This is a genomic window from Paenibacillus selenitireducens, assembly GCF_002021565.1.
GTDB classification, from domain to species: Bacteria; Bacillota; Bacilli; order Paenibacillales; family Paenibacillaceae; genus Paenibacillus_K; species Paenibacillus_K selenitireducens.
In genome coordinates, this window is the sequence record NZ_MSZX01000002.1 from 576,256 (window position 1) to 633,926 (window position 57,671).

Sequence of the window (57,671 nt, forward strand, 5' to 3'; positions counted from 1 at the left end):
ATTAACGATGGAGCGGATGATGCGTTGGTTCGATCATGCGCATGAAATGAAGTACGTATCCCTTCGTTATTTCAATGCAGCAGGTGCGCATGAGAGCGGTTTGATCGGTGAAGATCATACGCCGGAATCACACTTGATTCCGCTCGTGTTACAGACGGCATTGAAGCAGCGTGAATTCATCGCCGTGTTCGGTGAAGATTATCCAACACCAGACGGCACCTGTGTTCGTGACTATATTCATGTTACAGATCTTGCCGACGCCCATATCCGCGCGGTGCAATATTTACGCGACGGCAAAGACAGCAATATTTTCAATCTAGGCAGCGGCAATGGCTTCTCGGTTCGTGAAGTCATTGAGACAGCGAAGCAAGTGACTGGACTTGACATCCCTGTTCAAATGCAAGAACGCCGTACGGGCGATCCGGCCGTACTCATTGCTTCTTCAGCCAAAGCAAGAGAAGTATTAGGGTGGAAGCCTGAGCGTGAGAAATTGGACCAAATCATAGCGTCTGCATGGAACTGGCATAGTCAGCATCCGAACGGCTACGAGGAGTAGAACCATGATGACGCAGACGGAATTGCAAGTACAACCAGAGAATGCGTTACTCGCTATTGAACGTCTAGTTCAATTTGCTCGTCATAAGAACATGATTGCTGCTGAAGATGAGAACTATACGCGCAACGGATTACTTGATTTATTTCGCTTGGATGCTCCTTATGTGGGAGACCGTCTTGAAGAAGCCCCTGCGGAAGAACCGCATGCAATTCTTGCGGAGCTCATCCTATATGGATATTCCATCGGTTTAATCCCGGAATTCAATACGACATACGCTGATTTATTGGACGCCAAGATTATGGGACTGTTGATGCCGAGACCATCGGAGGTTGTTCGCCAATTCCGGGAGACGGCCAAAGGACAGGGCATTGCAGCGGCAACCGACGAATTCTACCGTTTATGTATCGATTCGAATTATATTCAAATGGAACGGATCCGGAAGAATAGTTATTGGAAGCACCCGTCGGACTATGGCGATATTGAAATGACGATCAATGTATCCAAGCCGGAGAAAAATCCGAAGGAAATCGCGATGGCGCTGCAAGCGGCGCCGTCCCATTATCCGAAATGCCTGCTGTGCGCGGAGAATGTAGGGTACGCAGGACGATTAAATCATCCGGCTCGTCAGAACTTGCGCGTGATTCCGGTGGAGCTCACGCAAGAACAGTGGCTCTTTCAGTATTCTCCTTATGTGTATTACAACGAACATTGCATTGTCTTCCACAGCGAGCACGTACCGATGAAGCTAACGCATCAGACATTTGCGCGATTGGTAGACTTCGTGGAGCAATTCCCGCATTATTTTGTGGGAACGAATGCGGATCTCCCGATTGTCGGGGGCTCGATTCTAACCCATGATCATTTCCAAGGCGGGCACCATACCTTTCCGATTGAGAAATCGCGGCTTGAGACCGGATTTGCACATGCTGCTTATCCCGAAGTCCGCATCCATCGCGTGAAATGGCCGATGTCGGTTTTGCGGTTAACGAGTAAGAATCGCGATGAGCTGTTACGTGCTGCGAATTCCGTCTATGACGCGTGGAAAGAATATTCGGATCGAGATGCGCAAATCGATGCGTACAGTGAGAAGGATGGACAGAGGGTGCCGCATAATACGGTGACGCCGATTGTTCGATTCAATGCGAAGCAAGCGTATGAAATGGATCTGGTGCTACGCAACAACCGTACCGATGAAGAGCATCCGGAAGGGATTTTCCATCCTCACCGTCATTTACATCATATTAAGAAAGAGAACATTGGTCTGATCGAAGTGATGGGTGTGGCGATCTTACCGGGTCGACTCAAAACTCAATTTGATCTGATTGCCCAGATTTTGAGCGAACCATCGTCATGGAATAAGGAAACTGCTGCAGAACAATATCCTTCTATTGCGGAACACCACGCTTGGGTGGATCAACTCCTGGAGCAATATGGTCAGGCGGCTACAAAGGCAGAGGCGATGCAGCTGTTAGAGCGCGAAGTTGGGGATAAGTTTGTTGAAATTCTATCAAATGCAGGGGTATATAAACGGACGGCAGAGGGATTGGAAGCCTTTAACCGATTCGTTCAAAGTATGGGGTGGAAGGAGATTGATGAAGCATGAGTATGGCTCGCTGGCAACAAATAGACTCGGAACATTGGGGAACATGTTTGGAAATCGTTCATCAGGATATACAACTGCTGGTTACCTTAGATTATGGTCCACGCATTATTCACTGCGGCTTGGTCGGCGGCAAGAATGTATTTTTTGAAGATATGGACGGTAAATATAAGCAAGATAATGGGTTTCGCATTTATGGGGGACATCGCTTCTGGTTAAGCCCGGAGATATATCCTGACACCTATGAGCCTGCACTGGGATCTGTAGCTTGGCAAGCCACGGAGGAGGGACTCTGCTTCACATCCGTTGTGGACGAAGTAACTCATACGCAGAAGGAAATCGTCATTTCCTTCGATGAGGAGCGGATTCATGTCATTCATCGGGTAACGAATGTCGGGGATCAAGCGATTGAACAAGCCCCATGGGCCTTGTCCGTGATGGCAGGAGGCGGCACGGCGCTTGTGCCTCAGCCTGAGATGTATGCTGATTTATTACCGAATCGTCAACTGATTCTATGGCCTTATACGGATATGGCAGATTCCCGTGTTCATTGGGGCAATGAGATCATTACCGTCGCACAACGCGCAGGTACGGAGCCATTCAAATTTGGGATGAATCAAACGAAGAAATGGGCGGCTTATTATAACGATGGCGTTCTCTTCCAGAAATCCTTCGATTATCGAGAGGATGCCGTGTATCCGGATTATGGTTGTTCTTTTGAGTTATATACCAATGAAGATTTCCTGGAATTGGAATCGCTGGGACCGTTAGTTATGATTGAACCAGGCGAGACGATCGCGCATGAGGAATCGTGGATCATTCGTCGCTCGGACAGCATCGTAGATAGTATGAAGCAATTACCTTTCTGAGCCTAGCTCGGAAAGGTTTTTCTTTATTTGATCCCGAAACTATCATATAATAGGAAAATTGTCATTATCGTTTGTAGGGGGATCATTGTGGAGTCGTCCAATCATAAGCAAGATTCAAATGAAGAGGAACAACATCATCGAGAGCAGCAATTACATCAATTACATGACATGATGGAGGTTATTCTGCACCGGAATTCGCCAGACCGCAATTATCTGCGGGAAGTGGAGCACTTGGGCGCGGGTTCCATGTATGTATTAAATACGTTATATCAGAAAGGCGTGTGCCGCGCTTCCGATATTGCGCACAGTCTAGAGGTGACATCTGGGGCTGTAACGGGTCTGACCGATAAACTACTCTATATGGGTTTGATTCATCGGGAGCGGTCTGAAGAGGATCGTCGTGTTGTATTGCTATCGCTTAGCGAGCAAGGCAGAGCGACCTATTTGCGTTTGCGTAATAATCTCGGAGAACGTATGAAGACGGCATTTTCGAAGATTGAAACGTCTGAATTGGAGTATATTAATCAGGTCTTATCCAAAATTATGTGCGAATAAAATATATTTCACGGAAACTCTTTCCATCCCTGCGGAAATATGAGAAGATACAGTTATTACCTATTAATCCTATCGATGCAGGGAGGAATTGTTCACATGTCTCAAGAGCATTCATTTTCATTGGAAACCTTAGCGGTACATGCCGGTCAAGAAATTGATCCGACGACATTATCTCGTGCGGTACCACTTTATCAGACGAGTTCTTACGCTTTTCGTGATACGGATCATGCAGCTAACTTATTTGCGTTGAAAGAGTTCGGCAATATTTATACCCGGTTAATGAACCCAACAACCGACGTATTCGAGAAAAGAGTAGCTGCGCTTGAAGGCGGCCCTGCAGCATTAGCAACCGCATCTGGCCAAGCAGCGATTACATTCTCCATTCTAAATATTGCGGGTGCTGGCGATGAAATCGTATCGGCGTCCACGCTGTATGGCGGAACGTATAATCTTTTTTCTAACACGTTCGCTAAGTTAGGAATCAAAGTGCATTTTGTCGATGCGAGCAACCCGGAGAGCTTCCGCGCTGCGATTACGGATAAGACCAAAGCATTGTATGCTGAGACCATCGGTAACCCGAAAGGGGATATCCTTGACATCGAAGCTGTGGCAGCCATTGCCCATGAGAACGGCATCCCATTAATCGTGGATAACACATTCCCAAGCCCCTATTTGCTTCGTCCGATTGAGCATGGAGCAGATATCGTCGTGCACTCCGCGACTAAATTTATTGGCGGGCATGGTACGTCGATCGGCGGCGTGATCGTGGACAGCGGAAAATTCGACTGGAAAGCAAACGGGAAATTCCCAGGCTTAACGGAACCGGATCCAAGCTATCATGGTGTCGTGTACACCGATGCAGTTGGGCCGATTGCATATATTATCAAAGCACGTGTTCAATTACTTCGTGACATGGGAGCAACGTTGTCGCCATTTAATGCATTCTTGCTCCTCCAAGGATTAGAGACATTGCATTTACGGATGGAGCGTCATAGCTCGAACGCATTGCAAGTCGCGCAGTTCCTAGAGCAGCAGGATGCTGTCGAGTGGGTGAACTACCCGGGACTGCCAAGCCATCCTTCGTATGAGCTGGCTAAGAAATATTTGCCGAACGGCCAAGGTGCTATCATGACTTTCGGTATTAAAGGCGGCGTGGATGCGGGACGCAAGTTAATCAATAGCGTGAAGTTGTTCTCGCATTTAGCGAATGTAGGCGATTCGAAATCATTGATTATTCATCCGGCAAGTACAACGCATCAACAGCTAAGTGAAGACGAGCAAATTTCCGCAGGCGTTCAACCGGGAATGATTCGGATTTCCATCGGTACGGAATCGATTAAAGATATTCTGCATGATTTGGAGCAAGCAATCGCTGCAAGTCAGGCGTAATGGTTAGGGGGAGCCTTCAGGCTCCCTTTTTCGTAAAGATGAAGTTAAATCGCTGCGAGTGGTATACTAAAGGTATCTCAATGCTGAGGAGGAACAGAATGAATAACTTTAATTTTCACAACCCAACGAGATTGATCTTCGGTAAAGGTCAAATCGATCAACTAAAGCAAGAAATTCCGAAATACGGCTCTCGCGTCCTATTGCTCTACGGAGGCGGAAGCGTGAAGCGCAGCGGACTGTTTGACCATGTGATCCAGAACCTAGAATCGATCGATGCTTTTGTCATCGAGATGGGCGGAGTGGAGCCGAATCCGCGGTTGTCTACGGTACATAAAGGGGTAGAAATTTGCAAGAAAGAGCAAATCGATCTCATTCTTGCTGTCGGCGGGGGCAGTGTTCTTGACTGTGCCAAAGCGATCGCAGCAGGCGCGAAATATGATGGTGATGCATGGGATTTCTTCACGCGCAAAGCTGTAGCGCAAGACGCCCTTCCTTTGGGGACGGTACTGACGATTGCAGCAACAGGTTCCGAGATGAATGGCAATTCGGTTGTAACGAATTGGGACACGAAGGAGAAGCTTGGATGGGGCAGTGCATTGGTTTATCCGAAATTCTCCATTCTTGATCCGGTTTACACGATGACCTTGCCGAAGAATCAGACGATCTACGGCATGGTGGACATGATGGCCCATGTGTTCGAACATTACTTCCATCACGAAGCGAATACGCCATTGCAGGACGGATTCTGTGAAGCGCTGCTCCGCACAGTCATTGAGACGGCTCCCAAGCTGCTTGAGGATCTCGAGAGTTATGAGCACCGCTCAACCATCCTTTATTGTGGCACGATGGCGTTGAATGGGGTCTTGAACATGGGATACAACGGGGACTGGGCATCACATAACATTGAGCATGCCGTATCCGCTGTATACGATATCCCGCATGGCGGCGGATTGGCGATCCTATTCCCGAACTGGATGAAACATGTGTTGGATGGCAATGAAGGCCGCTTTAAGCAGATGGCGGTGAATGTATTTGGGGTTCAACCGGAAGGCAAGACAGACCGTGAAGTAGCGATCGAAGGCATTGATGCACTTCGGGCGTTCTGGAACTCCATTGAGGCGCCTAGTCGGTTAGCAGATTATGATATTGACGATTCCCAATTAGACACGATGGCGGATAAAGCTGTCATGTTCGGTGAATTCGGGAACTTCAAGCGCCTGAATCATAAAGATGTGCTTGCGATTTACCGCGCTTCGTTGTAAGCGATAATCTGGCAAGGAACGAACCTATTGGGGTTCGCATTGATGGCTGTTCGAGCACAGCTATATCAGGCATGATGAGGGGGGGCGAATGCCCCTCTTTTTCTTTTCTTTGGAGGTACATCTTGCAGGAAATGAATAGGTTTTCATTATTTCGAAACAAATTTCCTTTTTTTGCGTATTACATGATATGTCAAATCTTCAAGATGGAGGAGGGGTGAAATGGTTGCATTTTACTGGGGCTGTCTGGCAGGGGGCGCGTTATTTGCATTAGTTAGTGTCGTGTTGGGGGACATTCTTAGCAGTGCTTTTGATGGTCTGCTTGACTTCTTATCCGTTGATTTCTTACAGCCTATGGTCATTGCGACAGCGATAACCACGTTAGGCGGTGCGGGAATCCTGCTGACGAAGTACTCCCCGTTGACAACGGTGGTGGCTTTGCTCGCGGCAATCTTGATTGCGCTCGGATTTGCGGTGGCTGTATTCTTTGGATATGTGAAGCCGATGCAGAACAGTGAGAATTCGACGGGGTTCTCGATGAACGACCTGCAAGGTAAAATTGCGGAAGTCACGGTAACCATCCCATCGAATGGATTTGGTGAAGTGTTGGTGCGTATCGGTGCTGGTCATACGAATCAGATTGCAGCAAGCTTTGATGCGCAAGGTATAGCGGACGGCAGCCAAGTGGTGGTCGTGGATGTCCGCGAAGGTATTGTTTATGTATCCCCATTAACCATCTAAGATAGGAGTGATTGTATGTCAGAATTTCCAGATTATCTCGTAATTCCTGGTATCGTGATTGCAGTGATTATTGTTCTTGGCTTAGCCTTCTGGGCGCGTTACAAAACGGTAGGACCGGATAAAGCCATGCTCGTGACAGGTACCTTCCTCGGGGGCGGCTCGAATATCTCTGTGGATGAGTCCGATCGTAAAATTAAAATTGTGCGCGGCGGCGGCGCGTTCATCTGGCCGATCTTTCAGCAGTCGCAGTACATATCCTTACTCTCGCATAAATTGGATGTTTCCACACCGGAAGTTTACACAGAACAAGGAGTTCCTGTCATTGCTGACGGCGTTGCCATTATCAAGGTGGGCAGTTCGGTGGAAGACGTGGCTACAGCAGCAGAACAATTCATTGGCAAGCCTATTGAAGCGTTAAAAGGTGAGGCGCAAGAAGTGTTAGAAGGTCATCTGCGTGCCATTCTGGGCTCCATGACGGTCGAAGAGGTCTATCGGAACCGCGATAAATTTGCGCAAGAGGTTCAAGGCGTTGCGGCGCGTGATTTGAAGAAAATGGGGCTGCAGATCGTTTCCTTTACAATCAAGGATGTTCGTGATAAGCAAGGTTATCTGGATGCGCTCGGTAAGCCTCGTATCGCTGCAGTGAAGCGGGATGCTGAAATCGCGGAAGCTGAAGCCGTGAGAGATGCGCGGATTCAGAAAGCAAAAGCCGAAGAGGAAGGGCAGAAGGCGGAGTTGATTCGGGATACGAATATCGCAGAGGCAGGCAAAGCGAAGGAATTGAAGATTGCCTCTTTTAAAAAGGAACAGGATACAGCGAAAGCGGAAGCCGACCAAGCGTACCAAATTCAAGAGGCAAAAGCGAAGCAATTGATGGTTGAAGAGCAAATGAAAGTAGAGCTCGTACGTAAAGACCGGGAAATTGACTTGCAGGAGAAAGAAATTCTCGTTCGTCAGAAGCAGTATGATGCTGAAGTGAAGAAAAAAGCAGATGCGGATAAATATGCGGTCGAACAAGCGGCTGAAGCGGACAAATCACGGAAGATGCGTGAAGCGGAAGCGATGCAATATTCGATCGAAGCGCAAGCGAAAGCGAATGCAGAGCAGAAGCGGCTTGAAGGTCTCGCGATTGCGGATGCGGAGCGTGCGAAAGGTACGGCGGATGCAGATGTTATCCGGCTGCGCGGTTTAGCGGAAGCGGAAGCGAAGGAGAAGCTGGCTGAAGCCTTCCAGAAATTCGGTGAGGCGGCCGTACTCGATATTATTGTGAAGATGCTTCCGGAATTGGCTGGTAAGATTGCGGAACCAATCTCGTCCATCGACAAGTTAACCGTCGTGGATACGGGAAATGGGGACGGAGCCGCACGTGTAAGTAATTATGTGACACAGCTTATGGCTACCGCGCCAGAAATGTTGAAGAGCGTATCAGGAATCGATGTGGAGCAGCTTATCAAAGGGATGACCCAAAAAGTAGGCAAGTTGCCTGTAACTGCAACTGCTCCTGCTCCGACAGATGTTACAGAAGTTCAGGTAGCGGCTGGATTAACGAAGGAATAATTTAAAATTTTTATAAGATGAAATGAATAGATGGTAAGGGTTGAGCAGGAGTAATTGACTGTTCAGCCTTTTTTTATACTCTTTTTCTCAATAATCGATCATATGTATTGACCATGGCGGATCAATCCTAGCGCCAATTGCTATCACGAATCGGATAAGGAGGTTAGCGGTATGGATGCCTATGATGCTGCTGTTTAAGCATGATCATCTCGGTACGATACGTCCAACATTTTTGGAGACTGGTTGCCATGGCAGCGGAGATGATTGCGGTAAGAAGACGTGGGAACAAAGCAAAGGAGGGGGATGTGCTTGCGTATCGCGGGGATTTATTTAGCGGCAGGTCAGAGTCGAAGGATGGGGCAGCCGAAGCTCTCTCTGGAGCTTGCACCTGGTAAATGCCTTGGAGGGATGGGATTATCCTCCCTGCTTCAGAGTGGGGCATGTTCGTCGATTACGGCCGTTGTTCGTGAAGAAGACTCATTAAGTTGGCTGGGATCTGCGCTTGAGCACGCTGATGTTCGTATTGCTCCATGTCCGGAAGCAGAAGTGGGAATGTCGTTCTCCATTCGTACAGGATTGAAGGATGCCTTGTTATCTTCGCCGGATGCAGTGATGATTACGCTCGCGGATCAGCCATATGTATCTGTTGGATTATTGAGGGGACTTGCGGTCGTCTACGCCGGGAAAAGTTCGCAGGTAGACTATGTTGCATGTTCATATGGCAGCAATATGGCGCCTCCTGCTATTTTTGGACGTTCGATGTTCGAGGCTCTAGCGGATTTGGAAGGGGATGCAGGGGCGCGCAGGCTGCTTACGGATCCTACCTATCAGGGGGTATGCGTGGAAGTCCATGATGAACTCCAGGCCTTGGATGTGGATACGCCGCAAGATTGGCAGCACGTAGCTGAAGTGTATCAGCGGTTATACTGAACCAAGATTGGATTTAACGAAATAACGAAGAGGAGTCTACCGCGCGAAAATAGCGTAGCAGGCTCCTCTTTTTAATCGTGTCATAATCATTCCATCATTAGCTACACTTTCTTCTTCCGATACAGGATATACAAGAAGAAGGGTCCGCCGATCGCCGCGGTGAAGATCCCCGCTGGAATATCCAAGGGGTCGAAAATCGTTCTAGCCGCAAAATCAGCGAGAACGAGCAACAGAGCTCCGAATAATGCAGATACGGGTAAGAGTCTGCCGTATATCGGACCTACCAGTCTACGGGCAAGATGCGGCGCCATTAATCCAATAAAGCCAATGCCTCCGGCTACGCCAACAGCAGCCCCTGAGAGGATGACACTGATCGCAATGAGAATCAAGCGGTCCTTCTGAATGCGGCTGCCCAAACCGATGGCCGTAGCATCTCCAAGCTGCTGCACATTAATGTTCTTCGCATAGAACAGAGCGAGTGGAATGAAGATGACTACCCAAGGAAGAAAGGCAAGCACATGAGTCCACGAGGTACCATAGATACTCCCCGTTATCCAACCAAGGGCTTGGGAAGCGAGATAGATCGGACCTGTAAGCAGCAGAAAGGAAGTTAACGCGCTCATCGCACTCGCAATCGCGATACCAATCAGGATGAGACGAAGCGGCGTTACCCCGTTTTTCCAAGCGAGCACATAGTTCAAACCCGCAGCAATAAATGCCCCGAACATGGCGACGAAGGGCAGCCATTGAATACTGAACTGACCCGCAGTTAAGGTGATGAAGCCAACGGCTGCGACGGAAGCGCCGCCTGTAACACCGATCAAATCGGGTGAAGCGAGTGGATTGCGAACCACCCCTTGCAGGATCGCACCGGCGATCGCGAGCGAAGCCCCAACAAGGATCGCGATAACGATACGCGGCAGACGCAGGTTCTGAACGACAACCTCATAGGCGGGATCTGGGTTTATATGTAACACGGCACGCATGACTTGCATCGGCGGAATTTTCATACTCCCAAGAGACAAACTCAATAATGTTGAACATAAGAGGACGAGAGAAAGTACGACAATCGTAACGAAGGTGCGTTTGCTCTGATAGTTATTCATATTTTCTCCTTCTCGCAATGAAGATAAAGAATGGAACACCGATTAGCGCCGTTGCGACACCGACAGGTACTTCTTTGGGCATAAGGACAAAACGAGATACAATATCCGCTAGAATTAATAGAATACCGCCATAAACAGCACAGTACGGTAGGATCCACTTATAGTTGTTCCCCACAACATATCGGACTGTATGCGGAATAATAATGCAGACAAAAGAGATCGGACCGGCAATCGCAACAGCGCTGCCTGCTAGAATGACGATAAGGATGGCGATAACCGCTTTGATCCATCCAATACGCTGCCCTAACCCGGTTGCAACTTCATCCCCCATGGCTAGGATATTGACAGAACCCCCGATGAACATCGAAACGATCCATCCAATCGCAGCATAAGGAAGAATCATGAGGAAATGATCTATGCTTCGTCCTTGTACGGATCCAACTAACCAATACAGTAACTGTTCTAACGATTTGCCGTCGACGAGCATAATCCCTGAAGTCACCGATGAGGCAAAAGCGGCTACAGCGGCACCCGAGATCGTTATTTTTAATGGATTCATCCCATCTCCGCCTGCGGAACCCATGATATAGACAATCGCAGAGGTGACGGCAGCGCCGAGAAAGGCAATCCAGATTAATTGTACGAATGAGACTTGTGCGCCGAATAACGAGATGGCTATCGCAATAAATAAGACTGCCCCTGCATTAATACCAAATAGCGATGGAGAGGCCAACGGGTTCTTCGTCAAAGCTTGCATAAGTGCGCCAGAAATCGCTAGACTTCCACCCACAATGGCTCCGATGAGAGCACGCGGCACCCGTGTATCACGAATAATGAGCTGTTCATTAGTGCCTTGAAAATGTTGATAGGCATCCGTGAGCATGGCAAGCGAAAATTGATTCAGACCGAACAATACGCTTGCTAGCATGCTAAGTGCTAGGAGTAGAATACCGACGATGAGTACGATGGTTTTCTTAAGCGGTGTATTTAATAAACTCAGCATTTTCAGGAACCCTTCCTATATATGAGGTCGTTTAAGCTCTTTTAATAATATGAGAACAATTCTCAACTGTCAATGAAATCCCATGCTTATGGGGAAGCGGAAGCGTCATATATAGATGTCATTTCTCAAGGTGTAAGATGCTTTTTGTGATATTTTGAGATGATAACTTCGCTTTTTTTCGTTGTTATTCGACAACCGAATCCAGAGCCAAAGCGTTGTTCGCAAAAACGGACGAGGAAGTTATCTCGATCTTGGATAAAGCAGAGCAAGATGCGCAAACTGCAGGCTATGATAAGCTTCTGAAATTCAAAACCGATTAATGGCAAGAAAACAAGAAACAAATGGCAGGGAACTAGTTATTTTCGTAACTTGAGCAGGATAGAGAAGGGGGTACTAAACCATTCGTTTAGGCCTCTTCTCTTTTTTCATAAGGTAGAGCTGTAAGAATTAGGATATGAGCGGTTTACAGACAGGAACAGGGAGGCAAGGTATACTTAAAATGTACCCTCTTACCAGAAATCAACGAGAGCGGAAGTTTCCACTGGGGAGGTTGATATCATGTTAAAAGCATTGCTAGCGGATGATGAAATGCTAGATTTGGAAGGAATGAAACAGTTCATTCCGTGGTCTGAGCTAGGAATTGAAGTCGTAGATGCCATGAATAACGGTTTTTCGGCATGTGATGTGATGGAACAAGAACAGATCGATATCCTCGTTACGGATGTACATATGCCGAATATGACTGGATTGGAGCTCGCAAAACGGGCAATGGAAGTCAATAAAGATATACGTATTATCTTTGTAAGCGGTTACCAAGATTTCAATTACGTCAAGCAAGCTTTATCGTTGAACGCATGCAGCTATGTGCTGAAGCCGATGGATGATGAAGAACTGGTGGAGTCTCTCCGTAAGGTAACGGTGGAATTGTATGACGAGAAACAACGCCGTGAGGCCGAGCAGGACTATTTGCATATGATTCCGATGGCCAAGAACGAACTGCTGCACAGCAAGGCCAATTCCAAAAATTCCAAGCTCATTCGCGAAATCATCAAGGTGATGAAGGAACGGATGCATGAGAATTTGACGTTAAAGGATATTGCTTACCAGTTCTCCTTCTCGCCCAACTATTTGGGACGGTTGTTCAAAGAGGACGTGGGCAAGACGTTCAGCGAAGTGCTGGTTCAGCTCCGGATGGATGCGGCGCGGGCGATGCTGGATGACCCACGATGAAAATTTACGAGGTCGCGGATAAGGTCGGGTATCGATATTTACCTTATTTCAGTAAGCAATTCAAGGAAACGTTCGGTATGACCCCCGTAGAGTGTCGCAAAAGCAAACAGTAGTGGAGGGAACAGCTAGACATGTCGACACCAGCATTCAAAAAGAAGGGGTATTTACCTGTAGGCTACAAATTATTGTTTAGCTATGTGATCCTCATTATTATTCCTGTGATCATCATTGGATGGGTCTCGCATTCGATTTACGTCGATTCAATTCGCAAACAAACGACCGTTAATATTAAGGGCACCTTACAGCAGATTCGAGATAATATCGAGTATAAAACGAGTGATATTACGCGATTGTCGAACATGTTGTATTTTGATTATTCGCTTGCGATTCAGCTGCGTAGCTTCGAAGAAGGATGGGAAAGCTATGAGAAGACGACCAAATACGTGCTTCCTAAGCTTGAAAATGCATTAAATTCTACCGGGATGAAGATGCTGTTGTCCGTATTTTTCCAGAATGAATCCTTACCAGAGATCTATCGGGGAACCTTCGATATGGAAAATGCGGACCTCGTCGGCCAGAACATGAATATGTATCACTTGAAACGGATTGAACATAAGCCATGGTACAAAGACTTCCCCCGTGAGCACTATGGATCCACGATGGAGTGGAAGCAGGTGGAACAAGATGCCCATTATGGGCGAATCTCGCTCCTTCGTCGCTTGGTTGATACCACGGACCCGATCCAATTGCGGGAGATTGGTTTTATGCGGATTACTATACAGCTTCAAGATTTATTCCAGAGCGTTGATTATCATAAGTTTGGCGCAGGCAGCTTGCTGGTCGTGAAAGACGATAAGGATCGAGTCATCTACCAATCCGGAGCTGTGTCTCCGATGGAGATGGATGCGCAGCATATCGCTGATAATTACTTGACGATTCAAGAAACCATTGAAGGGGAGCCTTGGCAGATAACGGCTTTCGTTCCGACGACGATTATCGAGCAGGATTCGATGCGGGTGCGTACCTTTACCATTTTAGTCTGTTTATTTTGTTTGGTTGTGTTCACGTTCGCTGGCATGTTCGTGTCGCGTTATTTTTCGGTGCGCGTGAACAAGGTGGTCTCGGTATTGAATGCTTTTCGTGAAGGCGATTTTCATAAGCGGATGTCCTATCAGGGTAAAGATGAGTTCTCTCAGATCTCTACGGCGATTAATGAAATGGGAGATAACATTGAGTCGCTGATCAAAGAGGTGTACTTAACCCACATTCAGAAAAAAGAAGCGGAACTCGAGACGCTCCAATCACAGATTAATCCGCATTTCCTGTATAATACGTTGTCCTCGATTAACCGCTTAGCGAAGTTCGGTGAGATTGATAAGCTGCAGCAGATGGTGCTGGGACTAGCCAAGTTTTATCGATTAACATTGAATGAGGGACGAACGATGATTCCGGTATCTACGGAAATCGAACAAGCGAAGGCTTATCTCGAGATTCAACGGATTAAACACGGGGATACGATGGATGTCATGTATGATATTGATCCTCATGTGTGGGGATATGAGACCGTGAAGCTTGTTTTGCAGCCTTTCATCGAAAATGTATTGGAGCATGCACGCTTTGGCGATCAGATCCATATTCGTATCGTTGCCCGCAAGGAAGGGGAAGATATCCTGTTCCAGGTGATTGATGATGGGGTAGGCATGACGCAAGAGCGCATTCATCATATTTTCCATCCAGAGGAGCATGTCAATGCTGGCTTCGGGATTCGAAATGTGGACGAGCGCATCAAGCTTCATTTTGGCGGAATGTATGGGGTCACGATCCATAGCCGCCGTGGGATGGGGACTTCTGTACGGATTCGGATTCCTGCCAAAAGGTTTAATTTCCGGGGAAATTGACATCCTATGTTGAGGAGGTGATTTCCTTGCCTATCAACAAATCGGAAAAGATCCATAATCAGCAGAACAAATCACGATTAAAAGAAGAGGCTGTGACGCCAAATCCAGAGAAGCAGTCGCATCGTCCGGCAAGCTTGAACAACATTCCTAAGTAAGAATCGTAGGACGAAAAGCCATCTTAGCTTGATGCTGAGGTGGCTTTATTCCGTTGTGCGAGGTACGCGCTGTGATCTGTCTAATGTCCTCCTTTTCATAAAATTACGTATAATAGATTTAAAACAATCAAGGGAGAGACCTATGAAGCCTATTATTGAAATTGCACGCCAAATTGGACTAGATGAAGATGACCTGGAGTTATACGGAAAATACAAGGCGAAGATTTCATTCTCGGCGATGGAACGCGTTCAGGATCGGCCTGCAGGCAAATTGATTCTCGTAACGGCGATGAATCCGACGCCAGCGGGAGAAGGAAAGACATTAACGTCTATCGGCTTATCCCAAGCCATGAATCAGATCGGCAAGAAGACGATTGCCGCGTTGCGCGAGCCATCCCTTGGTCCTTGTATGGGGTTGAAGGGCGGCGCAACGGGCAGCGGAGGAGCACAAATCGTGCCAGCGGATGAGATCAACATGCATTTTACCGGTGATTTACACGCGATTTCGTCTGCGCATAACTTGCTAGCAGCGATGGTCGATAATCATATATTTCATGGAAATGAACTGGGAATCAACCCGGAAAAGGTGGTATGGAAACGCGCTGTTGATATGAATGACCGAGCCATGCGTCATACCGTTATCGGTCTCCAGAATTCGGGTGTGGTCCGTGAAGATGGCCATCTGATTACGGTAGCTTCGGAGATTATGGCGATTTTCTGCCTGAGTGAGAATATAGCAGATTTAAGAGAACGATTAGGTCGTATGATTGTGGCATATTCTTATGATGGCAACCCGATCACGGCCAAAGACTTGCGTGCCGATGGTGCGATGACGGCGCTGCTCAAAGATGCCCTGCAGCCCAATTTAGTACAGACCTGCGAGAATACGCCCGTACTCGTACATGGCGGACCTTTTGCGAATATTGCGCATGGATGCAGCAGTCTGATGGCGACGAAGCTCGGGTTAAAGCTCGCCGATTATGTGGTTACGGAAGCCGGATTCGGCGCAGATTTGGGCGCGGAGAAATTCGTGCATATCAAATGTAGGACGTCGGGATTAAAGCCTAATGCTGCTGTGCTGGTTGTCACGGCTAAATCAATGAAATATAACGGTGGCGTGGATAAGGGGCAGCTGACGGTAACCAACGCAACGGCACTGCTCGCAGGATTCGCGAATGTGAAAAAGCATGTGGAGAACATGCATGGATTTGGCATTCCTGTCGTAGTGGCGATCAATCGGTTCGCTACGGATACCGAGGAAGAGATTCAGATGATTCAGGAACAGTGTCGCGAGATCGGGATTAAGGCAGTTGTGTCACAGGTTTGGGCTCAAGGGGGAGAAGGCGGAAGAGCATTGGCCGAAGAAGTGGTTCGGCTTGTTGAGGATTCTGAAACGCAGCTTCGGTTCCTGTATGAACTGCATGACGGTATTTCAGATAAAATCGAGACGATTGTACGGGAAGTATACGGCGGAGCGAAGGTGAATTATTCTGCGCGTGCCAAAGCCGCCATTCGGGCATTGGAAGCAAGCGGGTTGTCTGACCTGCCGATTTGTATGGCGAAGACGCCTTATTCCTTCTCGGACCAACCGAAACTGCTAGGTCGGCCAGCGGGGTTCACGTTAACCGTTAATGATATCCGTGTGTCGGCCGGGGCTGGGTTTGTGGTTGTTTTCACAGGTAATGTGATGATCATGCCGGGGTTACCTAAGCATCCGCTCGCGGAAGAAATAGATGTGGATGCTCAAGGTAATATTTTGAACTTAAGCTAGTCTAGGATTAGGAGGACAAGCATATGTATGAGCCTGTGACAAGTACGTGTTACATTTTGCCGATCAGCATGGAGAGAATCCCAGCTGCTATCAAGGGTCCGACAGGCACTCCGCCGAAGATCGCGACACCGATGACCGTTCCAATAAGCAAGCCTGCGACGAGGGTCGGTTGATTGCCCATGAGAACGACGCCGCGTCCGCCTAAATAGGAGACGAGAATGCCGATAGCGATGGCAAGTAAGGATTTCCAATTGAGAAAGGAATGCAGCATCGTATCCATATTGATTTTGCCGCTCGCAATCGGGGCCATGACGCCGATCGTCAGGATGATGATCCCGAGGGTCAGACCGTATTTTTCGATCCAAGGGAAGGTCTGATGCAGATTCGTGACGCGCAGCAAGAGCAGGACGACCATGGCGATCGTCACGGTTGAATTGCTGCTGATGAGACCGAGGGCTGCGAACAGCAGCAGAATTAAGGAGGGGGTATCGATGTTTGCCATTAGATGTAAGACTCCTTTTACTAGTAGAGGTCGTTTAAAAAGCCAACTTTTGATCACGAAGTATATCTGCGGGTAAGCTCGACATCGAAGCTTGTATTCACCCTCGAAGTCCGGTGCTCATGTAGGCATTCCCTACACTCCGCTCCTCCTTCTTCGGCTTCATACGATCTTCTCGATGCTGAAAAGTTGACTTTTTAAACTGGTATTATCTTTATCACGATAGCATATTCGCTAGGGAAATCAAAATCAGTGGGGGATTTTAAAGTTATTGGATAATCTAATATAGCTTGGCCACCAACACTAATTCGCGTACCTAAAATGGATTTTCCAACAAAGCTACACCACCAGTCCTTTTTCGCGGACCTATCCTGGATTTATACAGCATAGCTTCACTACCAGCACTAAAAGGCGAACCTATACTGGACGTTTCCAATATAGAGGGGGGAAATCAGCATTTTAGAGGCATTTTCAGCACATTCTAATGGATTTATCCAGTATAGAGTGCGAAATCGTACTGAAAACGGCGAAGTTAGTGGATTTATCCAATATAGCACCACCACAAACACTTTTTCCCCACCTGTACTGGATTTTAAACAACATAGCAAACTTCATTCATCTTCATCATTGTTATAGATCGTTTTAAATTGATTTTTCATTTACGAAACGAGATCACCAAAAAAATAAAGTGCGAAAAGTCCTCTGGACGTTATCGACATACTGAGCGGGGGATGTCTCCCCCGCTTTATTTATGCGTGGTTCGATCACGGTACTCACTAGGGCTTAGACCTGTCCGTGTCTTGAAGGTACGGTGAAAGTACGTATAGCTCTGGAATCCGCATAACTCTGCAATTTGCTCAAGCGTCATTTTACTATATTCGATCCGTTCGCAGGCCATGGAAATTCGAACTTCAATCGCGTAATCCATAATGGTCTGTCCGAACACCTCTTTGAATAGATGACCGGCGCGCGAGATACTTAAGCTTGCATGGTCGGCAACTTGTTGGAGCGTAAAGAGCTCGGTGGCATGCTGCTCGATATAATATTTCATATGATTGCAGATGGGTACATATCTGGATTTGGCTTGCGAGCTATTCGATTCATCAATGAGGCGGTCGAGCATCAGGAAGAAGGCTTTGGTCAAATACTGAAGAACCTCTTCCATTGAATCATGAATCCGTCGTTTTTCTTGAATAATTTGACGCCAGATCATAATGAGACGCTCGTCTAGGCGGATCGGAGTTACTGGATTTCGATCCTTCGCTGCCCACCAATCCTCAACCCATGTGCCTTGTATCATTAGAAAGTAGTCCATGCTGCTGATTTTTGGCAATAATTCGTTTGAATACGGATTATTGAATCCTATTTTCAATTCGTATACATCATCAATCTTATACAATAGAAGGTCGCCTGCTTCAATGCGATCATAATGATCTTCATTCCACACATGGGCGCATCCCTCCGTCTGAAGGCGAATCAAATAGTGAGGCAAACGGGTTCGTTGGCGAATGTCATAGGGTTTATTGTGCTTGGCGAAGTCTACGGATAGGACATTTAATGTATCTTTCGAGTGGCTTATCTCGATCATTTTCAATCACTCCTTTTGGAAGTGCAGCAAAATAGTTCAGGAATAGGTCATATCATTCATTCACATTATACCGTTCTATTGGCTAGAATAAAAGCGTAAGAAAACCTTTTCATAGGAGCTGATTACAAATGATTAAAATTGGATTGCAGTTATATACGTTACGTGAGGAGACAAGCCGTGATTTCGTTGGCACGTTGAGAAAAGTGGCAGCACTTGGCTACCAAGGCGTAGAGTTTGCTGGTTACGGCGGCCTTACTGCAGAAGAAATGAAATCATTATTAGATGAATTGAACTTGGTATCGATCGGAGCGCATGTGGGTATTGAGCGTCTAAGAGATCATTTGGATGAAGAGATCGAATATCATAAAGTGCTCGGCACGAAATATATTGCTTGCCCATGGTTAGGTGATGAGTATCGCGAATCCGTTGTGAAGCTGATGGAAGTGACGAAAGTGCTCAAAGAAGCTAGCGCAAGATTAGCACAACACGGTATTGAACTTGGCTATCATAACCATGATTTTGAATTTACGAACCAATTTGGCGGCAAGACGATGTTCGACACGATCTTCGAATTGACTGCACCGGCTCCGTTGTTCGCGGAACTTGACGTATGTTGGGTACATTTCGGCGGATATGATCCATCCGAATATATGATGAAATACGCTGGCCGCGCGCCGCTTATTCATTTGAAAGACGTTCGTCAGAACGAAGATGGCAGCCCGCAAACCGTCATTCTCGGCGAAGGCGATATGGATCTGGATGAAGTTGTGAAGACTGCGAAATTGACAGGCGTTGAATGGTTCATCGTAGAGCAAGACGTATGCCAAATCGATCCGATCGAGAGCATTACGCAAAGTATGGCTTGGGTGCGCAATAACGTAAAATAAGATATTATTACCAATATCATCATACTAAAACCAATTTATTAGGAGGACTTGTCCATGTCTAAAGTGTATCAAATTGCAATCGTAGGTTGCGGAGGAATTGCGAACGGCAAACATATGCCGAGCTTAGCGAAATTGAAGAATGTTAAGATGGCCGCTTTTTGCGACATTATCGAAGAGCGCGCGATCGAAGCCAAAGAAAAATATGGTGATGCTGACGCGAAAGTGTACACGAACTTTGAAGAAGTATTGGCAGATCCTACGATCGATATCGTACATGTATGTACACCAAATGATTCCCATGCGAACATTTCAATCGCTGCATTGGAAGCTGACAAACACGTATTGTGTGAAAAACCTATGGCGAAGACGGCAGCAGATGCTCGCCGCATGGTGGAAGCAGCCAAACGTTCAGGCAAGAAATTAACAGTTGGTTACAATAACCGTTTCCGTACAGACAGCCGTTACTTGAAGGAAGCTGTTGACGCGGGTGAATTGGGTGAAGTGTATTTCGCGAAAGCACATGCGATTCGTCGCCGTGCAGTACCAACTTGGGGCGTATTCTTGGACGAAGAGAAACAAGGCGGAGGCCCGTTGATCGATATCGGTACACATGCGCTTGACTTAACGCTCTGGATGATGGATAACTACAAGCCAAAAGCAGTTCTAGGTACAGCATTCCACAAGTTAGCATCCAAAGAAAATGCTGCAAACGCTTGGGGTTCATGGGATCCAAAAGAGTTCACGGTTGAAGATTCCGCATTCGGTATGATTACGATGGAGAACGGTGCAACAATTATGCTTGAATCCAGCTGGGCGCTGAATGTCATCGAGACAGGCGAAGCAGCATGTACATTATGCGGTACAGAAGGCGGAGCAGATATGAAGGATGGACTTCGTATTAACGGCGAGAAGAACAGCAAATTGTTCGATACCAAAATTCAATTGAACGCAAGCGGTGTAGCATTCTTTGATGGCGCATCGGAAGACGCTCCAGACGTTGAAATGCGCATGTGGATCGAAGCGATTGAGAACGATACAGATCCAGTGGTGACACCAGAGCAAGCTTGTGTTGTATCTGAAATTCTTGAAGCGATCTATGAATCTTCCAAAACAGGCAAAGCCGTATACTTCAATAACTAATCTATGAGGAGGTTTTATCGATGAAACTGGGTGTATTTGCCGTATTGTTCGGTCAAAAATCTCTCGATGAAACATTAGACTATATCCAAGCCAAAGGTTTGGAAGCTGTGGAAATCGGTACAGGCGGCTATCCTGGGAATGCACATTGCAAACCGGAAGAGTTGCTGGCTGATAACGGCAAATTAAAAGAATTCAAAAAAGCATTCGATTCCCGCGGATTGACGATCAGCGCATTGAGCTGCCACGGTAACCCATTGCATCCGCAAAAAGATATTGCGAAACCGTTCCACGACGATTTCCATCGTACGGTGGAATTGGCTGAGCGCTTGGAAGTGCCTGTCGTTGTTGGTTTCTCCGGTTGCCCGGGTGACCATGAAGGCGCGAAATATCCGAACTGGCCTGTAGCCCCATGGCCGAACGATTACCAAGAAATTTTGGATTGGCAATGGAGCAATAAAGTCATTCCTTATTGGACCGAGACAGGTAAATTTGCTTCCGATCGCGGAATCAAAATTGCGCTTGAGCTGCACGGCGGATTCTCCGTACATACGCCTGCGAATTTACTTCGCTTGCGTGAAGCAGCTGGTGAAGTCATCGGCGCGAACTTGGATCCAAGTCACATGTGGTGGCAAGGAATCGATCCGGTTCAAGCGGTTCATATCCTTGGTCGTGCAAATGCGATCCACCATTTCCATGCGAAGGATACAACGATTGATCCGATCAACGTGAACAAGCATGGTGTAACCGATATGCAATCCTATGCTCTGATGCTGGATCGTGCATGGCAGTTCCGTACGGTAGGCTACGGCCATGATATGAAAGTATGGGCTGATATCATCAGTGCGCTTCGTCTCGTAGGTTACGACTATGTTGTAAGTATCGAGCATGAAGACGGCTTGATGTCGGTAGAAGAAGGCTTCACCAAAGCGGTTGAGAACTTGAACCAAGTTCTGATCAAGGAGCCACTCGGCGACATGTGGTGGGTATAATTATCAACCGGCTTTTGATCACGAGATATAAAAAGGTAGTAGAGATATAGAAAGCCCCCGTTCTTACAGTCTGGAAGGAGACTGTGAAGAACGGGGGCTTTTTGCCGTGACTTGGGGTTCAGGGGGGATGATGTTATCCCCCGATAACCGTGAGTTCTTTCGGATACGTCGTTAGTACCTCGATACCATCGGCTGTGACGACAATGTCATCTTCGATCCGGACACCGCCGCGATTAGGTAAGTAAATACCCGGCTCGATCGTGAACACAACGCCTTCTTGGAGCAATTCTTCATTGTTCGCATGTACGCCAGGATATTCGTGGCAATCCATGCCGAGGCCATGGCCTAGACGGTGCATAAAATAGGCGCCATAGCCTTTGTCTTCAATGACTTGACGTGCAGCCCGGTCAATGCTCGCGTAGGTCACGCCGGGGCGTACAGCCGCAATGGCGGCGAGATTCGCACGCAGCGTTGTATCGTAGATATCTTGGAGCTCATCCGAGATCTGACCGACTGCGAAGGTCCGTGTAATATCTGAAGCATAACCGTCTGCATAGACGCCTAGGTCGAATAATAAGAGCTCATTCGCTTGTACCTTACGCGTTCCAGGATCTCCGTGCGGGAGTGCAGATTTCTCCCCGGCAAGTACCATCGTGTCGAAGGAAGGACCTTGTGCGCCGAGTTTCTTCATTTGGTATTCAAGTTCTGCCACCAGTTCAATTTCAGTGACGCCAATCTTCACTTGCGTTACCACGTTATGTAAGGCCGCTTCGACGAGTCTTACCGCTTCTTTCATACGTGTAATCTCGTCGACTGATTTGATCATGCGCATATTGCGCAGTATGTCACCTGCATCAATATAGGATGCGGCTTGAATCACGTCATGCAACGCCTCAAAGCGAACGACCGTCAAATGCTCTTTCTCCACCCCAAGGGATGTAATATGAGCAGGTAATTGCTGTTTTAAGATTGTATATGGGTTGTCCGTGTCTGTATGCGTAGCAATGCGTTTCACGGAAGAATGCTGCGATGCGGCTTCCTCATCAAGTGCAGGTACGATCAGTACAGGCTCTTGGTTTTCGGATACGACTAAACCAAGAAAGCGCTCATGCGGGTCGCAGGCAAAGCCTGTGAAGTAGTACACATGCTTCGGTTCCGTGATTAATAAAGTATCGATTCCCCGTGCCTTCATCTGTGGATAAAGTTGTTGTAAACGATTCGTCATGGTGATCATCCTTTCAACGACATTAGGTCTATAGCGAAGATACCATGAAAATGGGGGAAATGCCAATGTATCACGATGTAACAATAGCTGACATGACTTGTTCGATTACTAGTGTTACTAGGATTTGAGCGCTTTGTCCATCATTTCATCCTTTTTCTTGCTAATTGTATTTTTATATGATTTTTCAGCTTGATCCGCCATCTTGGAAGATAATCCTGCATCGGAAAGCTCTTTCTTCATTTTATCCAATATCTCATAGAATACCCCGTTGACGCTTTTCTCTAGTTTTTTAGCTGCACTCATATATATAGAAGCAATATCAACTTTTGTTTTTTCTTTGCTAGTTAAATCTTGTTTGGCGTTATTCATTAATAAATCGAGTTTGGAAACGGCCATATTCTCCAACTGCACAAATGTAGATGCATATTTTTTCGCTATATCAGCTTCTTTGTCTGAAGAAGCATCCTTAATAAGATCGTTAACTTGTTTATTATCCTTTGTCTCTTTTGTTTTTGTGGCACTTTTACTCACATCGTTTGTCTCCTTTTCCGTCGTTGTCTTGTCGGTTGCAGGGGGATTTGTATCGGACGGATTGTTATTTAACCCCGGGTCTATTACAAGATTAGGGAATTCAAAAAAATCTTCCGGGGTATGAATATCCGCGGTCGTTATATTTCTGTCGAACAAATGTTTGTAGGCAAAAAAACCTACTCCTCCTAGAACAACAAGGACTGAAACAATCACAATAATTACTTTTTTGCGCATAAATAATATACTCCTTTGTCTGATATTAAATAGTATGGATAAAGATACCACAAAATGAGATAGATTTATAGCTTATTTGCCATAAAAATACATAATAAGTTATTAATTTCAGTTCTGGATTGTGCAACTTAAAGATTAGTTAAAGTAATGACGAATAGGTTGTATTACATAAGAAAAATATGTATCATGGTGGAATATGTTGTAATTACCATGTATATTGTGTCGAAAGAACTGGATTCATAGTTCAGATTACTTAATAGATTTGTTACATATTTGGAGATGTCTTCCTTTCCGTTATCAATGGAGGCACTCGGCCGTGCTGTGGGAATATATTTCATAGGTCCTTAGGCGTGAATCGCCAGGGGTGCGGTGTGAGGATGGGTTAAATGCCTACAATCGATGAAGAGTATGGAATCTTTGATGGTTTGATCGTGTGACACAATGGTTGCGCTTACAATCATGCGATGAAACGATGGAAGATCGACTGAGTGAATACATATATCTGGATTTAACTCTTGTTTTTGCTTGAATAGCAATAACAAGAGTTTTTATATTTTGAGAGGAAGTGTTGATGTTGGGTAGGGTTAGAAAGGCGATTATTCCAGCTGCAGGGTTGGGGACAAGATTTTTACCTGCAACCAAAGCGATGCCGAAGGAAATGCTTCCGATCGTAGATAAGCCGACGATTCAATATATTGTCGAGGAAGCGGTTGAAGCAGGTATTGAAGAAATTATTATTGTTACGGGTAAAGGGAAGAGGGCTATAGAGGATCACTTTGACAGCCATTTCGAACTAGAACAGAAACTTCTTGAGAACAACAAGTTGAAGCTGCTGGAAGAAGTCATGAAGGCTTCGAATTTGGTAGATATTCATTACATACGCCAAGGTGAACCGAAAGGTCTGGGACATGCCATATGGTGTGCTCGAAAATTTATCGGTAATGAGCCATTTGCGGTGCTGTTGGGTGATGATATTGTGCAGTCGCCTCAGCCTTGCATCGGTCAACTAATGGAACAATACGATCAAGTACATTCCTCTATTGTTGGGGTTCAAGAAGTACCATATGAAGAAACTTACCGCTACGGTATTGTCTCACCGGGGAATCAGTTTGGCAGACGTTATGAAATTCAAAAACTCGTAGAGAAACCAGCTAAAGGGACAGCCCCTTCTAATCTAGCGATATTAGGGAGATACATATTAACACCAGAAATATTTGAGATACTGGATCATCATGATATTGGGGCCGGTGGAGAAATACAACTTACGGATGCGATTCAAGTATTGAATCAGCAGCATGACGTCTATGCATATAATTTTGAGGGAAAACGTTATGATGTGGGAGAGAAGCTAGGGTTTATCCTAACGACATTGGAATTTGCGATACAGAATGAAGAATTAAGGGCTCCACTTCTGAAGGAAATGGAGAGAATACTCACGGAGTATCCGTTAAATCATGCTGTAAATATATAATTCAAAGAATGAATATATATAGTAAGGATGGTTAAGATCAATATGAGTATGACGGAGATGCGATTGGAAAGAGAGTCAACATCGTTTCAGCGACCACGAGCCATTATCAAGATGGACAAACGTTACATGTATGCAGTGACGAAGAGATGTATGGATTTTCTAGGTGCACTGATCGGTTTGATCCTACTATCTCCAATCTTTGTTGTTGTTGGTATAGCGATTAAACTAGATGGATCGAACGGTCCTGTTTTTTATAGGCAAGTGCGCGTAGGGAAGAATGGAAGCCAATTCCATATGTATAAGTTCCGTTCGATGATAAATAATGCAGATCAAATGTTGGACGAACTGAAAGCATTGAATGAAGTGTCAGGCGCAATGTTCAAGATAAAGAACGACCCTCGCGTTACAAGAATTGGACGATTTATTCGCAAGACAAGCATTGATGAGCTGCCGCAATTCATTAATGTGCTTCTCGGGGAGATGAGTCTTGTTGGTCCTCGCCCGCCGCTTCCCAACGAAGTGGACGAGTATCGACCATACGATCGTCAACGACTGCTCGTTACCCCTGGCTGCACTGGAATATGGCAGGTCAGTGGGCGGAACGAAGTTGGATTTGAGGAAATGGTAGAGTTGGATTTGAAGTATATTCGCGAGCGCAGTATAGCTATGGATTTAAAATTGATTGTAAAGACGGTTGATGTGATGGTGAATTCGAAGGGAGCTTATTAGACAACGTATGGATAAGAATGCTGTGATTTATGTGGCTGGACATAAAGGGCTTGTTGGCTCAGCCATCCTTCGTGCTCTTCAGAAGCAAGGATATAAGAATCTTGTAGTTCGAACTAGTTCGGAGCTGGATCTACGGAATAAGGAACAAGTAGATCAGTTTTTTGAACGTAATCAAATCGATTATGTGTTTTTGGCAGCTGCCAAAGTAGGCGGAATTGTGGCGAATAACGTCTATCCTGCTGATTTCATTCGGGATAATTTAATGATTCAGACTCATGTTATTGATGCGGCCTATCGTCATGGAATTAAGAAGCTCTTATTCCTGGGTTCTACTTGTATTTACCCTAAATTTGCGGAGCAGCCGTTAAAAGAAGAGTATCTTCTGACTGGAGCGCTCGAGCCTACGAATGAAGCGTATGCTGTCGCAAAGATTGCGGGTATAACGATGTGCCAGTCTTATAATCGACAATATGGAACGAAATATATCTCTGTAATGCCGACGAACTTATATGGTGAGAATGATAATTTTGATCTACATACATCGCATGTTCTTCCCGCATTAATTCGAAAGTTTCATGAAGCGAAAATATCTAGTACTCCTTATGTTGAAGTATGGGGTACAGGAACTCCAAGACGTGAATTTCTATATGCGGATGACTTAGCGGATGCTTGCTTATTCTTAATGCATTCCTATGAAGGCAATGAAATCGTTAATGTTGGTGTAGGGGATGACATTACGATTGGAGAGTTAGCTTACAAAATTAAAGATGTGGTTGGTTATACGGGTCAGATTCAGTTCGATACATCGAAACCGGATGGTACGCCGCGTAAGCTTGTCGATGTTACGAAGCTTCATGGATTAGGATGGAGAGCGGAGACCTCTCTAGATGTGGGACTGACGAAGGCGTATCAATGGTTCTTGAGTAATGAGAAAGTACTTGTTCGAGTATAAACAAGATTACATACAAGTTGGAGGACAGAGATGAAACGTGCATTAATAACGGGTGTAACAGGTCAGGATGGATCATATTTAGCAGAATTATTACTTGAAAAAGGGTATAAAGTGTTTGGGATTCGTCGTCGGACCTCTACACCTAACTATGAAAATGTGGAACATATTAAAGATCAGATCGAGTGGTTAGATGGTGATATGACTGATCTTTCTTCATTATTAAGAGCTGTAAAAGAGGCATTACCAGATGAAGTCTATAATTTAGCTGCACAATCCTTCGTTGCGACTTCATGGCCGCAACCAATTGCTACAGGTGAGATTACAGCCTTGGGTGTAACTAATATGCTTGAGGTGGTAAGAATTGTGAAACCCGACGCTCGATTCTATCAAGCATCCAGCTCAGAGATGTTCGGTAAAGTTGTTGAGACACCGCAGAAAGAAACAACACCATTCTATCCGCGTAGCCCTTATGGAGTAGCGAAGGCATATGGTCACTGGATTACGGTTAATTATCGCGAATCATTTAACATGTTCGCTTGTTCTGGAATTCTCTTTAACCATGAATCACCGCGTCGTGGACTTGAGTTTGTTACACGTAAAGTAACGGATGCAGTTGCAAGAATCAAATTAGGATTAACGACAGAATTGCGTTTAGGGAATTTGGATGCCAAACGTGATTGGGGCTTTGCAGGGGATTATGTGAAAGCTATGTGGTTGATGCTACAACAAGATACTCCGGATGACTATGTGATTTCTACAGGTGAGACACATACGGTTCAAGAGCTCGTGGAAATTGCGTTTGGTCATGTAGGTTTGAACTGGAAAGATTATGTTGTAATTGATGAGAAATTTGTTCGTCCAGCGGAAGTAGATCTGTTGCTCGGAGATTGCTCTAAGGCTAAGGAGAAGTTGGGCTGGGAGCTGGAAGTGAGTTTTGAAGAGTTAGTTAAAATGATGGTGGATCGAGATATGGAGAAACATAGAATAAAAAGTGGTGTGCAAAATGAAAATACTAATCAATTTTGCTGATGATAAATTTGCAAAACAACAAAAGCTGAATTCAAAATCAGGATATAAGAAAGGGGGATTTGATAAAGTAATTGAATATAATCCTAGCAGTTTAGGAGAAGATTTCACGGTCAGACATAAAGAATTTCTTGAAGTGAGTAATCGTGGTGCAGGATACTGGCTATGGAAACCCTATATAATCCTAAAAACATTAGAAGATGCTAATGAAGGAGATTATGTCTTTTATTGTGATTCAGGATCAATTTTTATAAATAGTATTGATCATATTATTAATGCAATGGAGCAAAATAATCAAAGTATATTCTTGACTGAATTGCCATTATTAGAAAAACAGTGGACAAAAATGGAGTGTTTTCACGAATTGAAATGTATGGATGAAAAATATAGAGAAACGCCTCAAGTTATCGCTACTTACATCATGTTGAAAAAGGATGAGAACTCAATCAAGTTAATGAATGAATATTATAACTTATGCTGTAAATATCAATTACTTGATGATTCAAAAGAGATGAAGCAAGATCCAAAATTTATTGATCATCGTCATGACCAGTCATTATTAAGTTTATTGGCAAAAATGAATAATGTTTCTTTCCATAGAGACATAACGCAATACGGTATTAGACCATTTTTATATACTGCCGCAGGTAGAGAATATATGATAAAAAGTTATAGAAATTCAAGTTATCCCCAAATATTATTATCGTATCGTAAGGGGAATTGGTTAAAAGTATTGATTAAAGAAAAATTTAAGGATTACTTAGGTTTTAACTTGAGGTTAGGATGAATTCTATTGTAAAAAATTATTTATATAGTTTAGGGTATCAGATATTGACACTATTTTTACCCTTTATTGTTATACCATATATATCTAGAGTTTTGGGAGCAAGTAACTTAGGGCTGGAATCGTATACTGTTTCAGTAGCCAGTATTTTTATGATGATCGGTAATTTGGGGATTAGTAATTATGGTACTCGCCTCATTGCAGAGTTACGAGAAGATAAAGAAAAATTAACGATTAGAACCTATAATCTAATTGTAACGAGAACGATAATGTCAGTATTTGCATTAATATTATTCGTTATATTTTCTTTAAATTCTCATAATAAAAATGTGTTATTACTTCAGACAGTTTTTTTTGTATCATCAACGTTTTTTGATTTTATTTGGTATTTTGCAGGGAATGAGAGATTTAAAGAGATTGTTACTCGTAATCTTGCAATTAAATTTGTAGGAGTTGGGCTTACCTTTTTATTGGTCAAAGATTCAAATGATCTCTGGATTTATATTATTATAAATGGTGTAGTGAATCTGATACCAAACCTATATTTTTTCACTAAAGTAATACAGGATATTGGTAGACCTAAAAGAGAATATTTTAGTATTCATGAGGCTTTTAATCAACTGAGACACCTTATTCCATTCTTTGTTATGGGATTTATTATTCAAATATATATGAATGTGGATCGGTTAATTCTTGAATATTACAAACTTACATATGAATTAGGCGTTTACAGTCAGTTTCTAAAATTAATAAATGTAATTCTGGCACCAATTACTGCAATTGGTGCTATTTTATTACCAAGAATGTCTTATTTGAACCGGCATAGTGATAATGATAGTGAAAGGCTATTAGCTATAAGTACAAATGTCATTATCGTTTTATCAGTTGGTTTGTTTTTTGGTCTAGAGCTAATTTCGGGTGAATTTATTACTCTGTTTTTCGGTGAAGAATTTGGAGGGTATGTAAATGTCTTTCGTATTTGCTTACTACTTATCTTCACTGGAAGTATGAGTAATATTGTAGTGCAACAGATAGTTCTACCAACAAAACAAGAGAAGAAGTATTCGTTTGTGCTACTCATCGCAACAGGTATAAGAATAGTATTCTTGGTAGCCTTATTGTCTACTTTTCAAATGTTATCTGCAGTCATAGCAGCGATAATAAGTGAAATGTTTATTGTATTTGTTTGTTTGCTTTTGGTTAAGAAACGGTATAATATAACCCTTCTATTCCCACTAATGAATACAACTAAAATATTGATTTCTGGCATTTTTATGTTTGTTTTTGTGCATTCCTTACAATTGGGTCTTATTACAAGTATAATACTTGGATTTATTTCGTATTTATTGATACTTATCATATTGAGAGAAACATCCTGCATTCTAATAATAAAAGTTCTTCGAGCAAAAGTTATGAATACAAAATAAATAGATGTGTATTTCATTAACAATGGAACCTAATAATAATAGATTTACTTAACTCTATTATTTATGAATACCCCAAGAGGTGTTGTTTTCATTTTGTTTTGTAACAATAAGGGAGATGGAGCAATGGTTAAAGTGTATTTGTCAGATAACTCTTTATCTGGGCACCACAAATCATATTTAGATGCTCTCGTGAAAATCGAGTGCACAGATAATATTTCTGAACAAATTACGTTTGAGCAAACAAAAGGAAGACTGATATATCATACTGAACGTTTGAAATATATTAACAATGCTATTCGTAAAGCACAAATTGATGAGTATAGAGGGTTGAAAATTGTTCATTTCTTATATTTGGATAATTTATATACATCTTTATTTTCTTCTGCATTTTTTAAAAGTGATAAGATTAGGTTGATTGGTACCTTGCATCATATTCCACAGAAAAAAGTGAAATTATTCATGTTGAAGATATTCGCAAAAAAATTAGATAAGATAGTTGTCCATTCTGAGTATAGTAAACAGGAATTGAATAATTCAGGTATTAATAATGTTGAGTTTATTAACTATCCTAGTTTCTATGATTACTCTAAATGTTCTTCAAAAGAGACAATAAGAAATGAGTTTGGAATAGATCAACAACAAATAGTTTTAACAGCAATTGGTGGAACAAGATTTGACAAGGGGCTTGATATTCTACTTGACAGTGTTGCATTACTAGAGCCGAATGAAAGAAAAAGAATTTTATTAAATATTGTTGGAAAAGAAGAGATATTTAAAAAAGGATATATTTTGGAAAAATGCAGCGAAAACGGTATAGATTCACGTGTTAAGTTAGAGTATCTAAGTGACGAAGATTTTATGAAGAATATAAAGATAAGTGACGCTATCGTTCTCCCTTATAGGAAGGTATTTTCTGGTAATAGTGGTCCTATGACAGAAGCTATCGTAAATAATATCCCAATAATTAGCCCCGAAGAAGGCAATCTTGGTTATATAACGTCTAAATTGTCTCTTGGAGTTACTTTTGAATCAGAAAATGTAAAAAGTCTTTCAAAAACAATTAAAAAAGTAATTAATGAGGGATTTGATTTAGGAGTAAATCATACTGATGAATTCCATGTGATGAAGTTTACTGAAAAATATAAAACTATTTATTTTAGTTTAACTCTTTAACAGTGTGAATTTTTTATATCAAACGTTATTTTACGGATTGAGGTAATTTTAGTGATGATTTGGTTAAAAGTAATATTACTTTTTATAACAATAATATCTGTTCGCCCAGGCCTTTTTGGTGAAAATTATAGTACTTTAGGGATTATTACATGTGGATTAGCACTATTTTTGCACCTAATCGAAAAATCAGTTGTTCGTAAGTTAGAAATTAGTAATTATTTTAAAGTAATAGTTATCTTATTATGCGTATACTGGATGTACTTACTAACGCAAAGCGCATTTTTGAGTTCTCCATTAATTTTGGATGTAGCTAAAGGCTTTATTACTTGTATATTTATTTTGTTATCATTTGCATTTATGTTAAGCGATGAAAAGTTAAGAGTTAGCTTTTGTAGATTATTCATTCGGTTAATGATTTTAGTAACCTGTTCATATGCAATTACTTTGATTTTAGCGGTATTTATACCATTACAGAGTTTACAAATATTTCATATATATATTAATGAAAATGTTAAAAATATTTACTTTCCATTCACTCCGATTTATGGGGTGATGACAGTTGAAGGTCATGTGTTTCAAAGATTTTTAGGATTCTTCAGAGAATCAGGTATTTCACAGGCGTTTATGATCTGGGCTTATGTTTCTTTAGATAAATATCGACTCAATAGAAGGTTGAATAAGATATTATTAATTTCCGGGATAGTTTTTACTTTCTCTACAGCTGGAATAGGGATATTTATTGCAACTATCGTATTAAAGATGTTATTCGAAGGGAAAAAAATAAGATCTATTGTTGTAATTCCAACAATTTATGTTTGCTTAATGTATGCACCATTTATAGGGATTGCTGATAAATTAGTGACACATAGCACATCGATAACAGATAGAACTAGTTCAATGCTAACAAGCTTAGAAATATTTAGAAATAATCTAATGGGAGTAGGATTGGGAAACTCGCCTATTTCTGAACATTCAGGAATTAATATAATTGCAAGTCTCCACATGATTGGAATAATTGGTTTATTTTTAATTTTATTATTCTTCTTTTATCCAATATCCTATGTTCAAGATAAAAAATACTATCTAGTTGCAATATCACCATTTTTTTTAACTGCGTTGTTATCTCAACCTATAGTTGACTCACCAGGGCTTTATATTATGATTTTATTGTGCATTGGTGAATCAAAAGGAGAGCCACTTCTGTCGAGTCATGGTAATAGGCTAACTGACTCTATAAAGGCTAAACAAAAAGTTACTCTTTTTTAATTGACAAATTACAATTATTAAAGTAGACCCTTAAGATCCGGTGTCACCATTGGTAGAGCAAATGTGCATATGAAAAGGACTGACTCCCTAATGGAGAAAATTAACATTAAGAAAGGTGCAATTCTTTGCGCTGGTTCTAAAGTGCTATGTAAAAAAGGAGTTTTAATTGTAGGTGGAAATACAATTTTAGCTGCAAACGCGGTTCTACTTCAATCAACTGGTGATAATGAAATCTAGGGTGGAGTGTCAGAAAAAATAATTTCTAATAAGGAAATCAATGAATAAAAAATAATTATTTAACCGTCTATGTTACACAATAGTTTTGAAGATATTCTTTCAATTAATAGTTTTAAAATAAGAAGTTGGGAGTTATTTATAATGAGAAGTCTTGCACCAATAATATTGTTTGTGTACAACAGACCGGATGAAACACGCAGGACATTAGATGCTTTAAGAAAAAATGATTTGGCAGAACAAAGTGAACTTATAATATTCTCAGATGCTCCTAAAAATTCGAACGAAGTTTCAAGAGTAAATGATGTAAGAACTCTTATCTCTAATATTTCGGGATTCAAACAAGTTACCATTATAGAACAAAGGTATAATAAAGGATTAGCAAATTCGATTATAAATGGTGTGAACGAAATAATCAAAGCACAAAACAAAGTAATTGTACTTGAAGATGACTTAATAACTTCAAGATTATTTTTGACGTATATGAATAATTGTTTGGATTTTTATGAAGAGAATAAAACAATTTGGTCGATCTCTGGATTTACTCCTAATCTTGCTATCCCACCAGATTATAAACACGATATATATTTAACAATGCGCGCATGCTCTTGGGGATGGGCAACTTGGAAAGATCGCTGGATAAATATTGATTGGAACATAAATAATTATCATCAAGTATCCCAAAAAAAATATAGAAGTAAAATAAATCGGTGTGGTAACGATATGCGATGGATGTTAAGTGATCAAAAAAAAGGGTATATTAATTCTTGGGCTGTACGATGGTGTTATAACCAATTAATAAAAGAAATGTACACAGTTTATCCTACTTCGTCGTTTATTTGTAATATTGGAATGATAGGAGAAGGGACACATGGTTCCTTTAGAAAAGAATATGTAACTAATAATATTAATGAGAGTATTCCACATATAGAAAATATAACAGAAGATGAGAGGGTGGTAATGAGTTTTGCTAAATGCTATGACATGAAGATGTATAACTATGTAGGAGTTATATTGAAGAGGATTGGGTTATATAAGAAAGTTAAGCTCATTATCAAATCGATGATATACAGATAAAATAGTAATTTAATTATTTTTAGGGAGCATCAAGATGGAAAATTATATATTGGTTAATGCAACTGCCTTGGATTCACGTGGAAGCTTAACCGTATTAAGAAACTTTTTGGTAGATATCAAAACCAATGAGAGATTTCTGGATGAATCTCACATAAAACTTTTTGTTCTTGTTTCTGTGAGAGAAATGGAAGTATTTAATAGCGGTTGTTGTAATATAATTTACCGACCTTTTCCTAAAAAAAGTATTTTTCATAAATGGTATTTTGAAAGATATATTCTAAAAAGTATCATAAAAGAATTTAATATAAGTTCTTATTTATCACTTCAAAATATAGGTATAAAGATTAAAGATATTATGCAATATTGTTTAATTCATCAAGCCATTCCTTTCACAAAGCTTAAAAAAGGTGACATTGAGTTTAAAAATATTATAAAATACTCTGTTTTGTATAGTGCAATGCTAAAGAATCAAATTAACTATAATAATACGATTATTGTTCAAACAAATTGGATGAGAGATGCGTTATTATCTAAATATAAATATGTTGGAAAGATAGTTGTGTTACCTCCAGTAGTAAGCAATATATCAAAAACTAATAACTCGTTACCACCCATAGTTGAAAAAGATTTGACAAATAATCATGTTAAATTCTTATATGTGACAAATATTGAAAAGTATAAAAATAATAAAAGATTAATAGATGCATTTCAAATATACAATAGTAATAATAAAAGAAAAGCTATTCTCTATTTAACTATAAAAGGTGAAAGTAATGAATTCATAAAGTGTATAGGAAAAATTGAACACGAAAGTATGTTTACTTTATATAAAAATGTCGATGTTCTTATATTTCCTTCTTTGACAGAATCACTTGGATTACCACTAATAGAGGCTCAAGAAGCAGGATTAGATATAATAGCTGCTGATTTACCTTATGCACATGAGTTATGCCCAGAGAAAACAATTTATTTTAACCCATACGATGTACAATCGATTATTACAAGTATTGAATCTTATATGAGTGAATTAAGAGCTATTGAGCAAAACTTAAATACTAAAGGGTACAATGGAAAGGGGTATATTGATTATATTAAATTAATACATGAGGATTTTTTAAGTCATAATATGGTTTGAAAATATATAGGCTTAGGTTATCGTATATTTTGTGATTTATAATTTAATGGTTTCTTTCAGGGTGAGGAGTCTCAATGACAAAAAAGAAAATTGTATTCGTAATAAATTCGTTCTATCCTGACTTTGCTTCAACGGGTCAGTTATTAACGGAACTATGCTTAGATCTTCAACAAGATTTTGAAATCACGGTGATTGCCTCACAACCTGAATTCTCTCAGGATCAAGGAAGTCAAAGATTATTTGAATGTGATGAGCTTGAAGACATAAAAATTATTCGTCTTCGATTACCGAAAGTGGATAAGACTTCTAAAGTAAGTCGTCTGATAAATATTGGGTTGTACTTTACATTAGCTTTGATCGCGTTGTTACGAGAGAAAAAAGTGAATATTATCTATACCATATCTCAGCCACCTATTTTAGGTGGTTTTATTGGTTCTATTGGGAAATTTCTGAAGCGATCTAAGCATGTATACAACATACAAGATTTTAATCCCGAGCAAGCTGAAGCGGTAAGTTATATGGATAAGCAGTTCATCTTCAATATGGCTCGGAAAGTAGATAATCTGAATTGTCGCTATTCAGATCACGTTATTCTTGTTGGCCATGATATGGCAGAAACGTTAAAAAACAGGTTTACTGGAAGGACTATTCCCCAACATTCCGTTATTAATAACTGGACTGATGAGAAAGATATCGTACCTTTGGATAAAGCTGAGAAGCACGTTGCTTCTTTTATTGAAGAGTATCAACTAGAGAATAAATTCATCATCATGTATTCAGGTAACATTGGATTGTATTACGATTTAGAGAATATCATTAAAGTTACGAAACATTTTAAGGATAATCAGGATATTGTATTCATCTTTGTTGGTGATGGAGCTGTCAAGAAAGAGATGCAAAGCTACGTTAATGAGCAAAATATCAAGAATGTCTTATTTATTCCATTTCAACTCAAGGAATTTATTAAGTATTCTTTGAATGCTGCAGACGTACATCTTGTTGTTAATCAGAAAGGAATCAAGGGCGTATCTGTTCCAAGTAAGATCTATGGTGTTATGGCTGCAGGGAAAGCAATCCTGGGCGTACTAGAACAAGGTAGCGAGGCTCAAATATTAATTGAAGCGAGTCATTGTGGGGTGGTCGTTGAACCACAAGATTATGATGGAATTATTGATGCAATTAACCAATTATTCGCATTTAGTGAAGATCAAAGAGAACAATTAGGTGCTAACGGAAGAATATATCTAGATAAGCATTTGAAGAGAGAAGATTCAATTGCCAAATACCGTGAGCTCTTACTACAACTATAGTTGGAAGGACGGTGCGTTATATGAAAATCTCTGTCGTTGGAACTGGTTATGTTGGTCTTGTGACAGGCGTAGCATTATCCCATATAGGCCACGTCGTTACATGTATTGATATCGATGAAGCCAAAGTTGAACGTATGCGTAAAGGGATTTCACCTATATTTGAACCAGGGTTAGATGAATTAATGATTAAGAATATAGCCGAAGGCCGTTTGTTTTTTACGACGAATCATAGAGATGGATTTGCACAGGCGGATGTAATATATATTGCGGTAGGCACTCCAGAGAATGAGGATGGCTCAGCGAATTTAACATTTATTGATCAGGTTGCTCGGGATATAGCTGAGAATATATCGAAAGACATCATTGTTGTGACTAAGAGTACGGTACCTGTAGGAACCAATTACTACATTAGAGATATAATTGAGAAGCAACTCAAAGTAGATTTGCAAGTTGATATAGTTTCTAATCCAGAATTCTTACGGGAAGGTTCTTCGGTGCATGATACGTTTCATGGAGATAGAATTGTGATTGGTGCAGATTCCGATGATGCTGCTAAAGTCATTGAAGAAATCAACACACCATTTGGTGTTCCAGTGTATAGAACTGATGTGAGAAGTGCTGAAATGATTAAATATGCATCAAATGCATTTTTAGCAACCAAGATTAGCTTTATAAATGAAATTTCTAATATTTGTGAAAAAGTAGGGGCCGATATTGAGTCTGTATCCCAAGGCATGGGATTAGATAAACGTATTGGCTCTTTGTTTTTGAAGGCGGGAATTGGTTATGGGGGTTCTTGCTTTCCGAAAGATACGAAGGCCTTGACTCAGATTGCTGCGAATCACGATCATAACTTCGAATTGTTAAAATCAGTGATTGAAGTGAACAAGCATCAACAATCCATGCTCGTACATAAAGCATTAGAACGGTTCGGAACCTTACGAGGAAAGAACATTGCTGTGTTAGGGCTTGCTTTTAAACCGAACACGGATGATATGCGTGAAGCAGCCTCAATTGTTATTATTCGTCAATTGATCGATTTAGGTGCAACGGTTAAGGCATTTGATCCAATAGCAATAAATAATGCTAAGAAGCATCTTCCAGATAATGTGGAAATGACAAATAATATAGAAAAAGCATTAAAAGATAGTGATTGCGCAATTATTGTAACGGAGTGGAAAGAAATCAAAGAATTAAATTTGGAGCAATATGCTCGATTAATGAAGACACCTGTTATTTTTGATGGGCGCAACTGCTATGAGCTTGAACGGGTAAAGGAATATGATATGGAATATTATTCAATAGGGAGACGACCTATAGTCACAATTAAGCAATTGGAGTCCGTGTAAATGAAAGACAAATATACCTGTGGGATGAGGTGATTGTATGAAAATAGTATTACTTTCAGGCGGTTCGGGTAAACGACTATGGCCGTTATCAAATGATACACGTTCTAAGCAATTTCTGAAGGTGTTATTGGACTCGAACGGAAATAATCAATCGATGGTACAACGCGTATGGACACAATTAATAAGTTCGGGGTTATCGGATTCTTCGGTCATCGCTACATCGAAATTACAAACTGAAATGATCTATCAGCAACTCGGTGATAAAATCCCTTTAATTGTTGAACCAGAACGTCGAGATACGTTTCCGGCCATTGCTTTAGCTGCAACGTTTTTATATTCGGAGCAGCAAACGAGTCTAGATGAAACGATAGTGGTGTTACCTGTAGATCCGTATGTGGAGGATCAGTTTTTTCAGAAAATCAAACAAGTCGATGAAGTGCTACATCTATCCAAGGCGGATCTTGTGCTAATTGGTGTAAAGCCGACGTATCCTTCAACCAAATACGGCTATATCGTCCCACGACATCAATCACCGGAAGGTGATTTTTTTATTGTGGATCGATTTACAGAGAAACCAATTGAAGAGCATGCAGAGCAATTAATTTCTGAAGGTGCTTACTGGAATTGCGGCGTATTTGCATTTAGATTGGGTTATCTCATAAACATGTTGCAGGAAAAAGGACTTCCTTTACGATTTAAGGATATGCTGAACCAGTATCCATTACTTCCGAATATTAGTTTTGATTACGAAGTCGTCGAAAAGGCAAATGAGCTTATTGTGCTCCCATATGATGGGTATTGGAAAGATTTGGGTACGTGGAATACCTTGACTGAAGAGATGTCGGAAACGCAAATGGGGAAAGGTGTGATTACGGATGATTGCATAAATACCCATTTGGTGAATGAGTTAGATATTCCCGTGACGATCTTAGGAACGTCGGATATTGTAGTTGCTGCTAGTCCTGATGGAATCCTTGTTACACATAAAGATGCTAGTCCTCGTATTAAAGAAGCGATTGCTTCCTTTAATCAGTCCCCCATGTATGAAGAAAGAGTATGGGGATGGTCGAAGGTATTGGATTATACGAAGCATCAACAGGAAGAAATGGTAACTAAACGAATTTGTATTCATGAAGGGAAGAATTCAACCTTTCACTATCATCATCTTCGTGATGAGGTATGGACCATTACCCAAGGTGAAGGTGAATTAATTCTTAATGAATCGATTACTAGAGTTAAGGCTGGTGATATTGTTCATATTGCTGCAGGTAAGAAACATGCGATTAGAGCTATACAAGAATTACATTTCATTGAAGTTCAGACAGGAAAAGAAGTCGTAGATACCGACTTTGTACGTTTGTGCACGTCATGGGATGATATCCTGAATCACTTTAAAAGTTCAAAGGCAAAAGTGATTTCATGAAGACAGTATGCTATTACATCTCAGAGTATGGTTACGGACACGCAACTCGCAGTATTGCAATTATAAGGAAGTTATTAGAACTAAATTCGGATATTAATGTAATCATTTGCCATTCTCATGCAATGAAACTCATTCAACAGTCACTTTCGAAAACTTATAAAAAACGAATCATATTTCATGAAGTCAAGACGGATATTGGATACTTTCTTCGCTTAGATTCGTTAGAACCTGACATCGAGAAGATTAATATGGAATGGTTAAACTATGAAGATTCATTGCCCCATATGATTCAATCCGAAATTGATTTTTTAGATAAATATGAAGTGTCCCTTATCATTTCTGATATTTCGCCATTAGCGTTTGAGGTTGGAGACGCAATAGGGGTTCAGACAATGGGTGTATCCAATTTCACATGGTATACAGCATATAAGGATTTGATTCCTGACGAGAAACTAGTTTCCCTCGAAAATGCGTATCAGAAAATGGATTACTTTATAGCTCTTGCTGGTCAACAAGAGGAGAATTGGGGAAGAAAAGCTAAATATGATTTTTTGTTCTATAGCAGAGAAACAAATCAAGTAGAAGTGAATAGAATCCGTAATGAAATAAATCCTGATAATGATAAAACTATTGTTTTTGTAGGTATTGGAATGGGACTGCATATAGATCTATCGGATAACGCATTCTGGAACGATGAGCAATGTGTATTTGTTGTATCCAATAATCTAAATGTAAGTAGAAGTAATATTCATTCAATTCCGAAGGAATACACAGAATCTCAGAATTATATTGCTGCAAGTGACGTCATTGTTACTAAAGCCGGATGGGGAACACTAAGTGAAGCAATCAACAATAATCGGCGGCTGGTTATTATTGATCGACGATCATTAAATGAAGATAAAAATACGATTACATATGTTACTAAGTATTATTCCAATAGTAGAGTAATATCGTTCGGTGATCTTAAATCAATTAATTTTACTGTAGAGTATCAAATGACGAAGAGAAATCCTGAGATCCTGGATAAGAATGTTGTAAACGATATAGCTATAAAAATGATAGAAATAATGGATTACTCAGCAAGAAGTCAAGTAAGTTCATCAACAAGTGAGGTACTTATATGATAGACATTCACTCCCACATCCTCCCCGGCATTGACGACGGATCGCAAAGCATGGAGGAATCCATTGATATGGCGAAGGCGGCCGTGGCTGAGGGGATTAAGACGATTATAGCCACACCACATCATGCAAATGGCAGATATGATAATGAAGCCGACGATGTTCAGCGCCGAGTACTTCAATTGAATCAGAGGTTGTCGATTGAAGATATTCCCCTGAAAGTACTTCCAGGGCAAGAGATACGAGTATACAACCAACTTCTTCGGGATTTGGAGCAACGTAAAGTCAGAACGCTTGATGAGTCCAACTATATACTTATTGAGTTTCCGACGTCGAAGATCCCGAATGATATTTCAAATCTGTTGCATGAATTACGCGTATTAGGCATTACCGCTATTATTGCGCACCCCGAGCGGAATGCAGAAATATTAAAAGATTTAAATGCATTAGAAGAACTCATCGAGCAAGGTGCCTTGGCGCAAATGACGTCGCACTCGCTAAATGGGTTATTTGGCGCGAAGATCAAGGACATTTCCCTCGAAATGTGTGAGCGAAATTTGGTCCATTTCATCGCATCGGATGCGCATAATTTGACGCAACGCGGATTTGAACTTGCTAGAGCCTATGAATACATAAGTAAACAGCTGGGCGCGGATTATACGATTTATTATCAAGATAATGCCCAAGCAATCTTAGAATCCCGGGATATTCAGATCTGGGAGCCGGTTCAGAAGCAGAAGAAATGGTATGCGTTCTGGAAATAATTCTGTTGAATTGATATAGGCTTGCCTTCGGGCAAGCCTATTTCAAAATATATAAAGAGGTGACAGTATGAAACTCAAGAAAAAAATCGCTCTGACCACAGTGGCAGCGGGGATGGTATTAAGTACATTGTCCGGCCTACCGCTTAGTCAGAAGGGATTACAAGAAGCACTAGGCGTTTCGGTTGCTTATGCCGCTAGCTCGAATGTGGAGAATGCATTCTCCCAATTGTCAGCGAAGCTGGAAGCTATTAAAGAACAGCTAAGTAATACGACACATCCGATTCTCGATGTTGACGTGTTACCGAAAGTTCGTTCAGCAATCAATGGACTAGGCGTAGAAGCCATCAAACCTGTTCTTGAAAAATTTCAAGCAGCTGAAGTAAGTGATGAAGAGGCATTGCAATTGTTCCAATCCCTTGCGCTTGTATCCTTCGGTGATGCGAAGACGTTAGGCGAAGTAAGAGCAGACAACCAAGCAGCATTGTCGAAGCTTAAGAAGTACGCAAAAGGTCAAGATATCACCACAGCAGATGTAGAAGCATTTGCTAAGCAATTGACTGGTGAAGTAAATGTTAAGAAAGTCATGATGGCTATCGAAGTAGGCGATGTGCAAAGTGCTAAAAAAGAAATCGTCCGTGCGCTAAAACTAACCATTGACTCAGGATCAAACAGTGTTTCAAAGGCACTGCAATCCATTGATTTGACTCAAGATGAATTGAATCTTGTATTTGATAACATTACAAATGGCATTGGAAAAGAGAACTTCAAAAAAGGAACGATCGTGATGGCTGTTGCAGCGGCTCGTAGCGAGTTGGCGTTATCAACAATTACAAGCAGCGATTTCTCACTGAAGCTTGAACTGAAGGATAAGAGCTCTTTGTTGCAAGGATTGGGACAATATATCACACAATACTCTAATCTTATTGACTGGTATGTAGACGGAGTGAAAGTATCCGATGGCAAAATTCCTTCAGCGAAAGCTGGTACAAAGGTACATATTACAGCGAAGGTCAATACATTAGATGTGCTTAAAGACCAAATCATCTTCTTCACTGACGAAAACGTACCTTCCGGCGAAGTTAACCCAGGCCCTGGACCAGGTTCTAGCGGTGGCGGTTCTGTTAGTGGCGGTGGCGCTGCAGTCGTGGCAGACACTGTATTGCCGAAGTTTGATGACATTCTATCTGCATTTAAATCATCCACACAAAGCCTTTCTGTGAAATTTGCTGCTGCTTTAGAGAAGCTCTCGACATTGAACGTGGCTTCGCTTATTAAGGTAGAGAATGGCAAATCCGTACTTTCCATCTCGGATGAGAAAGCAGTATCTTACATCAAAGCGGTCAAAGCAGCCTATGATAACCTGGTGAAACAAGCTCAAGCCATTGATCCAGCCTTCAAAGCGCCTAAACTTAGCATTACGCTAGATTTGGGTACGACGAAGACAGATGCTGTTGAAGTAAGACTGTCGAAGAAATTGCTTGAAAGTGCATTGGAAAATCAAGTAGAGAACATCCGTATTCTTGCGAATGGTGTTGTACTTGGACTGCCAGTAGCCGAATTCAAAGCAGATACGATCGCTAGCATTGCGAAAGAAAGCAATGATGTGGCGACGAAAGTTACGAATCTTCCGCTTGCATCCAGTGTATACAGTTTTGTATTGAATGTAGACGGCAAAAACGTAGAGCAATTTAACCATAAGATCACGCTTTCTCTTCCGTTAAATGGCAAAAATGTGAATGGCGAATACTTAACAATTGCGAAAATTGTCGATGGACAATTGTTAATTCTTGGTGGTAATGTAAGCAGTAGTGCGGTTACCAAATCCCGTAATTCGTTATCTTCTTATGTAGTAGTGGAGAACAAAGTCAACTTTACCGATATCGCTAACGTTGAAGCTTGGGCAGGTAAAGAAATTCGTGCCGTTGCAGCAAAAGGCATCGTTGAAGGCAAAGGAACAGGCACATTTGATCCTCAAGCTAAAGTAACTCGTGCGGAATTTGCGAAAATGCTCGTAAAAGCGCTAGATTTGGAATCCACAACAGCGAAGAATCAATTCTCGGATGTGGCTGACAATTCATGGGCAGCGCCTTATGTTGCTGCAGCAACAGCGCAGGGCATCATTAATGGCGTAGGCAACGATAAATTCGAGCCAAATGCTGAGATCACTCGTGCACAAATGGCAGCTATGATTTCAAGAGCGTTGAAATTGACGAAGGCAACTACAGCTTCGGATGATAGTGTTCTTAATGCATTCACGGATGCAGGAGAAATCCCTGGTTCATTGAAATCCGATATTTCGATTGCGGTGAACGAAGGGTTAATTATTGGTTCGAACGGTAAGTTCAATCCGAATGGATCGGCCACACGTGCTGAATCAACGGTTGTGATTTCCCGACTGATCAAGTAACACGCAAATGAATCAAGGCGTTCTCTCTTTCAAGGGAGGACGCCGAATTCATTTTATCAACAATGAGATGACTGGAGGTTGGATTGTGTCTACTGAATTAGACTTAAAAGAGTATTACCAAATCATCCGCAAAAGGTTAGGGATGATCATAGCGATTGTAGCGGTATCTAGTATTGCATGTGGATTAGTAAGCTATTTCCTGCTTAATCCCGTATATGAGGCATCCACGAAGATTATTGTGAACCGATCCAGTGAGCAGAATCTTGCGAATACCATTGATATCAACGAAGTGAATACGAACTTACGACTAATCGATACCTATAAAGAAATCATTAAGACACCTGCAATCACGGAGATTGTCGTCAAGAATTATCCGCAGTTCGCATTAACGGCGAGCGAATTGATGGAGAAGGTATCCGTAAGCTCCGTAAATAATACGCAAGTTATGACCATTAAAGTGGAAGACGAGTCGTATGAGAAGGCAGCTGAGGTTGTAAATGCGGTGTCTAATGTGTTCAAAGATGAAATCTCGAAGATTTTCAAGGTAGATAACGTTACGATTCTGAATAAAGCTCCGTTATCTCCCGTACCTAGCCCAATTAAACCGAATCCGAAGTTAAATATTGCTATCAGTTTTATTGTTTCTCTTATGGTTGCTGTCGGAATCGCATTCTTACTAGAATACTTGGATGACACGATCAAAACTGAACAAGATGTCATGAAATATTTGAACTTACCGACTCTAACGATGATTTCTGCATTAGATGCGGAAGACATGAAGCAAGCTAGAGCGCCATCGAAGACGAACGAAAAGGCAGGTGAATCGAACGTTGTCACGATTAACCAATAAACGTCCTATTATTTTAATGAGTAACCCCAAGTCCCCCGTAGCAGAAGCCTATCGTTCGTTAAGAACGAATATCGATTTTTCATCTATTGATGAAGAGATTCGAGTGATTATGGTGACCTCTTCGGGTCCTGAGGAAGGGAAGTCCACAACGCTTGCGAATCTAGCGGTATCCTATGCGCAATCGGATAAGAAAGTTGTTGTTATCGACGGAGACATGCGCAGACCGACATGCCATCATACCTTCAATTTGTCCAACCAATCGGGACTATCAAGTATCGTAACAGGTCAAATCGAAATGCAACAAGCGATTAAAGCAACAGAGGTTGACAATCTCTTCGTGATCACGTCAGGTCCCTTGCCTCCGAATCCATCTGAATTACTAGGTTCTAAGCGGATGAACGAGCTATTGGAACAATTGAAAATGAATTTTGACATTATCATTATTGACACGCCACCCGTATTGGCGGTAACCGATGCGCAGATCATTTCAAGCAAATGTGATGGCGTCGTACTTGTTATTCACTCAGGCAAAGTCAAGCGAGATATGGCGATCAAGGCGAAGGCAAGCTTGGATCATGTCCGGGCTAGAATTCTTGGTGTCGTGCTGAACAACGTGAAGCATAAGAAAGAAGATATGTACTATTACTACTATGGTCAAAAAGATTAGAGGATAATTACACGAAACGAGAGTGATCAATAATGAAGAAGAACGCGCTTATCAAATTTTTGACAGTCGCTGTATTAGTGTTTTTTATGAACGCATCCATGTTGTCTGCGACAGGGAAAAGTAATTCACTTCAAGTGAATGTGCTGCCGATACATTTTACATTTAACGGTACGGAGTTAGCTCCTCCGAAAGATCAGGAAAGCTTTATGTTTAACAATACGGTTTATGTTCCACTACGATTTATTGGATATTCTCTGAATAAATCCGTCCTATGGGATGCAGCGACGAAAACCGTTCACATTGCAGAACCATCAGAGACGGAAAAAGTTCAGATTCATACATATCAACAAAATGCGGCGGTTACAGGGGATCAAGGATCGAAAGCGAACTTAAAAGTAACGTCCAAGAAACTTAACGCCTCGAATGCAGATATCACGTATGTGATTCAAGGGAAAAAATTAGATCCTAAATCAAGCAAATCCGGTTTTATTATTAATAACGCGCTCTATGTTCCATTACGGTTCTTCTCGGAATCCGTTGGTCAACAAGTGAATTGGGATGCGAAGACGTTTACGGTTAGCTCGAATACCTCAGATGCAAAACCGAATACAGGCGGAAATACAACAGATCCATCTACAACGGTACCTAGTGAAAACGGAAAAGGGGAAGGAACTACAAATCCAGCGAACCCCGGTGGTGTGGCTGGTGGTTCTGGTGGAGCCGTATCCCCAGGAACATCTGGCAAATCCTATGACTCCATTACGAATGCTACCCAAAGTAAGTTAGAGGCATTGCAGCAAAGTACCAAAGACCAGTTCTATGATTTGGCAAGACAATATTTGAAAACAGACGATGCGGCTGAAAAACAACGGATTAAGGCACAAGCGGACAAAGTATTCGAAAGCACATCGAATCAATTTAATTCTATTGTCTCCTCAGCCAAAGATCAGTTGCAGTCTAATGGATACAGCACAGATGTCACTAAAGAATACCAAGCTGAGTTCGATAAACAAGTTAACCTTGGAAAAGAAATCGTAGAAGGTATGAAAGACTAATCCGCAAAAACAAATAGGCCCTTCTTTAACGTCTAGTGAGCTAGAGGTTGAAGAAGGGCTTTTTTGTCGTTCTACCCATAAAAACTTCTTGAAAAACCTGGTAATTCATCTTACGATATAGGCGTAATCGAACCAATCCACGTAGCTTATTCCTACCAGCGATCACTCCCGAAGATTTGCATATGATTTCAAATGCATGAATCATGAAAAAGGGGAAGGTGCTACGTATGAAGTTGGGCGCAAAAGTGATGATTGACACCATTCTAGAGATTGTACAGAAGATGGAAGAGACGCAGATTGAAGCGATTGAGAAGGCATCGGAGCTGCTTGCTAGTCGGTTGCAGCAGGGCGGTATTATTCACGTATTTGGTGCCGGCCATTCCCGGGCATTCGGTATGGAAATGTGCGGACGAGCCGGCGGATTGGTACCTTTGAAGCTTGTGGCGTTGGAAGATATCACGCTTGCAGAAGGGACTGTGGGTATTAATCTGACGGAATTGGAGCGTTCACCAGAGACGGCACACCGCCTCATGGAGCTGCATGATGTGCAAGACGAAGATGGATTTATCATCGTCTCGAATTCAGGCCGAAATGGTTCGGCCGTTGAACTGGCTACGATTTGTCGCGAACGTGGTATTCCTATCGTTGCGGTTACATCGTTGAATCATTCGCAGCATACAGATAGCCGTCATCCCAGTGGGAAGAAACTGTATGAGCTCGCCGATATCGTCATCGATAACTGCTGCCCATATGGGGATGTATTGCTGCAGATGCCGAATACGCAGGAGCGTACAGGATCTGCCTCTTCCGTCGTAGGTGCATTGATTGCGCAAGCCCTAACAACGGAAATCATCCGCTTAACCTTCGAGAGTGGCGAGACGCCGCCCGTATACATCAGTGCGAATCTGGACGGCGGGGATGAGCATAATCGGAAGATTATCGAGCGTTACGCACATCGAAATATAACGTACTAGGATATGATACATAGGCGACCTATTCAGGTCGTCTTTTCTTTTTTGTGCATCATGATGAAGGCTATCACCAAGAAATAAAGCTATAATGAAGATTAGAAGACAAGAACCTTGAACGAAGGAGGATTTAAGATGCGAATTGGAATCATCGGGCTCGGAGATATTGCCCGTAAAGCATATTTACCTATCATGACAGAGATCGAGGGCATCGAGCTTGTATTATGTACGCGGAATAGAGAGACATTGCATCGCTTAGCAGCTAAATATCGGGTGCGGGAAACGGTTGAAACGATCGATCAGTTGATTCATGCCGGTATAGACGCGGCCTTCATCCATTCATCGACAGAATCCCATGTCCAAATAGCAGAACAACTATTGAGACAGGGAATTGCAGTCTTTGTGGATAAGCCAATTTCATATCACTATGAGGAAGCCAAGCGACTTGTTGAATTGGCGGAACAGTTGGGCATTCCGTTCATGGTTGGGTTTAACCGGAGATTCGCTCCAATGGTTGCTGCGATGAAGGAGATGGAGGAACGCCGCTTCGTTGTCATGCAAAAAAACAGGACGTATTTACCGGATTATGCGCGCCGGTTCGTGTTCGATGATTTCATTCATGTGGTGGATACGATCCGTTTCTTGGCGCCGGGAGAGATACTTGAGACACGGGTTACCCCTTACGTGAAGGAAGGCAAACTGCATCACGTGATGCTTCAACTTGATGGTGATGGATTTAGCTGTATCGGCATCATGAATCGTGACAACGGCGCGACGGAAGAGATGCTTGAAGTGATGAATCCAGGCAACAAATGGGTCATTGACGGGTTAAATACAACGGTACATAAAGCAGGCAGTGAAGTACGTCAGCTGACATTTAAGGACTGGGATCCAGTTTTGTATCGAAGAGGATTTGTTCAGATGATCGATCATTTTCTCGCGTGTGTCCGCGAGAAGCAACCGCTCCAGATCACGCCGCAGGATGCACTGGAGAGCCATCGACTGTGTGACATCATCGTGAATCAGGCAGAGGAGAGCGGAGCCCTGGCATTTCCTACATCATGAATGATATCGCGCACAAAGAACCGCACCTCGTTCTATTAAGACGAGATGCGGTTCTTTTCCGCGTTAATACAAAGGATTTTGCGATCCGAAAGGCGGTGGCGGAGGTGGCTGGATGTAACAGCCGGGGAACGGGTGCATTGCTTGAATTTGATTCAACGGATAATGCTTTGTTGCAAATTGGGATTGATATAAATATTCAAGAAGATAGGCTTCGCCATTGCGAATGCAGCACAATAGGCCAGAGGTTCCCGTTCCATCGATAAAAGATATTCCTACGGAAGCTCCAATGAGGGTGTTCATGTATGGCACATTAACGGGCATGTGAACAACTCCTTTTCGTGTGGTTGACAACCAGACCGATAAGAACCGGCTTCAAATTCCGCCGTGCCAGCTCGAACGGGCTGACGCCGCAAATGGCCGCTGCCGGGATAAGCGCCCAAGGAATAATCGTTCCGCCCCCGACCCAGATGGCAGAGATTTGCCCGAGTGCCGTTAGGGTTGCGACACCGCTGTGGATCGCCGTTCCGAACAAATTGGCGATGGAAGTAAGGGCCTTTCATTGCTTGTAATAGCATATTCATATGCCTAGATTGGGTGCATTTTGGCGCATGTCTACCTATAAAAAACCCCTAACCTTCCACAGAAGATTAGGGTTCGTATGCCATTAAGGGGTTCGTATACCAAGCGTTCTATTAACGGTTATCGATGCTTTCGGGGTACATATCATGCTGATAGAGGCGTTGACGGGCAATAACCTCCCAAGTGGTTCCGGGTTTACCGTAATTGCAGTACGGATCGATGCTAATCCCGCCGCGCGGCGTAAATTTGCCCCATACTTCTATATATTTCGGGTCCATCACCGCAATGAGATCATCCATGATCGTATTCACACAAGTCTCATGGAAATCGCCGTGATTTCGAAAAGAGAATAGGTATAGTTTCAACGATTTGCTTTCTACCATATTCACATCCGGCACATAACTAATATAGATCGTTGCGAAGTCCGGTTGACCCGTCATCGGGCAAAGACTCGTAAATTCGGGACAATTAAATTTGACGAAGTAATCCCGGTCCTGCTTCTTATTCACGAAGGTTTCGAGGATGTTAGGATCATACGTATAGGTATAAGCGGTGTTCTGGTTGCCGAGTAGGCTTAGTCCCTCGATGGGTTGTTGATTAGGCTGCGTGGTCATGATGAAAGGCCTCCTTTGGATAGTTGCGCGCCCATGCGACAAGCGCATAGACAAGCGGTGTTAGTACAATGCAAAATGCAATTTTGATCACGTATTCGGTGCCGATAATCTTCCATATCTCCTGGGTCGGGACGCTGCCGACAAAAGCAATCAGCGAGAATATCGATGTGTCGATCAACTGACTGACCATCGCACTGGCATTATTCCGCAACCACAAGTGACGTCCATTCGTCCGCCGACGCAAACCCAAGAACATGTAAATGTCGAGGTTCTGCGATATGGAATAAGCGATGAGAGATGCAAGGACGATTCGCGGTACGCCAAGCAGCACACCTTCAAAGGCGTCTTGCCCTTGATAAAAAGATGCAGCAGGAAGTTTAACGGCGATCGTAAATAGACAGACCATGACGACATTGGCGGCAAGTCCGGTCCAGATCATGCGCTGTGCGATTTTTTTGCCCCAGACTTCGGAGACAGTATCCGCAATGACATACGTGAACGGGTAAAAGAGAATGGCGACCGTTGCTGAGGTAAAGCCAAAGCTAACGATCTTGGTTGCTACGATATTGGCGATCATCACGCAGCAAATAAAGAGGCCCGACAACAAGAGCAGCTTCTTCGTGCTTTGTTCAACGGGTAAAAACGGGGTTAATTCTTGGTTCTGTGGCATAGGGTGCCCTCCTAGTTTTGTTTTAACAGAGGCGGAGATTTCGAACTCTGTCTTATGTTTTTCGCTGTCGTATCGACAACCTGAAACATTATAGCACTCCATTCCGCATTCGTCATCTTATTTTCTATATCAAAAACAAATAAACATATTCAAACAAGAACAGAAAATGATATACTATTTCCTATAATCAAGAATTCGGATAAATGTGGAGGATGGATATGCTGGTAGCAGAGCGTTACGATCGAATTGTACAATGGGTCAACGAAAGGGGAAGTATCCGGGTTACGGAGTTAAGCGAGTTATGTCAGGTCACAGAAGAGACGATTCGCCGGGATTTAGATCGATTGGAAAGTGCGGGAAGATTGCGCCGAAGCCATGGCGGAGCTGTGAGTGTGAAGGATCAGCAACCGGAAATTCCGTTCTTCGAGCGCGAAGTGACGAATGCAGAGGAGAAGAAGCGGATTGCGCAGGCAGCCCTTCAGCGCATTCAACCGAACGATCGGATTATTCTCGACGCAAGCACAACTGCATGGTATATGGCTTGTATGATGCCGGATATTCCGCTTACGGTGTTAACCAATTCCATCAAAGTCGCGACCGAGTTAAGCAGCAAGGAAAAAATTCAAGTGATCTCTACGGGCGGAATTCTGGCATCCAAATCACTATCTTTTGTCGGACCGTTGACGGAACGGACGCTAGAAGCGTATCATGTGGATACGGCATTTATTTCCTGCAAAGGGATCCGTCTAGACCGCGGCTTAAGTGAATCGAACGAATTGCAAGCGATGGTGAAACGAACGATGATTAGCATATCCGATCAAGTGATCGTATTAGCCGATTCGAGTAAGTTCGGGATTCAAGCTTTTACCCGTGTGGGAGCATTGCAACAAGCAAGTGAGATTATTACGGATTCAGGTCTTGCTGAAGACATTTTAACGGAGCTTCAGGAGCAAGGAATTCCAACAACGATGGTGTAAATTGTAAACTGGGGAGTAATCCCGTAGCGAGGCTTGGCGTAATTACGTCAAGCTTTCCAAGACATCAACATGTCTGACAACCTGATAATAAGATGAACAAGATGATGAGGTGTGCGTAATGAAAGTGTCCTTATTTATTACCTGTTTAAGCGATGCGATTTATCCGCGTGTCGGGGAAGCGATGGTGCGATTATTGGCCCGTTACGGCGTGCAGGTTGAATTTCCAAAGCAGCAGACATGCTGTGGGCAACCGGCTTTTAATAGCGGTTATTGGGATGAAGCAAGAGAATCGGCGCGTACGCTGCTTGCCGCTTTTGACGATAGTGATTTTGTGATTTCGCCATCCGGCTCATGTACGGGAATGATTCAGCATTACTATCCCAAGCTATTCGAGAAAGATCCCGTCATGTTGGAGAAGTCCAAACGTCTGCAAGCCAAAACCTATGAGTTCACGCAATTTCTTGTACAAGTGTTGGGCGTTACTGATGTCGGCGCCGTATTCCCGCATAAGGTGACGTATCATCCTTCTTGTCACGGAAGCCGATTGTTAGGCATTAAAGACGAACCCATGACATTGATGCAAAATGTAAAAGGCATGGAATTGATACCGCTTCCATTTGCGGAAGACTGCTGCGGGTTCGGGGGAACCTTTGCCGTCAAAATGTCGGAAATTTCCGCTGCCATGGTATCGGAGAAAGCACAACATGTGTTAGAGACGGAAGCTGAAGTGCTTGTCGGTCTGGACATGGGCTGCATGATGAATATTTCCGGAAACTTGATGTACCAAGGCAAGCCAGTGCGTGTCATGCACTTAGCTGAGCTATTGTACGAAGGAGTGAAGCTAGCATGAATCATGGGCAGACACAACCAGCTACCGTGAAAGAACGGTCTCATATAGCATTAAACAACGAATTTTTGCGAAAAGCTGTGAAGTTTACCACAGAACGGCTGCGGAACGGGAAAAAGAAAGCGTCGGAGGAGCATGGCAATTGGGAAGAATGGCGCGAACGTGGAAAGCAAATCCGCCTGCATACGATTGCGCATTTGGACTACTACCTCAATCAATTTGTAGAGAATGCGAGAGCAAATGGCGTGCATGTCCATTTTGCAGCTGACGGCAAGGAAGCGGTAGAGCTTTCCATGAAAATCGCGGCTTCCAAGCAAGCGAAATCGGTTGTGAAGTCGAAATCCATGGTGTCCGAGGAGCTGCATATTAACCACGCTTTAGAGGAAATGGGCATTGAAGCGGTGGAGACGGATCTTGGCGAATATATCATTCAGTTGGCAGGGGAGACGCCTTCCCACATTATTATTCCAGCGATTCATAAGAACCGCTATCAGATTGCCGAATTATTATCCAAGGAAGCAGGGGAGACCCTGCCAGCGGATACGTCGATTCTTGCGGGATTCGTGCGTCGGAAGTTACGGGAGAAATTCCTGGAAGCCGAGATCGGCATGACGGGATGCAACTTCGCGATTGCGGAGACAGGCTCCATGGTTCTCTTCGAAAATGAAGGAAATGCGCGGATGGTCTCTACCGTGCCCAAGACGCAGATTACCTTGATGGGAATGGAGCGCATTATTCCAACCTTCGCGGATCTTGAGGTGATGGCGACGCTGCTGCCGCGCTCAGCAACGGGACAGAAGCTTACCGTATACATGTCCGCGATTACGGGTCCCAAACGCACTGTCGATGGCGATGGGCCAGAAGAAATGCACATTATTATTGTTGATAATGGAAGATCCCTGCAATTGGGAGATCCAGAATTCCAAGAGCTATTGAACTGTATTCGCTGCGGCGCCTGCTTGAACGCTTGCCCCGTCTATCGGCACATCGGCGGTCATGCTTATGGCGGAACTTACAGCGGGCCGATAGGGGCGGTATTGACCCCGGCGCTGCAGAGTAATGTCGCAGAATGGGACGATATCGCGAATGCTTCGAGTTTATGCGGGGCTTGCTATGAAGCTTGTCCGGTCAAAATCCCGCTGCACGATATGCTCGTCTACCTGCGGAATCGGAAGGTGGAAAAAGGCTACGGGCAGACCGCAGAGAAAATCGGAATGAAAGGTTTTGCCGCCATCATGTCGAACTCCAAACGGATGCGAAGCGTTGTGAAGTTAGGACAAATCGGTCAGAAACTTGTCGTTCGCCAAGGACTTATCAAGACCAAAATCGGACCGTTGAAGGGCTGGAATAGCGTAAGATATTTGCCAAGCTTACCGAATGAATCGTTCCGGGAACGCTGGGATTCGTTGGTGCAAGAAGTGAAGAACGAGAATTCGCCGATGTCGGAGGATATTCGGACGCGGATGGAACAGGCCTTGAAGCAACGTGAGAATGGGGGAAGAAGCCATGGCTGAGCAAGAGTTGACTTTACTGGAACAGCTGGAGAAGGAATCGCGTGCGAAGCAAGCGAAGTTTATCGGCGGGATTGCTGCCAAGTTAGGGCGGCAAGAGATTGCGAAGAAGCCTGTGCATCCTTTTCGCGGTGCCCCTGATTTCTGGACGCAGTTAGAGTGGTCTCAGGAAGAACGAATTGAACGGTTTATGGACAATTGGCAAAGTGTTGGCGGGCATGCCTTTCATTTCGCAACGATGGAGGAGGCGAAGCAATTTATTGCGGAACGTGCGCTTGAATTGGAAGCAAAGCATATCATTCGCCAGAATCAACCGGAATTGAATGAGCTGGGACTGGAAGAAGCGCTCCCGGAGGTAGATATTCAGGTATGGAATCATAACCCGGCAGAAAATTGGAAAGCACATGCGGCAGGCGCGGATATCGGGCTGGTCGTTGTCGATCATGCGATTGCCTATACAGGAACGATTACGGTATTATCATCTCAAGACAAGGGCAGATCGGTGAGCTTGTTGCCTACAGTGATGATGGCCATCATTCCAGTGGAACGCCTCAAGACACGGATGGGAGAAGTCATGACTCATTTTGACGGGGCACGACGGGAAGATCTGCCCGCAGGGATCCACTTTATCACAGGCCCAAGCCGATCCTCAGATATCGAGAACGACTTGACGATTGGGGTTCATGGTCCCGGGATTGTATACGCGCTGATTGTGGGTTAGGCAATAGATTGGAGCAGTGGAACGGATGGAAATTACGAGACTGGCAAAGAAAAACCATTATGAAGAAATAACGGAACAACTGCAGCGGTTAATTTTGGACGGAAGTTTGAAGGTAGGAGATAAGCTGCCCTCCACGAAGGAATTATCGGAACGGTTCGGCGTAGGACGTTCGACCACGCGGGAGGCGCTGAGTGCGCTGAAAGCGATGGGTTTGATCGAGATTCGCCAAGGCGGAGGATGCACCGTCATCTCGTCATCTCCCTTGGAAGTGGAGCTTCCTGAACTTCGTACTTTGCGTTTGAACCGAAGTACGGTGCTTGAGTTGATTGAAGCGCGCCAAACGCTTGAGGTATCTAATGCGGCGTTGGCTGCGGAGAAAGGTTCCGATGAGGATATTCATGCGCTGAACGATATTGTGAAACGGATGGAACAGAGCATTGGCGATGATCAAGTCGGCGAACAGACGGATGTGCAATTCCATCGCGCTTTAGCCCAAGCGACGCATAATTCCATTCTTGTCCGCATGTTCGATTCAATATCGGAACAGATGGAACTCGCCATCCAAGAGACGCGACGCGTGGAAATCTATGCGAATCGGGCGGTGGCTGAACAGCTGTATCGCGAGCATTTAGCGATTTTTCACGCCGTGCAGGAGAGACGGCCTGAGGATGCCGCGCTAGCGATGAAGTCCCATTTACAGCATGTCGAAGGGATATTAATGAAATATCTATAACCATCCTTACAAGCGAAACCGTTGGAGAAGCAGCTCCAACGGTTTTCTTTATTTTTACATAAAAAAGTAAAGAAAACGAAAGTGGATGTCAATGAATTGAAATTGTTTCCATTCGGTTCGGAGATTACAATCTTAGTTGTAGACAAGGGTTGTCAATTATTCTGTAGCTGGTGACGAAGGAGGAGCAATCATGGATCAAGCCCATCAACCCATTCGAAAACCAAAGTGGGTGGTTGCTGGCGTAGTTCTGCTTGTACTTACGATCTTCACGTCTGCCGTATGGGCGAAAGAGAAGGGGCATGCCAAAGATGAGGAAGACTTCATCGCAAAAATCAACGACGTTCCCATTAGCCTCCCCGAGTTTGAACGGGCGGTTCAATGGAATAAGTCGAGTGTCCTTCATTATTTTCAAGAAAAGTATCATGCCGCGCAGACGCCCGAATTCTGGACTACATCGTTTCAAGGAGAAATTCCTGTAGAGATGTTGAAGAAGAAAGCATTTGACGACAGCTTACGCATTAAGGTCAGACAACTGATTGCCAAAGAGCAAGGCGTTGTCCAAGACATCAGCTATGATGGATTTTTGCAGCAATTACAGCAAGAGAATGTACGAAGGAAGCAAGCCATCCAGAATCATGAGGTCGTATATGGACCTGAACAATATCAAGAAGAAGCTTATTTTGAATACCGGATGACGAATGAAACGATTGCCGTAAAACAAAAGATGAGCGCATCCAAGGTCGATGAGGCCGCTGTGAAGCAGTTCTATGATTTGCATAAAGACGAGCGGTACGTGACATCAGGTTACGTGAAGGTTCAGCGCATGTCGATTCCTTTTTTAGATGCGAAACAACAGGTAGATCCGTCCAAGAAGGAACAAGCCTTGATTGAGTTAGAGAAAGTACGAAAAGATCTGGCTGCGGGAGCTTCTTTTGCAGATCTTGCGCAAGCTTACATGGCAACGGACCAAGAGTTGGAGCTGACCTATTACCTCGGGAACGACCGGCAGAATGCAAGAAGCCCATTGGCTCAGGCAGCGGCGAAGCTCTCCATCCACGGAATTAGCAGCATCATTGAGGAACATGGAAGTCTTCATGTTATGAAGTGTATCGAGAAAGTGGAGCCGGGCTCCGCCTATGTACCTTTGGAGGAAATCCGAGAACAGGTACGCCAAGATATGGTCGATGATCAGTATGAATCCTATGTCAGCAGGCGGTTGTTAGAGGCGACAATCGTACGGAACGAATCCCAGTATCTATCCTATCCAATACCGCGCTAACCTCGATATGTTCCTTATTTTTGTAAGCGCTTCAATAGAACATCGTTGAAGCTTTTACATACATCAAAAAAGAGGAAGGAAGAAGACTTATGTTCAAAGGAACAGCCCAGAAAATCTTTAGTCTGGTTGTTGCGGTGGTGATGTTCTCAAGCATTGCAGCGGTGTCTCCGACAAAGGTGATGGCAGAAGCGGGGAATACGTACTACGTGGATAACGTCAGTGGCGATGACAATCATGATGGGACAGATCAAAGCGCAGCATGGAAAACGTTAGCCAAAGTAAATGCAACAACCTTTGCACCTGGCGACAAAATTTTGTTCAAAGCAGGTGGTTCTTGGCAAGGACAGCTTTGGCCTAAGGGATCGGGTACAGACGGCAGCCCCATCGTCATCGATAAGTATGGAACGGGGAATAAGCCGCTCATTGCCGGCGTGACGTCAGAACTGTCCACAGTATTCCTGAAAAATCAGGAATATTGGGAGATCAATAATCTAGAGGTTACCAACCCATCTTCCGAACCTTTTACAAGAGATTGGAAAGGGGCACGGGGGGAACGGCGCGGCGTCTACATTCTAAATGAAGAGAGCGGAATATTGAACCATATTTATATCAAGAATCTGAACGTTCATGATGTGGATGGGGTTTATACGACGCGCTCTGGTGGAATCATCTTCGATTCGGTAGGCTCCATCGTACCGAGTGCGTTCCACGATATCCTCATTGACGGCAATACATTAACCGATGTGGATGCATACGGAATCTATATCAGTTCCAATTGCATCATACGTTATGGCATGGGCGATCTATGGGAATGGGTTCCGAAGCCTTATGGCCCGTGGACGCCATCCACAGGCGTGAAAATTTCCAATAATACGATCGTTAGAGCCGCAACGGGCGGGATTGCTTGGAACGTGACAGACGGTGCCGTGGTTGAGCGGAATACGGTGCAAGAGGCGACCTATCTCGCGACGAATGCATCCATCTGGTGGGCGTATGCCGACAACAACGTCGTGCAATTCAATGAGTCGTTTGCGAGTCGGAATGGCTCGGAAGACGGCACAGGTTTTGATGTGGATGCGGGAAATCTCGGGTCACTCGTGCAATACAACTACAGTCATGACAATGCAGGCGGCTTTATGCTCTATGTGAATGATACCTACAATACGATCAATACCATCGTCAGATATAACATTAGCCAGAACGACAAAGGCCGTATTTTCCGTTATAGCGGCTCGATTGATACGGTCATGAACTACAATAACACGATTTATGTAGGAGCAGCTTCCGGCAATCCTGTCATGAGTGATTATTTCACCAAAGCTTCGGGCAGCCCCAAAAATATTAAAAACTACAATAATATCTACTACAGTGTCGGGGACCGCGGATGGACGTTGACGGGTCAGACCTTCGATCATAATGCATACTTTGGCGGGAAAACCCTAGTTAGTTCGGACGCGCACAAAATCACAGCCAATCCGAAATTGTTGAATCCAGGCAGCGGCGGAGTTGGCATGAATACAGTAGTCGGCTACCAATTGCAGAGTGACTCTCCGCTCATTGGTGTAGGGGTTCCGATTGCAGACAATGGCGGACGCGACTACTTCGGCAATTCGTTGTATAACGGGGATCCTGATATTGGCGCATTCGAATATCAAGGTACCGTGCCGCCAGCCACGAATAAACCGCCAATCGTATTCACACCGGCACCGATTACGCCATTACCGAAACCGCCAGGACCTGCGGTGGGCAATCTGGCGCCGTTAGCGACAGCAAGT

At 43.2% G+C, this 57,671-nt stretch carries 56 protein-coding genes and 2 pseudogenes (2 of these 58 only partly in view); 48 read left to right on the forward strand and 10 right to left on the reverse strand.

Translation table 11 applies throughout. From position 1 onward, the window contains the following. The 10 genes from galE to BVG16_RS06935 all read left to right on the forward strand — a co-directional run. Nucleotides 1-556, forward strand: the 3' portion of a protein-coding gene (gene galE / locus BVG16_RS06895; RefSeq protein ID WP_078497795.1) for a UDP-glucose 4-epimerase GalE. It extends 431 nt beyond the left edge of the window; only the last 556 of its 987 coding nucleotides appear in the window; its start codon lies off the left edge, out of view; it ends in the stop codon at nucleotides 554-556. Between the two features lie 4 nt (nucleotides 557-560). Further along, entirely contained in the window at nucleotides 561-2,159 is a 1,599-nt protein-coding gene (locus tag BVG16_RS06900) for a UDP-glucose--hexose-1-phosphate uridylyltransferase (RefSeq protein WP_078497796.1), read from the forward strand. Beyond that, nucleotides 2,156-3,025 carry a hypothetical protein gene (locus BVG16_RS06905; RefSeq protein ID WP_078497797.1) on the forward strand — a complete coding sequence of 290 codons (870 nt, stop codon included), beginning with the start codon at nucleotides 2,156-2,158 and terminating at the stop codon, nucleotides 3,023-3,025. The genes BVG16_RS06900 and BVG16_RS06905 overlap by 4 nt, the downstream gene beginning before the upstream one ends. Nucleotides 3,026-3,112: 87 nt before the next feature. Continuing rightward, nucleotides 3,113-3,580, forward strand: coding sequence for a MarR family winged helix-turn-helix transcriptional regulator (locus BVG16_RS06910; protein ID WP_078497798.1), 468 nt, complete (start codon nucleotides 3,113-3,115; stop codon nucleotides 3,578-3,580). A 96-nt stretch (nucleotides 3,581-3,676) separates the two neighbouring features. After that, nucleotides 3,677-4,969 carry a homocysteine synthase gene (locus tag BVG16_RS06915; RefSeq protein WP_078497799.1) on the forward strand — a complete coding sequence of 431 codons (1,293 nt, stop codon included), beginning with the start codon at nucleotides 3,677-3,679 and terminating at the stop codon, nucleotides 4,967-4,969. Nucleotides 4,970-5,067: 98 nt separating this feature from the next. After that, nucleotides 5,068-6,231: an iron-containing alcohol dehydrogenase gene (locus BVG16_RS06920; protein ID WP_078497800.1), complete on the forward strand. Its 1,164-nt coding sequence runs from the start codon at nucleotides 5,068-5,070 to the stop codon at nucleotides 6,229-6,231. 219 nt (nucleotides 6,232-6,450) lie between these two features. Next, complete coding sequence (locus BVG16_RS06925) at nucleotides 6,451-6,969, forward strand: protease (RefSeq protein WP_078497801.1); 519 nt, start codon at nucleotides 6,451-6,453, stop codon at nucleotides 6,967-6,969. Between the two features lie 15 nt (nucleotides 6,970-6,984). Beyond that, nucleotides 6,985-8,526: a flotillin family protein gene (locus BVG16_RS06930; RefSeq protein WP_078497802.1), complete on the forward strand. Its 1,542-nt coding sequence runs from the start codon at nucleotides 6,985-6,987 to the stop codon at nucleotides 8,524-8,526. A 175-nt stretch (nucleotides 8,527-8,701) separates the two neighbouring features. Next, nucleotides 8,702-8,860 (forward strand): hypothetical protein, encoded by a 159-nt coding sequence (locus tag BVG16_RS32730; protein WP_158081635.1) that lies wholly within the window; start codon nucleotides 8,702-8,704, stop codon nucleotides 8,858-8,860. After that, nucleotides 8,836-9,456 (forward strand): nucleotidyltransferase family protein, encoded by a 621-nt coding sequence (locus tag BVG16_RS06935; RefSeq protein ID WP_158081636.1) that lies wholly within the window; start codon nucleotides 8,836-8,838, stop codon nucleotides 9,454-9,456. The genes BVG16_RS32730 and BVG16_RS06935 overlap by 25 nt, the downstream gene beginning before the upstream one ends. Before the next feature lie 101 nt (nucleotides 9,457-9,557). Here BVG16_RS06935 and BVG16_RS06940 read toward each other — a convergent pair whose 3' ends face one another. Together BVG16_RS06940 and BVG16_RS06945 are read right to left on the reverse strand one after the other, a co-directional pair. After that, nucleotides 9,558-10,562: a FecCD family ABC transporter permease gene (locus BVG16_RS06940; protein ID WP_078497804.1), complete on the reverse strand. Its 1,005-nt coding sequence runs from the start codon at nucleotides 10,560-10,562 to the stop codon at nucleotides 9,558-9,560. After that, nucleotides 10,555-11,565 (reverse strand): FecCD family ABC transporter permease, encoded by a 1,011-nt coding sequence (locus BVG16_RS06945; protein WP_078497805.1) that lies wholly within the window; start codon nucleotides 11,563-11,565, stop codon nucleotides 10,555-10,557. The genes BVG16_RS06940 and BVG16_RS06945 overlap by 8 nt, the downstream gene beginning before the upstream one ends. Before the next feature lie 558 nt (nucleotides 11,566-12,123). Between BVG16_RS06945 and BVG16_RS06950 the strand changes: the two are divergent. From BVG16_RS06950 to BVG16_RS06960, 6 genes and pseudogenes are all read left to right on the forward strand, one after another. Then, nucleotides 12,124-12,567: pseudogene (locus BVG16_RS06950) on the forward strand (response regulator); the annotation flags it as partial. Between the two features lie 66 nt (nucleotides 12,568-12,633). Beyond that, the gene (locus BVG16_RS34175; RefSeq protein ID WP_456299476.1) at nucleotides 12,634-12,795 is read left to right on the forward strand and encodes an AraC family transcriptional regulator; all 162 of its coding nucleotides are present in this window, start codon (nucleotides 12,634-12,636) and stop codon (nucleotides 12,793-12,795) included. Further along, on the forward strand, nucleotides 12,792-12,908 hold the full coding sequence (locus tag BVG16_RS33970) for a helix-turn-helix domain-containing protein (RefSeq protein WP_408635302.1): 117 nt from the start codon (nucleotides 12,792-12,794) through the stop codon (nucleotides 12,906-12,908). Before BVG16_RS34175 ends, BVG16_RS33970 begins: the two co-directional genes overlap by 4 nt. Nucleotides 12,909-12,926: 18 nt before the next feature. Beyond that, complete coding sequence (locus tag BVG16_RS06955) at nucleotides 12,927-14,693, forward strand: sensor histidine kinase (protein WP_078497806.1); 1,767 nt, start codon at nucleotides 12,927-12,929, stop codon at nucleotides 14,691-14,693. Nucleotides 14,694-14,719: 26 nt separating this feature from the next. Further along, nucleotides 14,720-14,848, forward strand: coding sequence for a hypothetical protein (locus tag BVG16_RS33670; RefSeq protein ID WP_269845581.1), 129 nt, complete (start codon nucleotides 14,720-14,722; stop codon nucleotides 14,846-14,848). A gap of 31 nt (nucleotides 14,849-14,879) precedes the next feature. After that, a complete protein-coding gene (locus BVG16_RS06960; RefSeq protein WP_078497807.1) occupies nucleotides 14,880-16,619 on the forward strand; it encodes a formate--tetrahydrofolate ligase in 1,740 nt (579 codons plus the stop codon). 49 nt (nucleotides 16,620-16,668) lie between these two features. Here the strand turns inward: BVG16_RS06960 and BVG16_RS06965 are convergent, their stop codons facing one another. Next, nucleotides 16,669-17,121 carry a DUF441 domain-containing protein gene (locus BVG16_RS06965; protein ID WP_078497808.1) on the reverse strand — a complete coding sequence of 151 codons (453 nt, stop codon included), beginning with the start codon at nucleotides 17,119-17,121 and terminating at the stop codon, nucleotides 16,669-16,671. Between the two features lie 742 nt (nucleotides 17,122-17,863). After that, the gene (locus BVG16_RS06970; protein WP_078497809.1) at nucleotides 17,864-18,706 is read right to left on the reverse strand and encodes a helix-turn-helix domain-containing protein; all 843 of its coding nucleotides are present in this window, start codon (nucleotides 18,704-18,706) and stop codon (nucleotides 17,864-17,866) included. Nucleotides 18,707-18,834: 128 nt separating this feature from the next. Here BVG16_RS06970 and BVG16_RS06975 point away from each other — a divergent pair, with 128 nt between their 5' ends. From BVG16_RS06975 to BVG16_RS06985, 3 genes are read left to right on the forward strand one after another with little or no spacing between them, the layout of a single operon-like run. Beyond that, nucleotides 18,835-19,593 (forward strand): sugar phosphate isomerase/epimerase family protein, encoded by a 759-nt coding sequence (locus BVG16_RS06975; protein ID WP_078497810.1) that lies wholly within the window; start codon nucleotides 18,835-18,837, stop codon nucleotides 19,591-19,593. 54 nt (nucleotides 19,594-19,647) lie between these two features. Beyond that, nucleotides 19,648-20,733, forward strand: a complete 1,086-nt coding sequence (locus tag BVG16_RS06980) for a Gfo/Idh/MocA family protein (protein ID WP_078497811.1) — start codon at nucleotides 19,648-19,650, stop codon at nucleotides 20,731-20,733. Between the two features lie 20 nt (nucleotides 20,734-20,753). After that, nucleotides 20,754-21,722, forward strand: a complete 969-nt coding sequence (locus BVG16_RS06985) for a sugar phosphate isomerase/epimerase family protein (RefSeq protein WP_078497812.1) — start codon at nucleotides 20,754-20,756, stop codon at nucleotides 21,720-21,722. 133 nt (nucleotides 21,723-21,855) lie between these two features. On the opposite strand, the gene BVG16_RS06990 is transcribed toward BVG16_RS06985, so the two are convergent. Both BVG16_RS06990 and BVG16_RS06995 read right to left on the reverse strand, forming a co-directional pair. Continuing rightward, on the reverse strand, nucleotides 21,856-22,947 hold the full coding sequence (locus BVG16_RS06990; RefSeq protein WP_078497813.1) for a M24 family metallopeptidase: 1,092 nt from the start codon (nucleotides 22,945-22,947) through the stop codon (nucleotides 21,856-21,858). A 117-nt stretch (nucleotides 22,948-23,064) separates the two neighbouring features. Beyond that, complete coding sequence (locus BVG16_RS06995; RefSeq protein ID WP_078497814.1) at nucleotides 23,065-23,712, reverse strand: hypothetical protein; 648 nt, start codon at nucleotides 23,710-23,712, stop codon at nucleotides 23,065-23,067. Nucleotides 23,713-24,283: 571 nt separating this feature from the next. Between BVG16_RS06995 and galU the strand changes: the two genes are divergently transcribed. The 22 genes from galU to BVG16_RS07100 all read left to right on the forward strand — a co-directional run bounded on the left by galU (nucleotide 24,284) and on the right by BVG16_RS07100 (nucleotide 47,965). Then, nucleotides 24,284-25,183: a UTP--glucose-1-phosphate uridylyltransferase GalU gene (gene galU / locus BVG16_RS07000; protein ID WP_408635303.1), complete on the forward strand. Its 900-nt coding sequence runs from the start codon at nucleotides 24,284-24,286 to the stop codon at nucleotides 25,181-25,183. 42 nt (nucleotides 25,184-25,225) lie between these two features. Further along, on the forward strand, nucleotides 25,226-25,912 hold the full coding sequence (locus tag BVG16_RS07005; RefSeq protein WP_078497815.1) for a sugar transferase: 687 nt from the start codon (nucleotides 25,226-25,228) through the stop codon (nucleotides 25,910-25,912). A 7-nt stretch (nucleotides 25,913-25,919) separates the two neighbouring features. Beyond that, on the forward strand, nucleotides 25,920-26,864 hold the full coding sequence (gene fcl, locus BVG16_RS07010; protein ID WP_078497816.1) for a GDP-L-fucose synthase: 945 nt from the start codon (nucleotides 25,920-25,922) through the stop codon (nucleotides 26,862-26,864). 30 nt (nucleotides 26,865-26,894) lie between these two features. Next, nucleotides 26,895-27,893, forward strand: coding sequence for a GDP-mannose 4,6-dehydratase (gene gmd / locus BVG16_RS07015; RefSeq protein WP_078497817.1), 999 nt, complete (start codon nucleotides 26,895-26,897; stop codon nucleotides 27,891-27,893). Continuing rightward, nucleotides 27,868-28,677 (forward strand): hypothetical protein, encoded by an 810-nt coding sequence (locus BVG16_RS07020; protein WP_078497818.1) that lies wholly within the window; start codon nucleotides 27,868-27,870, stop codon nucleotides 28,675-28,677. Before gmd ends, BVG16_RS07020 begins: the two co-directional genes overlap by 26 nt. Then, a complete protein-coding gene (locus tag BVG16_RS07025) occupies nucleotides 28,674-30,101 on the forward strand; it encodes a flippase (RefSeq protein WP_078497819.1) in 1,428 nt (475 codons plus the stop codon). The genes BVG16_RS07020 and BVG16_RS07025 overlap by 4 nt, the downstream gene beginning before the upstream one ends. 123 nt (nucleotides 30,102-30,224) lie before the next feature. Next, complete coding sequence (locus tag BVG16_RS07030) at nucleotides 30,225-31,274, forward strand: glycosyltransferase (RefSeq protein ID WP_158081637.1); 1,050 nt, start codon at nucleotides 30,225-30,227, stop codon at nucleotides 31,272-31,274. 51 nt (nucleotides 31,275-31,325) lie between these two features. Further along, the gene (locus BVG16_RS07035) at nucleotides 31,326-32,540 is read left to right on the forward strand and encodes a hypothetical protein (protein WP_144027311.1); all 1,215 of its coding nucleotides are present in this window, start codon (nucleotides 31,326-31,328) and stop codon (nucleotides 32,538-32,540) included. A gap of 90 nt (nucleotides 32,541-32,630) precedes the next feature. Beyond that, a complete protein-coding gene (locus BVG16_RS32735) occupies nucleotides 32,631-32,777 on the forward strand; it encodes a hypothetical protein (RefSeq protein ID WP_158081638.1) in 147 nt (48 codons plus the stop codon). Nucleotides 32,778-32,918: 141 nt separating this feature from the next. Further along, nucleotides 32,919-33,851, forward strand: a complete 933-nt coding sequence (locus tag BVG16_RS07040; RefSeq protein WP_078497822.1) for a glycosyltransferase — start codon at nucleotides 32,919-32,921, stop codon at nucleotides 33,849-33,851. A gap of 34 nt (nucleotides 33,852-33,885) precedes the next feature. Next, nucleotides 33,886-34,986: a glycosyltransferase gene (locus BVG16_RS07045; RefSeq protein ID WP_078497823.1), complete on the forward strand. Its 1,101-nt coding sequence runs from the start codon at nucleotides 33,886-33,888 to the stop codon at nucleotides 34,984-34,986. A gap of 74 nt (nucleotides 34,987-35,060) precedes the next feature. Then, nucleotides 35,061-36,296, forward strand: a complete 1,236-nt coding sequence (locus BVG16_RS07050) for a glycosyltransferase family 4 protein (RefSeq protein ID WP_078497824.1) — start codon at nucleotides 35,061-35,063, stop codon at nucleotides 36,294-36,296. Nucleotides 36,297-36,316: 20 nt separating this feature from the next. Next, on the forward strand, nucleotides 36,317-37,645 hold the full coding sequence (locus BVG16_RS07055) for a UDP-glucose dehydrogenase family protein (protein WP_078497825.1): 1,329 nt from the start codon (nucleotides 36,317-36,319) through the stop codon (nucleotides 37,643-37,645). 37 nt (nucleotides 37,646-37,682) lie between these two features. After that, nucleotides 37,683-39,068, forward strand: coding sequence for a sugar phosphate nucleotidyltransferase (locus BVG16_RS07060; RefSeq protein WP_078497826.1), 1,386 nt, complete (start codon nucleotides 37,683-37,685; stop codon nucleotides 39,066-39,068). Nucleotides 39,069-39,316: 248 nt separating this feature from the next. Beyond that, the gene (locus tag BVG16_RS07065) at nucleotides 39,317-40,192 is read left to right on the forward strand and encodes a glycosyltransferase family protein (protein ID WP_144027312.1); all 876 of its coding nucleotides are present in this window, start codon (nucleotides 39,317-39,319) and stop codon (nucleotides 40,190-40,192) included. Further along, entirely contained in the window at nucleotides 40,189-40,953 is a 765-nt protein-coding gene (locus tag BVG16_RS07070) for a tyrosine-protein phosphatase (protein WP_078497828.1), read from the forward strand. Before BVG16_RS07065 ends, BVG16_RS07070 begins: the two co-directional genes overlap by 4 nt. A gap of 67 nt (nucleotides 40,954-41,020) precedes the next feature. Then, nucleotides 41,021-43,360, forward strand: a complete 2,340-nt coding sequence (locus tag BVG16_RS07075; RefSeq protein WP_078497829.1) for an S-layer homology domain-containing protein — start codon at nucleotides 41,021-41,023, stop codon at nucleotides 43,358-43,360. Nucleotides 43,361-43,445: 85 nt separating this feature from the next. After that, nucleotides 43,446-44,210, forward strand: a complete 765-nt coding sequence (locus tag BVG16_RS07080) for a YveK family protein (protein ID WP_078497830.1) — start codon at nucleotides 43,446-43,448, stop codon at nucleotides 44,208-44,210. Beyond that, nucleotides 44,191-44,877 carry a CpsD/CapB family tyrosine-protein kinase gene (locus BVG16_RS07085; RefSeq protein WP_198957428.1) on the forward strand — a complete coding sequence of 229 codons (687 nt, stop codon included), beginning with the start codon at nucleotides 44,191-44,193 and terminating at the stop codon, nucleotides 44,875-44,877. The genes BVG16_RS07080 and BVG16_RS07085 overlap by 20 nt, the downstream gene beginning before the upstream one ends. 32 nt (nucleotides 44,878-44,909) lie before the next feature. Next, nucleotides 44,910-45,932: a stalk domain-containing protein gene (locus BVG16_RS07090; protein WP_078497831.1), complete on the forward strand. Its 1,023-nt coding sequence runs from the start codon at nucleotides 44,910-44,912 to the stop codon at nucleotides 45,930-45,932. Nucleotides 45,933-46,159: 227 nt separating this feature from the next. Beyond that, entirely contained in the window at nucleotides 46,160-46,906 is a 747-nt protein-coding gene (locus tag BVG16_RS07095) for a sugar isomerase domain-containing protein (protein ID WP_078497832.1), read from the forward strand. Nucleotides 46,907-47,035: 129 nt separating this feature from the next. Beyond that, nucleotides 47,036-47,965, forward strand: coding sequence for a Gfo/Idh/MocA family protein (locus tag BVG16_RS07100; protein ID WP_078497833.1), 930 nt, complete (start codon nucleotides 47,036-47,038; stop codon nucleotides 47,963-47,965). A 63-nt stretch (nucleotides 47,966-48,028) separates the two neighbouring features. On the opposite strand, the gene BVG16_RS07105 is transcribed toward BVG16_RS07100, so the two are convergent. From BVG16_RS07105 to BVG16_RS07120, 4 genes and pseudogenes are all read right to left on the reverse strand, one after another. Next, entirely contained in the window at nucleotides 48,029-48,286 is a 258-nt protein-coding gene (locus BVG16_RS07105; RefSeq protein ID WP_198957429.1) for a hypothetical protein, read from the reverse strand. Further along, nucleotides 48,276-48,509, reverse strand: a pseudogene (locus BVG16_RS07110) (hypothetical protein); the annotation flags it as partial. The pseudogene BVG16_RS07110 and the gene BVG16_RS07105, both read right to left, overlap by 11 nt. A 148-nt stretch (nucleotides 48,510-48,657) precedes the next feature. Next, the gene (queF, locus tag BVG16_RS07115; protein ID WP_078497834.1) at nucleotides 48,658-49,158 is read right to left on the reverse strand and encodes a preQ(1) synthase; all 501 of its coding nucleotides are present in this window, start codon (nucleotides 49,156-49,158) and stop codon (nucleotides 48,658-48,660) included. After that, on the reverse strand, nucleotides 49,142-49,828 hold the full coding sequence (locus BVG16_RS07120; RefSeq protein WP_078497835.1) for a queuosine precursor transporter: 687 nt from the start codon (nucleotides 49,826-49,828) through the stop codon (nucleotides 49,142-49,144). The genes queF and BVG16_RS07120 overlap by 17 nt, the downstream gene beginning before the upstream one ends. A 218-nt stretch (nucleotides 49,829-50,046) precedes the next feature. Here BVG16_RS07120 and BVG16_RS07125 point away from each other — a divergent pair, with 218 nt between their 5' ends. The 7 genes from BVG16_RS07125 to BVG16_RS07155 form a co-directional block, all read left to right on the forward strand. Continuing rightward, nucleotides 50,047-50,805, forward strand: coding sequence for a DeoR/GlpR family DNA-binding transcription regulator (locus tag BVG16_RS07125; RefSeq protein ID WP_078497836.1), 759 nt, complete (start codon nucleotides 50,047-50,049; stop codon nucleotides 50,803-50,805). A 118-nt stretch (nucleotides 50,806-50,923) separates the two neighbouring features. Further along, nucleotides 50,924-51,655, forward strand: a complete 732-nt coding sequence (locus BVG16_RS07130; RefSeq protein WP_078497837.1) for a (Fe-S)-binding protein — start codon at nucleotides 50,924-50,926, stop codon at nucleotides 51,653-51,655. Further along, the gene (locus tag BVG16_RS07135) at nucleotides 51,652-53,166 is read left to right on the forward strand and encodes a LutB/LldF family L-lactate oxidation iron-sulfur protein (protein WP_078497838.1); all 1,515 of its coding nucleotides are present in this window, start codon (nucleotides 51,652-51,654) and stop codon (nucleotides 53,164-53,166) included. The genes BVG16_RS07130 and BVG16_RS07135 overlap by 4 nt, the downstream gene beginning before the upstream one ends. Continuing rightward, nucleotides 53,159-53,884, forward strand: coding sequence for a LutC/YkgG family protein (locus BVG16_RS07140; protein ID WP_078497839.1), 726 nt, complete (start codon nucleotides 53,159-53,161; stop codon nucleotides 53,882-53,884). The genes BVG16_RS07135 and BVG16_RS07140 overlap by 8 nt, the downstream gene beginning before the upstream one ends. Before the next feature lie 25 nt (nucleotides 53,885-53,909). Continuing rightward, the gene (locus tag BVG16_RS07145; RefSeq protein WP_078497840.1) at nucleotides 53,910-54,617 is read left to right on the forward strand and encodes a FadR/GntR family transcriptional regulator; all 708 of its coding nucleotides are present in this window, start codon (nucleotides 53,910-53,912) and stop codon (nucleotides 54,615-54,617) included. Nucleotides 54,618-54,807: 190 nt separating this feature from the next. Next, on the forward strand, nucleotides 54,808-55,896 hold the full coding sequence (locus tag BVG16_RS07150; protein ID WP_078497841.1) for a peptidylprolyl isomerase: 1,089 nt from the start codon (nucleotides 54,808-54,810) through the stop codon (nucleotides 55,894-55,896). Nucleotides 55,897-55,985: 89 nt separating this feature from the next. Next, nucleotides 55,986-57,671 carry the 5' portion of a right-handed parallel beta-helix repeat-containing protein gene (locus BVG16_RS07155; RefSeq protein ID WP_233146912.1) on the forward strand. It continues 405 nt past the right edge of the window, so only the first 1,686 of its 2,091 coding nucleotides appear in the window; the start codon lies at nucleotides 55,986-55,988; its stop codon lies off the right edge, out of view.

Excerpts from the sequence above, each read along its gene's own strand:
- BVG16_RS06900 (WP_078497796.1), top strand. The coding sequence starts at position 561 with ATGATGACGCAGACGGAATTGCAAGTACAACCAGAGAATGCGTTACTC.
- BVG16_RS06905 (WP_078497797.1), top strand. The coding sequence starts at position 2,156 with ATGAGTATGGCTCGCTGGCAACAAATAGACTCGGAACATTGGGGAACA.
- BVG16_RS06915 (WP_078497799.1), top strand. The coding sequence starts at position 3,677 with ATGTCTCAAGAGCATTCATTTTCATTGGAAACCTTAGCGGTACATGCC.
- BVG16_RS06920 (WP_078497800.1), top strand. The coding sequence starts at position 5,068 with ATGAATAACTTTAATTTTCACAACCCAACGAGATTGATCTTCGGTAAA.
- BVG16_RS06925 (WP_078497801.1), top strand. The coding sequence starts at position 6,451 with ATGGTTGCATTTTACTGGGGCTGTCTGGCAGGGGGCGCGTTATTTGCA.
- BVG16_RS06930 (WP_078497802.1), top strand. The coding sequence starts at position 6,985 with ATGTCAGAATTTCCAGATTATCTCGTAATTCCTGGTATCGTGATTGCA.
- BVG16_RS32730 (WP_158081635.1), top strand. The coding sequence starts at position 8,702 with ATGCCTATGATGCTGCTGTTTAAGCATGATCATCTCGGTACGATACGT.
- BVG16_RS06940 (WP_078497804.1), bottom strand. The coding sequence starts at position 10,562 with ATGAATAACTATCAGAGCAAACGCACCTTCGTTACGATTGTCGTACTT.
- BVG16_RS06945 (WP_078497805.1), bottom strand. The coding sequence starts at position 11,565 with ATGCTGAGTTTATTAAATACACCGCTTAAGAAAACCATCGTACTCATC.
- BVG16_RS34175 (WP_456299476.1), top strand. The coding sequence starts at position 12,634 with ATGCATGAGAATTTGACGTTAAAGGATATTGCTTACCAGTTCTCCTTC.
- BVG16_RS33970 (WP_408635302.1), top strand. The coding sequence starts at position 12,792 with ATGAAAATTTACGAGGTCGCGGATAAGGTCGGGTATCGATATTTACCT.
- BVG16_RS06955 (WP_078497806.1), top strand. The coding sequence starts at position 12,927 with ATGTCGACACCAGCATTCAAAAAGAAGGGGTATTTACCTGTAGGCTAC.
- BVG16_RS06960 (WP_078497807.1), top strand. The coding sequence starts at position 14,880 with ATGCTGAGGTGGCTTTATTCCGTTGTGCGAGGTACGCGCTGTGATCTG.
- BVG16_RS06965 (WP_078497808.1), bottom strand. The coding sequence starts at position 17,121 with ATGGCAAACATCGATACCCCCTCCTTAATTCTGCTGCTGTTCGCAGCC.
- BVG16_RS06970 (WP_078497809.1), bottom strand. The coding sequence starts at position 18,706 with ATGATCGAGATAAGCCACTCGAAAGATACATTAAATGTCCTATCCGTA.
- BVG16_RS06975 (WP_078497810.1), top strand. The coding sequence starts at position 18,835 with ATGATTAAAATTGGATTGCAGTTATATACGTTACGTGAGGAGACAAGC.
- BVG16_RS06980 (WP_078497811.1), top strand. The coding sequence starts at position 19,648 with ATGTCTAAAGTGTATCAAATTGCAATCGTAGGTTGCGGAGGAATTGCG.
- BVG16_RS06985 (WP_078497812.1), top strand. The coding sequence starts at position 20,754 with ATGAAACTGGGTGTATTTGCCGTATTGTTCGGTCAAAAATCTCTCGAT.
- BVG16_RS06990 (WP_078497813.1), bottom strand. The coding sequence starts at position 22,947 with ATGACGAATCGTTTACAACAACTTTATCCACAGATGAAGGCACGGGGA.
- BVG16_RS06995 (WP_078497814.1), bottom strand. The coding sequence starts at position 23,712 with ATGCGCAAAAAAGTAATTATTGTGATTGTTTCAGTCCTTGTTGTTCTA.
- galU (WP_408635303.1), top strand. The coding sequence starts at position 24,284 with ATGTTGGGTAGGGTTAGAAAGGCGATTATTCCAGCTGCAGGGTTGGGG.
- BVG16_RS07005 (WP_078497815.1), top strand. The coding sequence starts at position 25,226 with ATGAGTATGACGGAGATGCGATTGGAAAGAGAGTCAACATCGTTTCAG.
- fcl (WP_078497816.1), top strand. The coding sequence starts at position 25,920 with ATGGATAAGAATGCTGTGATTTATGTGGCTGGACATAAAGGGCTTGTT.
- gmd (WP_078497817.1), top strand. The coding sequence starts at position 26,895 with ATGAAACGTGCATTAATAACGGGTGTAACAGGTCAGGATGGATCATAT.
- BVG16_RS07020 (WP_078497818.1), top strand. The coding sequence starts at position 27,868 with ATGAAAATACTAATCAATTTTGCTGATGATAAATTTGCAAAACAACAA.
- BVG16_RS07025 (WP_078497819.1), top strand. The coding sequence starts at position 28,674 with ATGAATTCTATTGTAAAAAATTATTTATATAGTTTAGGGTATCAGATA.
- BVG16_RS07030 (WP_158081637.1), top strand. The coding sequence starts at position 30,225 with ATGGTTAAAGTGTATTTGTCAGATAACTCTTTATCTGGGCACCACAAA.
- BVG16_RS32735 (WP_158081638.1), top strand. The coding sequence starts at position 32,631 with ATGGAGAAAATTAACATTAAGAAAGGTGCAATTCTTTGCGCTGGTTCT.
- BVG16_RS07040 (WP_078497822.1), top strand. The coding sequence starts at position 32,919 with ATGAGAAGTCTTGCACCAATAATATTGTTTGTGTACAACAGACCGGAT.
- BVG16_RS07045 (WP_078497823.1), top strand. The coding sequence starts at position 33,886 with ATGGAAAATTATATATTGGTTAATGCAACTGCCTTGGATTCACGTGGA.
- BVG16_RS07050 (WP_078497824.1), top strand. The coding sequence starts at position 35,061 with ATGACAAAAAAGAAAATTGTATTCGTAATAAATTCGTTCTATCCTGAC.
- BVG16_RS07055 (WP_078497825.1), top strand. The coding sequence starts at position 36,317 with ATGAAAATCTCTGTCGTTGGAACTGGTTATGTTGGTCTTGTGACAGGC.
- BVG16_RS07060 (WP_078497826.1), top strand. The coding sequence starts at position 37,683 with ATGAAAATAGTATTACTTTCAGGCGGTTCGGGTAAACGACTATGGCCG.
- BVG16_RS07065 (WP_144027312.1), top strand. The coding sequence starts at position 39,317 with ATGGAATGGTTAAACTATGAAGATTCATTGCCCCATATGATTCAATCC.
- BVG16_RS07070 (WP_078497828.1), top strand. The coding sequence starts at position 40,189 with ATGATAGACATTCACTCCCACATCCTCCCCGGCATTGACGACGGATCG.
- BVG16_RS07075 (WP_078497829.1), top strand. The coding sequence starts at position 41,021 with ATGAAACTCAAGAAAAAAATCGCTCTGACCACAGTGGCAGCGGGGATG.
- BVG16_RS07090 (WP_078497831.1), top strand. The coding sequence starts at position 44,910 with ATGAAGAAGAACGCGCTTATCAAATTTTTGACAGTCGCTGTATTAGTG.
- BVG16_RS07095 (WP_078497832.1), top strand. The coding sequence starts at position 46,160 with ATGAAGTTGGGCGCAAAAGTGATGATTGACACCATTCTAGAGATTGTA.
- BVG16_RS07100 (WP_078497833.1), top strand. The coding sequence starts at position 47,036 with ATGCGAATTGGAATCATCGGGCTCGGAGATATTGCCCGTAAAGCATAT.
- BVG16_RS07105 (WP_198957429.1), bottom strand. The coding sequence starts at position 48,286 with ATGCCCGTTAATGTGCCATACATGAACACCCTCATTGGAGCTTCCGTA.
- queF (WP_078497834.1), bottom strand. The coding sequence starts at position 49,158 with ATGACCACGCAGCCTAATCAACAACCCATCGAGGGACTAAGCCTACTC.
- BVG16_RS07120 (WP_078497835.1), bottom strand. The coding sequence starts at position 49,828 with ATGCCACAGAACCAAGAATTAACCCCGTTTTTACCCGTTGAACAAAGC.
- BVG16_RS07125 (WP_078497836.1), top strand. The coding sequence starts at position 50,047 with ATGCTGGTAGCAGAGCGTTACGATCGAATTGTACAATGGGTCAACGAA.
- BVG16_RS07130 (WP_078497837.1), top strand. The coding sequence starts at position 50,924 with ATGAAAGTGTCCTTATTTATTACCTGTTTAAGCGATGCGATTTATCCG.
- BVG16_RS07135 (WP_078497838.1), top strand. The coding sequence starts at position 51,652 with ATGAATCATGGGCAGACACAACCAGCTACCGTGAAAGAACGGTCTCAT.
- BVG16_RS07140 (WP_078497839.1), top strand. The coding sequence starts at position 53,159 with ATGGCTGAGCAAGAGTTGACTTTACTGGAACAGCTGGAGAAGGAATCG.
- BVG16_RS07145 (WP_078497840.1), top strand. The coding sequence starts at position 53,910 with ATGGAAATTACGAGACTGGCAAAGAAAAACCATTATGAAGAAATAACG.
- BVG16_RS07150 (WP_078497841.1), top strand. The coding sequence starts at position 54,808 with ATGGATCAAGCCCATCAACCCATTCGAAAACCAAAGTGGGTGGTTGCT.